Origin of the sequence: Pseudomonas sp. CFII64 (genome assembly GCF_000416235.1) — a bacterium.
Taxonomy (GTDB): Bacteria; Pseudomonadota; Gammaproteobacteria; order Pseudomonadales; family Pseudomonadaceae; genus Aquipseudomonas.
Map to the genome: position 1 here is coordinate 56423 of NZ_ATLO01000028.1, position 57671 is coordinate 114093.

Below are 57671 nucleotides of genomic sequence, written 5' to 3' on the forward strand. Positions count from 1 at the left end.
ACTTTGCCCTACTAGGCGCGGGAGACAATTAATGGCTCATCCAATCCATGCGCTGGACTCCTTCTTCTACTCATCAATGGGGGTCTACGAGTTCCAGACACAATGCGAGATGCTGGCGGAGCTGGGCTATGACGGAATCACCGTTTCAGCCTGGGGAGGTACCCCCCTCACTGATCTGACATTACTGCCCAGCGTGAAAGCCAACCACGGCCTGAAAGTGGATGCGCTCTATACCGTGCTGCACGAGGGACGCAATGACGCCGTACTGCGACGCATCGTGGAAACCATCGAGGGCGTAGAGCTTATCGAGTTGGCGGTACAGACGTCAGTCAACGGCAGTGCCGCGATCCTGGGTTTTATCGAATCGCTTTTGCCCATTGCCGAGCGCCGCGGATTGCGCATTGCGCTCTATCCGCACCTGCATCACGTGACCCAGACCACCACTGAGGTTGTGCAAATCTGCGAGCACTTCAACCATCCCCGACTGGGCGCATCGTTCAACGGCTATCACTGGTACGCGAGCCAGGAAGGTGAACTTGAAAAGCGTCTGCAGGCGATGAAGCCCTGGCTCATGCAAGTAGTGACTTCCGGTAGCGCACTCTCACAGCTTGGCTGGGGTGGCGTAGCCACCATGGAACCGCTGGATCGCGGCGAAATGGACAACTTCGCGCTGATCGCCGCACTGGACCGCATTGGTTACGCCGGCAGTATTGGCGTGCTTGGCTGGGATTACGGTGGAGACATCTACCTGAAGCTGCAGCGGTGCCTGAGCGCGCTCAAAGATATCGACCGACGCCTGGACGCCCATCCGGGCTGGGCCGCCTTCCCGTTGAAATAACGCGCTCGCCCTTCCCTAACACCTTATACAGGAGCAGCCCATGACGGCGCTTTCAGTTCTTGACCTCATGATGATTGGCGACGGCAAAACCTTCGCCCACACCGTCGATGAAGCCGCTACCTTGGCTCGGCACGTTGAAAAACATGGCTATAAACGGTATTGGGTAGCAGAGCACCACGACCTGCCGGGCATTGCCTCTTCGGCCACAACGTTGTTGATCCAGCACCTCGCCGCCGCGACCAGCACGTTGCGCGTAGGCTCAGGCGGCATCATGTTACCCAACCATTCGATACTCAGCATTGCCGAGCAATTCGGCACTCTGGACACCCTGTTCCCGGGTCGTATCGACCTGGGTGTCGGCCGAGCGCCCGGGTCCGCAGGTCCTGCTATTCGCGCATTGCGGGGCGATGCCAGCGAACGGGATTTCGAACAAGACATCCAGGAGCTTGCAGATTATCTGGCAGACGAAGGCCGCCAGCCGGTCCGGGCGATACCAGGTAATCACAGTCTGCCGATCTGGTTATTGGGCTCCAGCCCCAACAGCGCAGATCTGGCTGCCCGACGGGGCATGCCCTACGCGTTTGCCTCACACTTCGCACCGCGCTTTCTGATGGACGCAATCGCGCACTATCGGGCGAATTTCCAACCGTCATCGACGCTAAAGCAGCCTTACGTAATCGCCGGTGCCAACGTGTTCGCAGCAGCAACCCGCGGCGAAGCTGAATACCTGGCCAGCTCTCACCGTCAATGGGTGAGCAGGCTCTATGCTGGCAAACCTGGCCCGCTGCCTAAGCCCGTCGAAGGCTACATGGAGGGACTTTCTGATTTTGAACGACATAACCTCGCACAGGCGATGTCATGTACTGCGGTCGGCGACCAAGAAGATGTGGGCAGTTGGTTGCGTGAGTTCATCGCGACGACTCAGGCAGATGAAATAATCATTGATGCCCGGATCTACGACGGTGCGGCACGCTGTACTTCCTACGAGATTGCCGCTGAATCGATCGCTGACGACTGATTAACCGAGCCTCTCCCAGACCCAGAGCCTCACCCTTCGAGAGCGTCCCATGGCACACAATACAGAGCAGAATTCGACACAAACCCAGCAATTCGATGCCTGCATCAGAGCAATTTCCCATCCCCTCAGGCGTCAGATTCTGGTCTGGCTGAAGGATCCACAACTGTATTTTCCAGACCAGACGTATGGTCAGGATTTCGGAGTGTGCTTTGGCCAGGTAACCCTCAGATGCAGCCTGTCTCAATCGACCGTGTCAGTGCACATGGATTCGCTTAAAAGATCCGGACTGATCAATCTGAACAAAAAAGGAAATGTTCATTTCTACCACCGAAATGAAAACGCGATCCAAACCTTCAAACAACTGCTCACTGCGCATTTACAAGGTGAACACTTCTGAATAGCTCAGCCACCGCTGATTTTAGAAGTATCGATTTTCTTGAAGATAACCCGCTGATTATTGACGCATAAATCGTTGTGGCGCTTGAGACAATTGAATAAGCAACGATCCAAATTCGTCTCGCAATGGGTATCTCATGAAAACACTTATTCGTATCGCGGCCATTGTGCCGTGCATTTATGCAGGCTCAATGTTTGCCGCTCCAGCGCCAAGCAAACCGGCGATCACATTATCTGCGGCAAAGCTCGCGGTTGCCTCCGCCGGGGAGGACTCGCAGCAACGCAAGGCTCCATTTGTTATCAGTGTCGTCGACGATGGTGGGCATCTGATTTATCTGGAACGCACCGACGGTGTGCCCAGCGCCATGGTTGAAGCCTCAATCATGAAAGCTAAAACGGCCGCCGGTTATGGGGTGACGACTAAAGCACTTGAGCAGCAGATTCTTGAGGGCCACCCAGGCTTCAGCAACTTGCCAGGCAGCTTGCCCATGGAGGGCGGCGTACCTGTGATGATCAATGGACAGCTGGCCGGTGCCATCGGTGTGGCAGGTGGTTTATCACCCGATGATGGAGCCTTTGCTCAAAAGGCGGCGGCCGTTCTATCCAACGCAAACTGATCACCTGCCATATTCCAGGGGCTTTGCGGCGACCTGGTTTTATTTCTTTTTGTTTCACCGGCGTCACACGCCTCCACATCTGCACTTTTACAGCCGTTGCCGGGACCCTGTGTACACGGCCTGAAGCCGCCTTCGACGGGGCTTGTGCGGTCGTCTGAGAACCTCCTCAGCACTTCGATTGCAAACAGAACGACGGGAGTCTCGAACTCCTTCGGCTGTTTTTGCCCTCGGTTTTCAGGGCTAAGCTCCTTGGCACCTGATCAAACGAATATGAGAACCCAGCCGCCGCAAGCCCCTGCGACAGCAAGACACAGGCATTTATATATACTCCCCACCAGTATGTGCATATACTCCCCACCAGTACCTAGAGATACCCCCTACCAGTACCCGTGTACAATTCGATTCTCGTACACACCTGGAGAATATGAATGCCCCATTCACCTGCTGAGAAAAAACGCGTACTGGGAAGAGTTCGGCGCGTCAGAGGACAACTGGATGCCCTCGAAGCGGCACTTGAAAAGGGCTCCGAATGCGGCCCGGTCCTGCAACAGATTGCCGCCATACGCGGAGCTGTGAACGGGTTGATGGCCGGGGTTCTGGAAAGCCATCTCAGAGAAGAATTTACCAATCTAGTAGAAACGACCGAGGCGCAGCGCTCGTCGATTGATGAAGTGGTTTCGTTGGTGCGCACGTACCTTAAATAGCCGCTTTACTCTGATATCGGCGCGGCTTACTGCCTTGGTCAATGAGCATCATCACTTGGAGAAAATCATATGAAGTCTCGTGCTGCAGTTGCATTCGAACCTGGCAAGCCGCTCCAAATCGTCGAGATCGACGTTGAGCCGCCGCGCAAAGGTGAAGTGCTGATCAAGATTACCGACACCGGCGTATGCCATACCGATGCCTTCACCCTCTCGGGTGATGATCCGGAAGGCCTGTTCCCGGTGGTGCTGGGCCATGAAGGCGCCGGTACTGTGGTGGAAGTCGGCGAAGGCGTGACCAGCGTAAAGGTTGGCGACCACGTCATCCCGCTGTACACCGCCGAGTGTGGCGAATGTCTGTTCTGTAAGTCCGGCAAAACCAACCTGTGCACCGCAGTACGTGCCACTCAGGGCAAAGGCGTCATGCCGGACGGCACTTCGCGCTTCTCCTACAATGGCCAGCCGCTGTATCACTACATGGGCTGCTCGACCTTCAGCGAATACACGGTTGTCGCCGAAGTTTCTGTCGCCAAGATCAACCCTGATGCCAACCCAGAGCACGTTTGCCTGCTGGGCTGCGGAGTGACCACCGGTATTGGCGCCGTGCACAACACGGCGAAAGTCCAGCCGGGTGACACCGTCGCCATTTTCGGCCTGGGCGGTATCGGTCTGGCGGCGATTCAAGGTGCTCGTCAGGCAAAAGCAGGCCGCATCATTGCCATCGACACCAACCCGGCGAAATTCGAACTGGCCCGGTCATTTGGCGCCACCGACTGTGTGAACCCAAAGGACCACGAACAGCCAATCCAGCAGGTGATCATCGAGATGACCGGCTGGGGTGTTGATCACTCCTTCGAATGTATCGGTAACGTACATGTGATGCGTGCTGCTCTCGAGTGCGCGCACCGCGGTTGGGGCCAATCGATCGTCATCGGTGTTGCCGGTGCCGGTCAGGAAATCTCCACCCGTCCCTTCCAGCTGGTAACCGGTCGTACCTGGAAAGGCTCGGCGTTCGGCGGCGTCAAAGGCCGTAGCCAGTTGCCGAAGATGGTTGAAGACTCGATGAAAGGCGAGATTGAACTGGCACCTTTTGTCACCCATACCATGAGCCTGGATCGCATCAACGAAGCGTTTGACTTGATGCACGAAGGCAAGTCGATCCGTACTGTCATCAAATACTGATGCAGTTCCTGTTCTGGGGCGATTGCCCCGGAACTCATTCCAAATCACCCATCGATCTGGAGATACACCGTGAGCGAAGTAAAACTTCATCCCGTGCTGGATAACGGCATCAAACCGGCTGCTGCCGATTTCGCAGGCGGCACTCTGCAGTGCCTGTGCTCGACCAATAAGGTTGAGGTAAAAATCGACGCGCAGACCCTGCATAACCACGCTTGTGGCTGCAGCAAGTGCTGGAAACCAGCGGGCGCCAAATTTGCCGTCATCGCTGTCGTACCACGCGACAAAGTCAGCGTTACCGCCAACGCGGCGAAACTGGCCATTGTTGATGAAAGCGCAACCATCCAGCGTCATGCCTGCAAAGACTGTGGGGCACACTTGTATGGCCGCATCGAAAACCAGAACCATGCTTTCCATGGCCTGGACTTCGTACACACCGAACTGTCTCCTCAGACCGGTTGGGCCGCTCCTGGCTTTGCCGCGTTCGTATCGTCGGTTATTGAAACGGGCACCCCGCCAACTGAAATGGACGCTATCCGCGCTCGCTTCAACGCCATTGGTCTGCCGCCTTACGACTGCCTTTCCCCGGCACTGATGGATGCTCTGGCTGCACACGTCGCGAAGCAAAACGGTGTTCTCAAGTAATACTGAGTTAATTCAGCCTTATTGATACCGCTGTTCTTCAACAGTACCCAGTACTGTTGGCTGTACCCGTTCGCCTGTTGAAAACATACAGGCGAACGGTTGTTACCTTTTATTTTTTCCAAAATTCACACTTTTATTTGAGAGTACATATGACACACAAGATTGTTGTTGTGGGCGGAGGTGCGGGCGGCCTGGAGCTTGCCACCCAACTTGGCAACCAGTTCAAGGGCTCTGACAAAGCAAGCGTGACGTTGGTGGACGGCAACCTGACGCATATCTGGAAGCCACTTCTGCATGAAGTGGCAGCCGGATCATTGAACGCGACTGCGGACGAGCTTAATTACCTGGCTCAAGCCAAATGGAACCATTTTTTATTCCAGCTTGGCAGAATGAAAGACCTCAACAGAAGTGAGAAATACCTGTCACTGGAGGCCGTACTGGATGAAGACGGCAAGCAAGTACTGGCCGAGCGAACCGTCAGTTATGACACGTTAGTCATTGCGGTCGGCAGTACCTCGAACGACTTTGGTATCCAGGGTGCCAAGGAGCACTGTGTTTTCCTCGACACCCGGCAGCAAGCAGAGCGTTTCCACCGCAAGCTCCTCAATGCTTACCTGAGCAGCGGCGCAGCTGCCCACGGTCCTCAGGGCACAATTTCCGTGGCGATTGTCGGTGGTGGTGCAACAGGCGTCGAATTGGCAGCGGAGTTACGGCATTCGGCACAGGAGTTGTCTGACTATGGCCTTGGCCAGGTCCGCCCGGAAAACCTGAACATCACCCTGATTGAAGCAGGACCGCGCATATTGCCCGCCCTGCCTGAGCGCATCAGCAAATCGGTACATACCGCCCTGGAAAAACTCGGGGTCGCGGTTATCGTCGGGGCTTCAGTCTCTGAAATTACCGAACATTCCCTGACCACCCGCGACGGGGTGACAATCAACGCCGATTTGAAGGTGTGGGCCGCTGGCATCAGGGCACCTCATTTCCTCAAAGACATTGGCGGGCTGGAGACCAACAACCTGAACCAACTGGTGGTGTTACCCACCCTGCAGAGCAGCAGGGATGAGTCCATTTTCGCCCTGGGCGACTGCGCCGCCTGCCTGGATGAGCGAACCGGTCGCAACGTGCCGCCACGGGCTCAAGCGGCACACCAGCAAGCGTCCCTGATCGCCAAGGCAATCAAGGCGCGGATGGCTGGCAAACCTCTTCCAGTGTTCAAATACCGGGATTACGGTTCACTCGTTTCCCTGTCGACGTTCACGGCAGTGGGCAACCTGATGGGTAACTTCAGCGGCAGCGTGTTCCTCGAAGGCTGGCTGGCGCGGATGTTTTATATATCCCTGTATCGAATGCACCAAGTTGCACTGCACGGCATCCTCCGCACCGGCTTCTCGATGATTGGCAATATTCTGGGTAGCGGTACTAAACCTCGCCTCAAACTTCATTGAGTGAAGGCATCGTTGATCGTTGGGCTGGATCGTAAACACAGCGACTTCGCAAGCCGCTGTGTTACCTCCTGTTGATGTTCCCGTCCTGCTTATTGGGATGACCTCAGGCCGCACTCATTGAAGGTGCCTTCCGGTTAAAGGGGCACGGTCAGCTTGATCCAGTACGCTTCCCCCTCGGGACGGTTGCGTACTTCGCTTTCCTTTTGCCACTTTGCAGTGACAAACCAGCCAGACGAACTGCTGTATTTGATCGCAGGACCGATCGCAAAAGCACGCCCCTTGTTGTCTTCCACCCGATCGCCGTCCTGGCGATCATCGGTTGTCTGGCGATAGATATATCCGCCGACGCCCAGGACCCAGCCGTGACCGACGCCCCAACCCAGGGAGTAGTCCGCATGCAGTTCCTGCCCCGATCGATAGTCGGTGTCGGAGTTACGCAGATTGAAGTCGTACATCATCTTGATGTCAGCGTTGAGCCCGACGGGATCCACGTAAGAAAACGCAGCAATCGGCTCGAACGCCCAATAGTTCCGACCGATGTTGGCCAGATCACCCCGTTCATAGCGCCCGGTTGGCGCGAAAATATCCAGTGCGTAAATGGCGTGAAGTTTTTCGCTGTAGTGATATCCGAGTGCCGGACCAAAGATGATATCGCCCATGCCTTTCTTGCTTTGATGCTGGCCGTTGACATCGACCCGCAGTTCAACCAGCGGAACGTTCAGGTGAAATGCCAGCGCTCCGTCCAGTACTTTCTGCTCAGTCACCCAGATCAGTCGCGGGGCAATAACATCTGCCTTTAACTGAAAATCATCGACCGCCTTGCCGCCACGGTTGTCACGTAAATCGTCCGCCCTATAGCTCTCGGCGAATATCTGGCTGTAGAACCCCGGAGGCGGCATCGCTCCAGTCATGTAGTTCTCAGCCCCCATGGGATAAGAAGACCCACCTCCTTCAGTGGCCTGGGCATCCGGCAGCGCCACAACCAGTGCGGAGCCCACCAACAAATAGTGAAAGTTTTTGAACAGGCTTGCGGGTGCATACGATTTTTTATTATTCATTGTTCGCAACCATGATGTGTGGACACGCGATAGCCCTGGGAATTGATTACCCCCAGGGCTGTTCTACGTTTGTCTTAGCTTGGTTTCGGGTATGACTTAGAACGGATAAGGCTGGTCGGCCGGCTCCACAGTCACCCATTTCACTTCGGTGAATTCCTCGATGACGGCGCTACCATCGAACCGGCCGTAACCACTATTTTTCATGCCGCCGTAGGGCGCTTGAGGTTCGTTTTGTACCGTCGCCCCATTGATATGCACGCAACCGGCGTCCAGACGACTGGCCAGTTCAAGGGCACGGCTGACATCTCGACTGAAGATTGATGAAGAAAGGCCATAAGCGGTGTCGTTGGCAACCGCCAGAGCCTGCTCCGCGCCTTTGACTCGGACCACAGTGGTAACCGGCCCGAAGGTTTCTTCATCGTAGATGTCCATCGACGAGCTGACGTGATCCACCAGCGTGGCGTCCATCAGTGCCTGCTCCGCCAGACCACCGGCAACGATTTTCGCGCCTTTGCTGATGGCATCGTCGAGCAATTGATTGATGCGCTGTACCGAGCCCTGGGAAATCATCGGCCCAATCACGCAGGCAGGCGATGACACAGGACTTGCCACCTCCAGACTGCTCACACGCTTAGCGAACATCTCCACGAATTGGTCAGCGATCGATTCGTCGACAACAAAGCGCTCGGTCGACATGCAGATCTGCCCCTGATACAGGAAAGCACCAAACACCGCCGCATTCACCGCGCCATTCAGGTCAGCATCATCGAGCACGATAAAGGGCGCTTTACCGCCCAACTCCAACAGGCAGCGTTTGAGGTATTTGGCGCTGGTCTGAGCAATCATTCGCCCGACCTTGGTGGAGCCAGTGAAGTTGATCCGCCGCACCGTATCGTGGCTGATCAACGCTTCGGTGACGGCCGATGCGTCCTCGGGTGCCGAGATGATGAAGTTCAACACCCCCGCAGGAAACCCCGCCTCATAGAAGGCTTCAGCCAGTAGCTCATGTGTTCTGGGGCTGTTTTCCGAGCCTTTGAAAATGACGGTGTTGCCACAGGCCAGCGGATAGGCAATGGCCCGGGCGCCCAACACCACCGGACCGTTCCAGGGCACGATGCTCAACACCGTGCCAACCGGCTGGCGAAGGGTCATCGACAGGGTCTTGGCCTTGTCGGTGGGGATGGTTTCACCCTTGATCTGGGTGGTCAGCGCGGCCGCCTCACGCAGCAGGTTCGCCGAAGCGCCCACGTTAAACTGCGCCCATAGCTGCGAGGCGCCGATTTCCTCTGCCATGACCGTGCAGAACGTCGCCATTTTGCTCTCCAGCACATCAGCGGCGGCGAGCAGCAGGCGACGACGCTCCGTAGGCCCGACTTTGGACCAGGTCTTGAACGCGGCCTGGGAGGACGCCGCTGCGCGCAGGGCATCTTCGACGCTGCATGCAGCCCCCTCGGTGATCAGCCGAGCGCTGACCGGGTCCAGTCTCTGATAAGTCTTGCCGCCTGCGGCATTCTGCTTCTCGTTGTCGATTACCAGTTGAACATTCATCTTTTCGCTACCTTTATCAGTCGGGAATTCAAGCCAGGTCAGTCGCAGTCGGCATGCGCAGAATCGGTTTGATGGTGATGCCGCTTTCGCTATCAGCCATGGCCTCGTTGATCTGATCGAAGGTGTAGAAACGACACAGTTTGTCGAACGGAAAACGGCCCTGCAGGTACAGATCGACCAGGGTGGGAATGAACGCATTGGCGACGACATCGCCTTGAACGATGCCCATGATTCGCTTGCCGGGAATCATGACGTCGTTAATGTTGAAGGCCACTTCGGTGCCCATCTTCGTCGCGCCGACGATGCCGCAAGTGCCCAATGTGGTGACCGCATCGATAGCCTGGCGCAACACTTCTGCGCGCCCCGAACACTCCAGGCTGTAGTTGACGCCACCGCCGGTAATTTCACGGATGCGCGCTACCGGGTCCTCTTGGCGGCTGTTGATGACATGAGTCGCGCCCAGCTCAAGTGCCAGCTCCAGGCGACTTGGGGTTACGTCGACCGCGATAATAGTGGTCGCACCCGCTACTTTTGCTGCCATGACCGCAGCCAGCCCGACAGCACCGGAACCAAATGCGGCGAAGCTTGCGCCCGCCTCGACTTTCATAGCCTTGAGTACCGAGCCAGCCCCTGTCTGAATACCGCAACCCAGTGGGCCCAGGAGTTCAAGCGGTGCCTTCTTCGAGACCTTGACTACATTGCGTTCATTGGCGACGACGTAGGTCGAAAAGGATGACTGACCGAAAAAATGGTCATGGATAGGCGCATTACCTTCACAACTGCACGTTGACGTGCTGCCATCCAAACGGCCACCACCAAAATTCAGTGGGTGCATATGTGAGCAATGGGCAGGGTGTCCGGTCTCACACGGCAGGCATAGCCCGCAGGACATGTAAGTCATCACGACATGGTCGCCGGGCACGATAGTGGTAACGGCCGATCCTACTGACTCGACCACACCTGCACCTTCGTGCCCCAGAACGATAGGCAGCGGCGTCGGGAATAGCTGGTCACGAACGACCATATCCGTGTGGCAGACGCCGGTTGCAACAACGCGTACGCGGACTTCGTCGGGACGTGGAACACCCAACTCAGCGCGCTCTACCTGCAGCTTTGCACCCGCCTCACGCAAGACAGCGACAGTGACTTCAATGGGTTTCAAATTACTCAGGGACATGCGGTTATCCTCTTTTTTCATTTTCGATTGATGGTATGTAATGCTGTTTTACGAGGCCTGCAGCGCCCGCGGACGATTACTCCGTTGCTCGGCTGCGCGATCAGCTGCCTGGCGCAACTGGAAGTCGAAAGTCATCTCGGCAAACCGCGGCGCAACTCCGCGTTCTTGGACCGCCTCAGGGTTTTCAACAAAGTGAACTTCGCCGATCAATCCATCACGAGTGGCGTAAGCGAAGTCGTCCCAAAGGTGTGCATCATTCGAAAGATTTATCTGGGTGGTCAGATGCTCATATCCCGGTGCCGACACGAAAAAATGAATGTGTGCCGGACGCTGACCATGACGACCGAGCTGGTTCAGGCATTCCTGAGTAGGACCTGACGGATTGCAGCCATAGCCAGACGGAACAATGCTTCGAAACCGATAACGTCCCTGCTCATCAACCACTATCCGGCGGCGCAGGTTGTATTCAGACTGGCTTTTGTCAAAGTGCGAGTAGTTACCCTTACTGTCCGCTTGCCAGACGTCGACCAAGGCTCCAGCGACTGGCTGCCCTTGCAGGTCCAGCACCTGGCCCTCCACGAACATAACCGTTGCGGCATCTCCCTCGGCCCCGTCATCCAGCCGAGCGTAGCCCTCACAAAGAGGAGCTCCGGCGACGTAGAGTGGGCCTTCGATGGTGCGTGGCGTTCCGCCGGTTCGTCCGGCTTCTGCCTGTCTGGCGTCGTTGCGCAGATCGAGGAAGTGTTCAATGCCAAGCCCCGCGACCAACAGCCCCGCCTCATTACTTGCACCTAAACGGTTGAGGTATTCGACAGCTGACCAGAACTCGTCGTCGCTGACGTCCAGCTCTTCGATCAGCCGAGTGGTCTCCTGCAGCAGGCGAAAAACAATCTGCTTGTTTCGGGCACTGCCAGCGGTGTTTTTCAATCCCGCAGCCTCCTTGAGAAACTCAAGAACCTGAGGTGTGTTTGTAATGCTGACGGTCATGATGTGGCTCCTTTTTTATTGTTGATGTTTCTGCAATTGATCCGACACGGCGGCAATCCAGCCGCGTTATTGCCATCCGAGCTGAGCGCGCGCGCTTGCCAGATCAATTTCCATGTCGTGGTTCCACAGCCAGTCGAACCGGTTGGCCAGAGTCGTTGATAGAAGGGACTGGTCATCGCCGACCTGACGATCACGATATTCATACAGCTCGCCGGCTTCCCACGAGGTTCGCTGGACCCGGCACGCACGTGGCCTGCGCACTTGGTCGTAAACCTCGAGCACACGTTTGACGTTCCCGGCATCGACCTGAGGATCTGCCAACAAACGGGCGAGCAACCAGGCATCTTCAAGGCCTTGGCCAGCGCCAGCCCCTTGATGGGGTAGCATGGCGTGCGCTGCGTCACCGATCAGGCCCACGCGACCATGCACATAGCCAGGCAGCTCTTCCAATTCATGAAGGGCCCAGAGGGTGGGCGCAGGAATGCACTCGAGCAGGACCCGAACCGCGTCGCCCCAGCTCGAAAACGCGTCCAGCATCTCGGCTTGTGTGGTGTTTTTTACCCAGGGTTTATCCTGGGGCCATTTCGGGTCTTGGCGGCTGCGATCAGAGACGAAGGCCACGACATTGATCAGTCGGCCCTTTTTGACCGGGAATGTGAGGATGTGCCCGTCAAGGCCTAGATACATCTGCGGAACGTTAATCAAATGCTCGTCGATATCGGCTGCGCGATAAGCCGCACGCAGTGTTTCGCTATCAATCATTCCGCGATAAGCGCAGGTGCCACTGAACCGAGGAGCCACGGCAGGATGACCCAAGCCTTGCAAAACATAATCGCGAATCGAGGACTTGATACCGTCTGCAGCGATCAGCAGGTCGCACGCGTGTTCGGTTCCGTCGGTGAAACGAACCCGAACCCGCTCAGCTGTTTCTTCGACCCTCATCGCACGTTTGTCAAAACAAGCGATTCCAGCTGGCAACTGCTGCGCCAAGGCGTCAAGAAAATCGGCTCTATGTACGGATGACTGGCCTACACCCGGCGCGATACTCGCTCCCAGATAAGCCGCATCTACGCCACGACGCCATTCAAACCAGATGTCCTGCCAAGGCTCCGGGGTACGGTCGGCAATGAGTTGATAAGGCCGGCCAATGCCTAACCCTTCAATTGCACGAACGGCGTTGGCACCAAATGAGACCCCTGCCCCGACCTCGCCAAATGCAGGTGCCGCTTCGAATAGCTGGATGTTGAGATGAGCATGGCGACACAGATCCAATGCCAGGGCCACGCCTGCGATACCACCACCAACGATGGCTATTTGTAGCTTCGATTGAAGACTGCTCATGGGGACAACCTTGCGTCTTGTTTTTGGAATATCCCGATAATGCAACGCAGATCTCCATTGATAAATGGTGCAAAAAACATAGAAACTATCACCATCATGAATATTGGCTCTAGCCTCAGGCCCCAAGGGGACCGCAATGCACTTACGCGATCTGGATTTAAATTTGCTGGTGATCTTCCACCAGTTGTTGCTAGACAGAAGTGTGTCTATCGCCGCTCAGAACCTTGAGCTCACGCAACCTGCGATGAGCAATGCGCTGAAACGATTGCGAACAGCGCTCAATGACGACCTGTTCGTACGTACGAATCAGGGGATGCAGCCCACTCCGTACGCAATGCAGTTGGCTGAGCCCGTGGCCAACGCAATTGGCACGCTGCACGGTGCGTTGAATCGTCTTGACGATTTCGATCCAGCAACAACGCAAAAACGTTTCGTGATTGCGATGACAGACATTGGCGAGATCTACTTCATGCCGAAGTTGATCCAGACCCTGCTCAAGCTGGCGCCGGGTGTGTCGGTGAGGACGCTGCGCAGCCATGTCGGTTTATCCGAGGCGTTGGCCAACGGCAGCGTTGATCTGGCGGTAGGACTCTTGCCGGATCTGCAGGCAGGTTTTTATCAGCGCCGACTTTTTCACCACCGCTACGTAGGCTTGTGCAGGAAGGGACACCCCATCACACGGCACGCCATGACCCGGGAGCGTTACTGTGAGTTCGGCCATGTCAGGGTTATCGCGGCAAGTACAGGTCACGGAGAAATAGATGGGGTCATGCAGCGCGCTGGCCTGCATCGAGACATAAAACTGGAAGTGCCACACTTCGTCGCAGTCGGTCAAATCCTGCAGAATACGGATCTCATAGCCACGGTACCTGAGCGTTTCGCAACCAGTTGTACAGAGCCCTTCGGTCTCACCATCCTGCCCTTACCGATGCCTCTGCCAGAAATCGCAATCAACCTGTTTTGGCACGCCCGATGCGTTCGAGACCCGGCCAATCGCTGGTTCCGGCAGTTGATGTTTGATCTTTTCAGCGACTGAGTTTTGCAGGCGATCCGTGCCACGGATTGAACCTGTCGCTGCGCACTCGACACAAAAGTCAGGTAACTACTTATCCTATGGAGCTCCTGTGACATCAGAAGCATGTGGATGCGCGCATTAATCCAAAATGCTGGTCCGCAGCGAAGAGTCCTGGAATGGGAAGAAATATGAAAAATATCCTCACGGCGTCCCGCAGCTGACGGTCGTTCATATGACCATTCCAGCAAGAACTTCATTGCCATGGCACACACCCGATGCCAAATGCGGCGTACATTCTTTCCGGGCAAATGACCGTTGAAGAGCTCGTCACAGGCCGCACTCTAACCATTAAAGCCGGATAGGCATTTCCGGAACCTGTCGACGATACTCACCACGGTACAACGGGAGAGGAAGAAGCCGTCCAACATTTGGGGCGCACTTCACCTTAGCCGGGACCCCATAAATGAGGCCTCACTCTAGGCCCCATTATAGGTATATTCGCTGGTCGATCACTGGACGGTGAGGGAACAGAACAACCCTAAGGCATTTTTTTCTCGATATTCTTTAGGCGTCATTGACAGCTTTTCTTTGAATAATCTGGTCATATGGCTTTGGTCAGCAAAGCCGCAATCCATCGCCACGGCCTTGAGCGGCACATTGTGCAGAGTCGAAAGCAACCGTTCGGCTCGCTTGAGCCGTTGTGCCTGCACATATTGATGCGGTGAAACGCCAAACACAGTTGCAAACAACCGAACGAAATGCGAAGGGCTCAAATCGACGATGGCGGCCATGTCCTTTACCGATATGGTGCCCGAGAGGTGGGTCATGATATAGCGCTGTAAGGTGTCGAGACGGGCTCTGGAAATACGTGATACGGTTTCGTCCTGACCATCACATTTTATGTATTTGCGCATGAGGTGAATGCATAGCTGTATTTCCAACGACTGCGAGAAAAGATCGCTGCCAGGTTCCTCACTCAGCGCTTCTGCCTCATAGCACCCCATGAGCGTGGATAGCGCAGCGTCGTTGACGATCGGATAGTGGTCAACGAAGGTGCGATCGATGTCCTTGTGAAAAATTTCGCTGGCGACCTTGGCCATGAGCGCTTGTGAAATGTAGATATGGCTGACTTCTATATCATTCATCCAATACCAGCGCGATGACTCGCCACGAGTGAGTATCGTTACATCATCCTCATGTACGGCATTCTTTCGCCATCGGGAGCCGTCGTGAAACCCGAGATTGGAAGTTCCCTTTTTCCAGCGAACCAGCTCATAGTCCCTCATGCAGGGTATATCTACCTCGGTTTTATAGAAACGATAACCTCGGACTGACATACCCTTGTTCGGCACCGTATCCACTGTACCTTTGATAGTGATTTCGCCTGGTATCACCTCGAGCATTTTCTCTGGCGCCAATAGAATCAGACTCATCACAACTCCTTTATTGTCATTAAGTAGTGGAGTTTTTTCACAGTCGCGGACCCGCCAGTCACCTGACCGGATGCGTGTACGGGCTTCTAAAAATAGCACATGCCAAAGTGCGACCGAGCCCGGCTCATTGTCAGCATGAGCTAGGCCCCGTCAGCGTCACGTCACGAGCATCACCGAGACTGTTTGTTGAGGTCGTCTTCTGTGGTGTCGCTGGGCCTCCAGCGGCGAAGATCCGTCTGGCGCTCATAAGCTTGGGCTGTTGGATAGGTGACCAGCTCAATCGTACTGCCCCAAGGCGTTCTGGTATACACGTAGCGATTGCCCGCACCGGCATCAAGTCCCGGAAGTTCTCCTGGCTGGCTCAACAAGGTGCCGCCCGCCTTCGCTAACCGATCAGCGGCAGCGTCGATGTCGTCGACATAGATGCAAATGTGCTGGATACCAAGGTCACTCGGGACCACGGGATTCGCCTGCGCCACGCCAGAATACGAAAACAGCTCTAGATTGGGGCCGTTGCCAAGCCTTAGCATGCGGATGACCTGGATCACCGCGCCTTGCGCGATTCCAAGCCCTGCCTCCACTGCCGGGCCACCCAGTGGCTTGTCCAGCATGTCATAGAGCACCTGCGCACCAAACGCCTCTTCAAAGAAACGGGTAGCCTCCTGCATGTCCGGCACGGTAATTCCGACATGCTCGATAGCGCGAACATTCATAGTGCTTCTCCTATACGTGCGGCTGACCAAAAACCTGATTGCGTGGCTTCGTACATCCTCCCTCCTCGAGCGCGCGTGCCAATGCTTTGCACGCGATAGTCATCGACCAGTCCGGCATGCAGTGTCGACGCCATGCGCGCGCTGGCCATAATGACCTGGCCATCCGCGGGTAGGATGGCGTTGGTGACAATCTTGGCGCCAAGGTTTTGCAAGAGCTCCGTAAGATGGCCGCGCTGCATGTCGTTGGTATCCATACCGACGCTAACTGCCGGGGATAGCAAGCTGACGTTTTTTCCGTTCTCAGCCAGCCAAAGTGCTGCGAAAAGAGCAACTTCAGTCTCGCCAAACACCATGACCTCGCTCGCCGTCGGGAGAATGCCACTGGACATCATCTGGGTCACATCTGTGCTGGGATCCGCAGACTCGGTTCCGGTGGCAAGCAGCACCGTATCCCACAGGTGCGGATTAACGTCCTTGCCATCGGAGTGCAGGTGGACCGTGACCCCTACGCGATCGAGTTCACTTGCGTAAAAATTGATCATGTTGATGACCTCCATACGAAACGGGCTGGCCGATGCCCAGGCCCAAAGTTGTCCGCCAAGCCGCCCATCGCGTTCGAGCAGAGTGACGCTGTGGCCGCGTTGAGCGGCGAGGATCGCCGCCTCACAGCCGGAAGGTCCTGCGCCGATCACTAATACCCGCTGTTTGCTGGCGGCAGGACGGCGGGCCTGCTCGGCACGCCGCTCTTGGCCCAAGGTGGGGTTGATAACGCACTGCGTGCCTTTACCGTTGAACATCCAGCGCGATATGCACTCATTGACGGCCAAGCAACGGCGCACGCTTTGAGGCTGTCCACGCTGAGTCTTGATCACCGTATCGGGGTCAGCAAGTCCCGATCGCCCGAACGCGACAAAATCCAGCTCGCCTGCCGATACCGCTTGGGACATTTCGTCGAGTAGCCAGGTCAAGCGGCCTACGCCAATGACGGGTATCGACACCCTCTGCTTCACGGCCTTGGCATAATTGACCAACGAACCGGGGGCGATCATCGGTAATAGCGTCATCGCTGTATCGTAATTGCCAGCGCTGACATCCAAGGCATCTACATGAGGCTCAAGCATTTCACAGAACGCCAGCCCGTCCTCGAGCGAAAGCCCGCCTTCATAAGGTTCGACCACGCTGAGCCGATACAACACTGGATAGTCAGGACCGACCTCGGCGCGTATGCCACGAACCACCTCGAGGGCAAAGCGCGCGCGATTCTCCAGGGATCCCCCCCAGCTATCCGTGCGCTTGTTGGTGAAAGGCGATAGAAATTGGCCAAGCAGGTAACCGTGGGCGCCATGCAGTTCCACAGCGTCGAAGCCGGCTGCCACTGCGCGACGAGCACCCTGGACGTACTTGTCTATCAAACCTGGAATCTCATGCTCCTCGATAGCGCGCGGTGCTGTACCGAATGCGCTGGTGATCCCCGCAGTAGGTGCCAGCGGTGGCTCGTTTCGCTCGGTATTGCCTTTTGAGTTCTGGCGCCCCGTATGGTGCAGTTGCACGGCTATCTTCCCACCTTCGCCGTGCACGGCATCTACCAAGTTGCTGAGCCCGCCGATGAACCGATCGTGATCGATGCGGATCGGGTGGCCGACAGTGCGCCCTACTTCCCAGTCGATGGAGGTGTTTTCAGTAATGATCAAACCGACCCCGCCCCGGGCGCGCGCTCGGTGGTAGTCGATCAGCTTGTCGTCGACTTCGCCAAAGGTACTGGCGAACTGGGTGAAGATAGGGGCCTGGACGAACCTGTTGCGCAGCTGCATCGTGCCGATCCGCCCAGGTTGGTAGAGTGCCGCAGCAGGCCCATCTGACATCACCAAGGTTCTATCGCTTGAAGGGACCATAGCTATCTCCTCAGGTCATTGTTTTTATTTTTGAGCCTTGATCATGTGAGGCCGGACCGCAGGAGTATTGAATATTTGTCGCGGTTCATTGAAGAAAATGACTTTCCCGACTCCCTACCAATTCCACTGGCTATTCGGAGCAAAAGGGCATGGAAGAATCGTTCAACAGAAACGCAGAATTATTCAATACCGCGTTCAGTCGAACATCCGACACTACCGGCACACAATAAAAACAATAGCTACGAGGAACGTCATGAAGATACTTGATATCAACACCCGCTTGCTCGCCTTGACCGCGGTATTCGCCAGCGCCGCATACGCAGGGGACCCGCCCGAGATCAAGGCAAAGGTCGCCATTAAGGAAGTGGCCTCTTGGGAGGGCACGCCCTATAAGTCCTACCCAACCGGCCAGCCACAGTTGACCATCCTTGAAATCACCATACCGCCCCACACGGCGTTACCCTGGCATCAACATCCGATACCCAATGCGGCTTACGTGGTATCTGGAGACTTGACAGTAGAGGACAGAGTATCCGGTAAATCTCATAGGGTAAGCGCCGGGCAGGGGTTCGCTGAATCGGTAAACTCCAGTCATCGCGGCGTGACGGGTGACAAAGAAGCTGTTGTCATAGTGACCTACTCGGGCGTGGAGGGAACACCCTTGTCAATTCCCGACAAAGGTGAAAAGGCCGAGTTCGAACATGTGGAATAAGCTTTGAGCTTGGTGGTCAAGCCTGCGCATATATTGCTCAGGACCGAGATGACGCGTTGAAAAGCACTTCCTTACACGGTGTGATCATCTAGCAAAGCATATGTGGGCCGATAGCGACCGGCTGTGACCGTCACTATCGGCGCTCTATCACTCAAAACGCTACTTCAAGGATGTTGGACAATTACCGGCGGTTTCACACGGCATGGGCAGATTCCAGCCGTTCGTAATTTAGCGTCTTGACCTGGTGAATAATTGTCACGGCAGGCATAAAAGAAGCCGCTTTAGCGGGTTATTTTTTCATCAATTCCATTCCAACCTCCTGAGGGCGGCTGTCACCGCCATGGCGGTCTTCAGTTATCTTTAGAGTAGCTCCGACGCTCAGGCTGATAACTACAAATTTCCACCTCGGCATCTCGTGGTATAGGCATGATTTGCTTAAGAATGTATAAACTGTATGGTCGAACGACGGATTATCATCAGTGGATCCTATAAGGCGTCGGGGAAAGTCCGATTACCCTCTTTGGGATAACAGCCATAAACATCGCTTCAATTCAAATCGCCATCGGAAAGCATGGGCATCCCTCCTCCTAGAAGCGTGCCAGTTGGCGACTCAGCACTCGGCTTGCCCGCGACCCGACACACTGATTCAGGTGATCTCGTTGCTTGAGAGGAAAGTCAATCCAGCCCCGTTGGTTTTGCTGGCACGCATCCAGGTCAGCAGCGAAGTACGCGCTACGCCGACAATCGAGTCCAGCGCCAACGCGATGGTAAAAGCGGCCCGCGCCGTAGCGATGGGCCAACCGGCAGCCCAGATCCGCGTTTCCAGGTAGGTCTGTGTGGCATCCACATAGGGCTCGAAAAAGTCCACCAATTCCAGTTGTAGCTCATAGCGTTATCGAGCAATCATGATTGAAGCGATGGCCTCGGTCGGGCGTGAGTGGATCTCAGCCTGTCTGGCGAGCAACCTCAATGGTGTGCAAGCGGCTGTGGCCGGTGGGAGTGTGGAAGCCCGAAGTATTGAGTGGTTGTCTTGACTGGAAAGGTTTGCAGTGCTCTACCCCTTTTTTTTATATTCGATAAAATTATAACTATACTAAATGTCTCTTTAGTTTAGTTATTGAATGGATCGGCCAATCGAATGGATGCACCCCATGTATATCTGCGCTTCACCAAACTTTCCTGGGTGACCGCTGCCCTGCTTTTTGTGACACCGTCGGTCGCCAATTCAGGCTGGTTTTGGCAGAGAGTCCAAACTTTATAGTGCGACTCTAAAAGGAGGCGTACAACAATGAGCAACACTAGACTGAGCGCAGTTACTGCAATGCTGCTGGCCGCAGCTTGCGTGACGGCGCTTGCAGACCCACCGAGAAAACACACCGGGAACAACACCGTCAGCGAAACGACTTCCCAACCTTCGTCTGCATACTCAGCGCCTGTCGGCAACTACGACAAGGCAAATGAATATGTCCAGCCCGTCGGAAGAAGCGGTTCACATTCGATGCATCCTGGTGCGCCTGTAGCAGCCGAGCAGTTTGCTGACGATCAGGTAGAAGCGTCTAGAACGATTGACGATGATTATCCCAATGCTCCCGGGAGCAATTGAGATCATCGCCTGAGTGGTCGAAGTCCGCAGCCATCAACTGCCGTTGCCTGGACTGTGGCATGTCCAGCAAGGCACCCATTACAGGCTCTGTCGGCTTCGACCACTCGCAATTCGTCACGGCCCTCAAGCCTTTTACTGCGCTGCGCGAACCTTGGCGATTTCGTCGTACATCATTTTCACCAGGCTGCCATCAAGTTCTTTGGAGAACTTCTCGATTACCGGCTGCACACGTTGACGAAAACGGTCTTTCTCTTCAGGTGAGATGTCGTTAACCGCGACGTGTTTCTCGAGATTGCCTCGCGCTTTTTCCATGCTCTGCGCAGTGACCTCGCGTTGAAACACCTGAGCCTCTGCCGCAGCGTCTTTTATGATCTGCTTCTCGTCATTATTAAGACGATCCCATGTTTTCTTGCCGATGATGAAAGACTGTGGATTGAAGATGTGTCCAGTCACCGACAGGTACTTTTGTACTTCGTAGAACTTGCTGCCTTCGATCACCGTAAACGGGTTTTCCTGGCCATCAATCGTGTGCTGCTCCAGGCCGGTATACACCTCAGGGAAAGCCATCGGCACAGGGTTGGCGCCCAATGCAGAAAACGTTTCCAGGTAGATCGGCGACTGAATCACCCGCAGTTTCAGGCCTTGCATGTCCTCCAGTTTGTTAATGGGCCGTTTGCTGTTGGTGATGTTGCGAAAACCCAGGTCCCAGTAACCCAGGTTGATCAACCCTTTGCTGTCCAGTTGCGCGGCCAGCTTCTGGCCTACTGGACCATCGATCACCGCGTGAGCTTCTTCGACGTTGTTGAACAGGAATGGGAAGTCGAGCATCGCGAAGTCTTTGGCCTGGGCTGCCAGGATGCCGGAGTTGAGCACAGTCAGGTCCAGCGTACCGCCTTGCAACGAAGAAACGGTTTGCACATCACCCCCCAGGGTCCCACCCGGGAAAAGCGTCACTTTTATCTTGCCGCCGCTTTTGTCACGAACCAACTCGGCAAACTTCTTGGCGCCCTGCCCTTGCGGATGTTCTTGAACGTTCTGGAACGCAAAGCGCAGGGTTCGCTCGCGAATCTCCGCCGCGTGGCCGGCCATGCTGCCCAGCAACAAGCTTGTTGCGCAGGCTCCCGCCAGCAGGGATTTGATGATTTTTTGCATGTCACTCTCCATATTGTTTTTAGAAGTCGAGTTACTGGGATGCTCGCCGAGATCAACCGGTGAAAAACTTCAACGGCACGAGAACCAGCGAAGGAAACAGCACAAGCAGAAACAGCACTGCGAACTGGGCAAGCATGAACGGCCAGACACCGCGGATGATCTCGTCCATGCTTATCTTTGAGACGCCACACACCACGTTGAGCACCGTACCGACGGGGGGTGTGATCAAGCCAATGGCGCAATTGATCAAAAACAGCACGCCGAAGTAGACCGGATCAATGCCTGCCATGACGACGGCCGGCATCAACACCGGCGTCAGCAGCAGGATGGTCGGAGTCATATCCATCGCCGTGCCGACCAGAATCACCAGCAGCATGATGACCATCAACAACATCGTCGGGTTATCCATGAAGGGTTCGAGTACCCCCGCCAGTTGCTGAGGCAACTCGGCAATGGTCACCAGCCACGACGACACCATGGCCGCCGCCACCAGAAACATCACCACCGATGTGGTCTTGGCCGACGTAAGAATCAGGCCATACAGTTGGTCGATCTTCAGCTCCCGGTAGATCACCAGCGATACGAACAGTGCGTAAACCGCGGCAACCACGGCCGCCTCAGTGGGGGTAAAAATGCCGAACTTCAGGCCAAAAACGATGATCAACGGCAAACCCAGCGCCCAGCTGCCTTCGACCAGGGCACGCATGACTTGGGCAAGGCTTTGTTTAGCGGGGGGGGCAATGTTCTCGCGACGGGAAACAAACCACCAGGCCACGGCGAGCGCGACGCCAAGCATGAGCCCGGGCACGATTCCGGCCAGGAACAGCTTGGAGATCGATACGCCGGAAGCGACGCCGAAGACGATGAAACCAATGCTTGGGGGAATCACTGGCGCGATGATCCCGCCGGCAGCGATGAGTCCTGCCGAATGCGCACGGTTATGCCCGGCCTGGACCATCATCGGCACCAGCAGCGCGGCGAGCGCGGCCGCATCGGCCACCGCCGAGCCTGACAAGGACGCCAGCAGGCACGAGGCAATAATCGCCACGTAGCCCAGGCCGCCGCGCTTATGGCCAACTAACGCCATGGCAATGTTGACGATGCGTTTGGACAAGCCGCCGGCATTCATGATCTCGCCAGCCAGCATGAAAAACGGCACAGCCATCAGCGGGAAACTGTCCGCACCGTTGAGCAGGTTCTGCGCGATGATCTGCGCATCGAACAGGTCTAGTTGGAGCATCAGGGCGACACTGACCAGCAACAAGGCAAAGGCGATCGGGATACCCAACGCCATGGTGCCAATCAGCGAACCGAGGAATATGGCCAGAGTCATGGGTGCGTTCTCTTGGTAGTGGACTGCTGTTTCTGGATAGCGTCGATTTCCTCGGCCGCGTCACTGTCCCTGACCATCACCAACTCGTCATCGCCCAGCTTGCCGCTGACCACCAGGTACAACTCGTACAAGAGAATTGCGCCAGCGCTGGCGCCAAACACCAGGCCTGCCGCATAAAACAGCGCCATGGACAATCCTGATGCGGGTGCCACGACGTCCAGGTTGATGACCGCCTGCTGCCAACTGCCGCTGAACACCAACCAGCAGATGTACAGCATCAAGAAATGACCGATCACCAGACAAATGCGCTTGCCGCCAGGGGGCAAGCGCCTGACCAGGCTGTCCAGGCCCATATGCGCGCGATCTTTCAGCGCGACCAGCGAGCCGAGAAAAATCATCCAGACAAAAAACCAGCGCGACAGCTCTTCAGAGACGCTGATCCCGGAGTTGAACGCATAACGCAGTATTACGTTGCCGAAGACCAGCACGATCATTGCGACCATGCACAGCACAATCAGCAACTTCAGCAGTTTGAAATACAGACCAACGATTCTTGTCATTGTCTACCTCGTAAATGCCCCGAAACCGAAACGCTTGACGCGATGCCGCCAAGGCAAACAGCTCTGACTCTGTGAGTGTCTGTGCCCTTGTGGCTGCGTTAAGACAAATCTGCGGGCTCGGGGCCGCGTCGGGGAACGTGCTGCCTGATAGAACGCGGGACAGAACGGGGAAGATGGAGCATGAGCAAGGGCTGCTGCATGGGAGGGCCTCTTATATTTTTATTGTTTTCCTGGCGATGATGGCCCAGGTGTGCGGTTAAAAATGTACTAACCGGTTAATTCGGTCAACATCCAAATAGATTTTTGATGGCGCGAGCTCTAAAAGCGTGCGATTAACGATCACTTTCAGACGATCGACGTCGATTTTGTGCCTCAGTGCGGGGTGACCGTTCCCGCGCATCATTGTGAGGTAGCGGCTTTAATTAAAGCTTTCCCTTTTGCGGTCGACGACTACCCATTGAAGAACGGTTTTTATGATCTTGCGAAGGAGCAGCGGCATGCGGATGTTCAAGGCTTTGTATGAGTCCATCGAAATGCAATTTTTCGATTCACTCACCAAAAAGCTCTCAAGCCTTTTCCTGCTTGTCGTCGTCAGCGCCCTGCTCTACTGGGTAGCTTTGAGCATCCGTGCCGATATCGTTCAGCAACTGCGAAATTCGCAGCTGGATGCGACCGTACTGGCCCAGATTGAAGGCAGCCTGAACTCGCTCAACCACGCGATTTTGTTCAGCACGTTATTCACGCTGTGCATGGTCAGCTTTCTGGTCTGGTATTTTCGCCACCTGATCGTGCGTCCGGTCACCCATATGACTCAGGTCCTTGAGGAAATTGCCAGCGGCAGCGGCGACCTGTCCAAAGACCTGCCGCTGCTGACCCATGACGAAATTCGCGGACTGGCCAGCACCTGCAACCGCTTTCTGGGCAAGCAACGGGAAATCATCAGTACGATCCAGGCCTTGACGGTGCAAATTGCCGTCGAGTCGGCTCGTTCCCTGAAAAACATCAGCGACTCCAGCGACAGCGCGACCCACCAGGCACGCTTCGCCAAGGAAGTGATGGACCAAAGCAACACGGCGGTGGGCAATATCCAGGAGGTCTCGCAACAGACTCAAGGGATCTCCAGCACCACGGCCCAGAACCTGAGCATGGCCCGCAACTCTTACGCCGAATTGCTGGAAGTCACCGGCAACATCAGTGAAATCTCCAACAACCTCAACGAATTCAGCACGCTGGTCTCCGCCTTGAACCAGCGTTCGTCGAGCATCAAATCCATCGTCGGTCTGATCCAGAAGATTTCCTCGCAAACCAACCTCTTGGCGCTCAACGCTGCGATTGAAGCCGCACGCGCAGGTGAAAGCGGACGCGGTTTCGCGGTTGTTGCGGATGAAGTGCGCACCCTGGCGCAGAATGTCAGCAAAGCCACTGACGATATCTCCCAGAACATCGATGCCATGCTGCTGGAAGTCGGCTCGACTCATGAGCAAACCGCCCACATCAGCCATAGCGCAAGGGAAACCCGCAAGGTCGTCGAGCGCGCCTCTGGCCATTTCGAGACCATGATCGGCGACTTCGAGTCCACCAACGGCAAGCTTGCCGACATCGCCGAACACATTCAGCAGTTCGCCGAGAGCAATACCGGAATCAACGAGCGCGTCACTCAGATCTATGCCGACAGCCAGTCCATTGATCAGCGCATGGTGCTTTCAGCCACGGCGACCCGCGACCTGTTAGGCGTTGCCGAACGGGTGCAGACGATGCTCGGCAAATTTGTCCTGGGCCATGGCGCGCTGGACGCGGCGATTACCCGGGCGAGCGACTGCCGCGATAGCCTTCAGCAGCGCCTGGCGGTGCTGCAACGCGAAGGGCTCAATCTGTTCGACCAGAGTTATAAACTGATCCCCAACACTGATCCCAAGCAGTACATGACCAGCTACACCGAACGCTTCGCGCAGGTATGTCAGGAAGAATGCGACAAGCTGACCAAGGGCACAAAGGGTGGCAAGGTTTCGTTCATCGTCGACAACAAGGGCTATTGCCCGGTCAACAACAGCTGGGTTTCGAAACAGCCAACCGGCGACCACGCCGTCGACCTGCCGGTCTGCCGTAACAAACGGATGTTCAGCGACCCGATCGGCCTGCGTGCAGCGAGTAATGAACAGCGCTTCCTGCTCCAGACTTACCTGCGCGACACCGGGGAAATCATGACCGAGATCGACGTGCCGTTCTTCTTCGACGGCCGCCATTGGGGCAACCTGCGCATGGGGTTTGATGCGGCGGTGTTGTTGGCAGAGTAAGTACCGTCACCTTGATCGAGTTCTGTCACCCGTTTGAGCGTAAACCTCTGCCAACCTTGCAGGTGCAACGGGGCTCGGCGTCCTTCAGCGTATTTCGTTGACGTACATGAAGTGCTCGGTGCTGACACGCTGGTGGGTCATCATTACCGGCGTTGCAGACTGATCGAAAGATACTGCATCGATAATCATCACCGCATGGGGCGCAGTCAGCTCCAGCAGGCGGCAATCCTCGGCATTGGCCAATCCCGCAGTCAACTGCTCGCGTACTGCGGCTACACGCAGACCGTATTGGTCAAGCAGATAGCGATAAAGCAGTTCCGGCAGCTCGTCTGGCCCTGGGAAGTCCGGAACCTTGCTGGCTACCACGGTGAAACGCTCGTGCATTGCAGCTACGCCATCGATGCTACGCAACCGGTGCAGACGATAAACCGGGCCACCCTCTTCGATCAGCAACTTCTCGGCGTCCAACGCAGTGGCCTCGCCGAGTTGGTAGTCGAGTAAGGCGGTGCGCGACTTCAGCAATGCACCTTCCTTATTGTGCAAACGGAAATACTGGAAGAAGTAACGCAAGTTATGCAGCGGTGCCCAGCCGGTAACCACGGTGCCTGTCTTGCGGCGGCGCATCAGCATCCCTTCGGACACCAGTTCGGCCAATGCGCGGCGGATGGTTCCGACTGACACGCCGAAATCAGCCGCCAATGCATTTTCACTGGGGATCACGGTTCCGCTGGTCCATTCGCCGAGCAGGATCGCCTCAGAAATATGCCGTTTGACCACCTCATAAAGCGGCGCGCTGTCGTTCTCGCTCAACCTCGAGAAATTCCCGGTTGCGAGCGGCGAATTGCTATCTGTCATCTTTTTTCCTTGACGAGCCGTGCGTGGATACTTAACTATAAACTATATAGAAATACATCGAGAGCAAAAATGACGACGAATGCGACGCTGAAACAGGCACTCGAGTCGATCGAGGCGGATCATGATTCGCTAATCAATGATCTGCAACGAATGATCGCTGTGGATACCTGTTTTCCGCCTGGGGCGGGCTACGGCGCCTTTGCCGACCTCATGGATGAACTGGTCACTGCGCTGGGGATGAATACCCGGCGCGTCAATGTGCCCGAGGTGCTATGGCAGACCCGCAGCGGCGAAGCCTATGGCGAACGCGTCAACCTTGTTGCCCGCCAGCCCGGTGATCAGGAAGTCTGCAGCCTTTATTTCCACACCGACACCGTGCCGCCGGGCGATGGCTGGACTCACCCGCCGCTGCAACTGACCGAGGTCGAGGGCAAACTGATCGGGCGTGGCACCGCTGACATGAAAGGCAGCATCGCCTCCACCCTCGCCGCCTTGCGCGCGGCACAGCGTTTCAACCTGCCGCTGCGCTATTGCCCATCGCTACTGCTGTGTACTGACGAAGAAGGCGGTCTGTACCCCGGCATCCGTTATCTGGCTGAACAGCAGTTGGTAGAGGGCCATATTCTCAGCTTCAACGGTGGCGCGGCGCCACGCATCTGGGCGGGTTGCTTCGGCAGCATTGATCTGAAGATTACTGTCAAAGGTCGCTCCTCTCATTCGGGTGAACCGGTCAACGCAATCAATGCCATCGAACAAAGCCTGCCACTGCTGAATGCGCTGCACGGTCTTAAACTCGAAGTACAAAAACGGGCCTGGCCGATGCCCGCACCGCCTCACTACAACGGTGCCCCGCTGATTTCACGCATGACTCTGGCCGCAGCGCACGGTGGCAGCAAGGGATCAACCGTGCCGGCGCAGTTCGAGATCCTGATCAATCGTCGTTACGCACCTCAGGAGCCATACGAACAGGTCATGGCCGAACTGCAAAACTGCATTGATACCGCCATGGCGGATAGCGAAGCGTTGTGCGTCGAGCATGAAGTGATTGGCCATCTGGCGCCGGTTGCCGACCCGACAGGTCCACACTGGCCACGCTGGCAGGCCGCTTTGGGTGTTGGTTTTGGTTTCACCCCGGAGCAGTTTCAGTGCTACGGCTCGTCGAGCAGCTCGGACATGGGCTGGGTACAGCAAGCGGGGATCCAGGAGATTTTGCTGGGTGGGCTGATCCGCCCGGAAAGCCGAATCCATGCCGCCGATGAATACACCACGCGCAGCGACCTGATCGCTTTGGCGCAATCGATCCTGGCTTATCTGGCGGCTGATTTCATTCCGACAGTGCCCGCTAACGCGCCAACTGACTGAACACTGGAAACACCGAAGATCGGCATCAAGACTGGTTATCGGCTTTTTATCTGGCTGCCCTACGCCCACTCATTGCAAAGTGAAGTATCGCCATGACTACAGTTTTCAGACTCAACCGCCGTCGTTTCCTGACCACCTCCGCCATTGTGACGGGCGCTGCCATGCTGCCGTTTTCCGGCACGCTTTGGGCTGCCGCTTCCGCTCGCAAAGGTGGCACGCTGCGCATCAGCGTCGACCAGGCGGTAGGCATGCTTAACCCGCTGCTGGCGAGGGTCAACCCCGAGTATCTGCTCAGCGAGCTGCTCTATAACGGCCTGACCCGCCTGAGTCAGGACATGCAGGCCGAACCGGATCTTGCGCAGTCCTGGATCCATAACGACACCCTCACCGAATGGACCTTCACGCTGCGCAGCAACCTGCGATTCCACGATGGCAGCGCCTGCACCGCCAAGGACGTCGCCGCGAGCCTGCAAGCGATCCTTGACCCGAAAACCGCTTCGCCCGGCTTACGCAACATCGGCCCGATTCAAACTGTCGAGGCCCTGGATGACTTGCGCGTCAAGCTGACCACCAGCGCCCCATATGCCGACCTGCCAGTGAGCCTGGCCTACCCGGACGCCAAGATCGTCCCGGCGGCTATTTTGCAAGGCGACCTTTCTCGATTGTCCCGCGAGGCAGTAGGCACCGGTCCATTCAAACTGGTGTCGTTCGAGCCGGAACGCATGGTCGTGGTTGCCCGCAACGAACACTTCTACGACCCGCAACGTCCGCATCTGGAGCGCATTGAAATCCGGGTCTACCCCGATCCTTCTTCGGAAAGCTCGGCGCTGATGTCCGGCGACATCGACCTGATGCTTTCGGCTCAGGCCACCGAGTTCAGCCGTCTCAGCGGCGCTAGCGGCGTAAAGGGCCTGCGCGTCGCGTCCGGACAGTTCCTGAATATCAACATGGCGTGCGACCAGCCACCGTTCAACGACGTTCGTGTTCGCCAGGCGCTGTCCCTGTGCGTCGACCGCGCCGCCCTCGTGGACTTTGTCGCTGAGGGTTTTGGTACCCCCGGCAACGACACGCCGCTCAATGCCGCTTACCGCTATTACACCGATATCGCATTGCGAGAGGCCAATATCGAGCAGGCGAAAAAATTGCTCGCCGACGCCGGTTACCCGAACGGTCTGGACATTACCCTGGTTGCCTCGGATAAGCCGTCGACCCGAACACAGCTGGGCATAGCCGTACGCGAAATGGCCAAACCTGCCGGTTTCAATATCAACGTCGCCACCATGGCCAACAGCACTTACCTGGATCAGGTCTGGAAGAAGGGCAACTTCTACGTGGGTTTCTACAACATGCAGCCCTCGGCCGACGCCGTGTTCTCGCTGCTGTACACGTCGAACGCTGCCTGGAACGAAACCCGCTGGAACAACGCCGAGTTCGACACCGCCGTAGCCGCCGCCCGTGGCACCGACGACCCGGTCAAGCGCGCGGCACTGTACGCCACTGCGCAAAAGCTGATGCACGAGCAGGTTCCGTCGCTGATCCCGACCTTCTTCGACGTACTGGCCGCCCAGCGCAACTACGTGCAGGGCTACCAACTGCACCCGCGCGGCGCGGTATTCCGTCTGGATCAGGCCTGGCTGGACGACAGCGCGCCGAAGCGTGGATGAACCGAGGATAAACCTGTGACTGCTGCTTATCTGACCAAGCGTTTGCTGTTGGTCGTGTACACCCTGCTGATCGTTTCATTGCTGGTCTTTGCCATCACACAGTTGTTACCGGCGGATGCTGCGGTGACGTTATTGGGTCAGAGTGCCACTCCCGAGGCATTGGCCGCCCTGCGCGCCAACCTCGGTCTCGATCAGCCCGCGTGGCTGCAATTCAGCCATTGGCTGATGGCGGTACTGCAAGGCGATCTGGGTGTGTCGATGCGCAATGGCCAGCCGGTACTTGGCTCGCTGGTTGATGCGCTGGGCCGCTCATTGTTGCTGGCGAGCTGCTCCTTGCTGCTGATGCTGGCGGTAGCGATTCCCCTGGGGATCATCGCCGCTGTGCGTCGGGGTCGTCCGGTGGACCTGATCATCGGCGTGTTGTCGTATATCGGCGTGTCGTTACCGGAGTTCGTCACCGCCACGCTGCTGATTCTGCTCTTTGCAGATGTCTGGCAACTACTTCCGGCTACAGGCTACGTGCCACTTGGCGACAACTTTGTCGAAGGCATCCGCCACCTGATTCTGCCGACTCTCACGGTGTCGATGATCATGGTCGCCCACGTCTCGCGAATGGTGCGCTCGGAAATGATCGACGTGCTGGAGACTGACTACATTCGAGCCGCACGCCTCAAGGGCCTGTCGCGGCGCCGGGTGTTGCTTCGCCATGCGCTACGCAACGGCCTGCTGCCCACCATCACTATCGTCGCCCTGGACGTCGGTTACCTGTTGGGCGGCATCGTTGTGGTCGAGGAGATTTTCAACATCCCCGGCATTGGCCGCGAACTGCTGGTGGCTGTCGCCGCTCGCGACTTGCCGGCGATTCAGGGTGGTGTGCTGATCCTTGCCGCTACTTATTGCGTGGTCAACTTCGTGGCTGACCTGACCTATGCCTATCTCGACCGGCGGATTCAATATGCGTGATATTTTCTACCGCTTACTGGGTACTCCCCAGGGCCTGCTGGGCAGTCTGATCCTGATGCTGGCCGTGGTGCTGGTGTTTGCGGGACCGGCTCTGGCACCGTTTGACCCGGAAGCCATTTCGATCCTCGCGCGTTACAAGGCGCCGAGTCTGTTGCACTGGCTGGGCACCGACCAACTGGGCCGCGACATCCTTAGCCGTCTACTGATCGGTGCCCGTGCGACGATCTCGCTGTCGGTACTGGCCACCGCGATGGCGATGCTCATCGGTGCTTTGCTCGGCACTGTCAGCGGCTACCTCGGAGGGCGCATCGACGAAGCATTGATGCGTACCCTTGATGCGGTGATGTCCATCCCTACCCTGCTTTTCGCCCTGCTGATCGTCAGCACGCTTGGCAGGAGCGATTTCAACGCGGTACTGGCGATCACTATTGCTTTCGTTCCCGGCATGGCCCGCATCGCCCGTAGTGTCGCCCTCGCCGCCCGTCGTCAGGATTACGTCAATGCGGCCATCGCCCGTGGCGAATCGACGGCCTACATCGTGGTGCGCGAGATGCTGCCTAATATCGTCGCGCCAATCATCGTCGAAGCGACCATCCGCGTAGCCTTCGCCATCATGCTGTTCGCCACCCTCAGTTTCCTGGGACTGGGCGCACAACCGCCGCAGTCGGAGTGGGGCTTGATGGTCGCCGAAGCGCGGCGCTATTTCTTTCAGGCTCCGTGGATGATGCTCATGCCGGGGTTGGCTATCGCCATCGTCGCAATCGGCTTCAATCTGTTGGGTGATGGCTTGCGCGATGCCCTCAATCCAAAGGGACATCGCTCATGAATACAGTCTTGAAAGTGGCTGATTACAGCCTCGATTACCAATTGCCCAGCGGCGCCCTGCACGTCCTGCAAAACATCGATTTCAGCGTCGCTGCCGGCGAAGTGGTCGGTCTGGTTGGCGAGTCCGGCTCGGGCAAGACCACCCTTGGCTGGGCAATCATGCGTTATCTGGCCGGAAACGCCCGGGAAATCGGCGGCAGCATCAGCCTGCAAGGCGAAAACCTGCTGCAAATGCCCCCGCGTCAGATAGCAAAACTGCGCGGGGGGCGTTTGGGGATGATCTTTCAGGACCCCAGCGCTTCGCTGAATCCAACGCTAAGCCTCGGCGAACAAGTCGTCGAAGTCCTCACCCGTCATCGGGATCTGGGTTATCGCGAGGCCTGGGCCTTGGGCGAACAGTTGCTTGCCGATGTGGACCTTAAAGACCCGGCGGCAATGATGAAGCGCTTTCCCCATGAGGCCTCGGGGGGGGAAAAACAACGCGTGCTGATTGCTACCGCCTTCGCTTGTCGCCCGCAGTGTTTGATTTTCGATGAGCCGACTACCGCGCTCGACGTGATCAGCTCGGCGCAGATCCTGCAATTGTTCCGTCGTCTGCGCGAAGAAACGGGCGTTGCTTCTTTATATATTTCCCATGATCTGGCGTTGGTATCGCGAGTCGCGGATCGGGTTTGCGTGCTCAACCAGGGACGCATCGTCGAGCAGGCGCGCGGCGGGCGTATTTTTAGCGCACCGAGCGACCCTTATACGCAACGTCTGGTGGCTGCGGTGCCTGCCGCCGACAAGCGTCTGCTGGATGAAAAAAGACCTGTCGGGCCCGCTCTGCTGCAAGTCTGCGATCTTAATGTGCGATATGGACGCCCGGGCATGCTGGACAGTCTTTTGAGGCGCAAGTCTGTGCCGTCCATGGGTGCTCGCGACATGAACCTGAGCATGGTGCGCGGGGAGATTCTTGGCATTATCGGCGAATCCGGATCAGGTAAATCCACCCTGGCCAAGGCCCTGACCGGTTTGACGCCGTTCACCGGTGCGGTGTATTTCGATGGCGCACCGATCTCCGGCCCTGCGCAGATGGATCGCGACTACCGGCGCAAGGTGCAAATCATCTTTCAGCACCCGGATGCGTCGCTTAATCCACGGCAGACGATTGGCCAGATTCTTTCCCGGCCATTGCGCCTGTATGGCCTGACGGAGGGCGAATCCGAAGCGGAGGCCATCGCTCGTCTGCTGCGCGAAGTGCGTTTGCCAGAAGACTTTGCCAGTCGCTTTCCCCACGAGTTGTCAGGTGGACAAAAGCAACGTGTCGCCATCGCCCGCGCTTTTGCCGCCCGCCCGGAACTGGTGATCTGCGATGAAATTACCGCTGCATTGGACGTTTCGGTACAGGCTACGGTCATCGAGCTTTTACTGGAACTTCGACGCCAGCACGGCACCGCGTACCTGTTCATTACTCATGACCTCAACCTGATCCGGCAGATCGCCCACCGTATTGCCGTGATGTACCGCGGCGATCTGCTGGAAATTCTGCCCGCCGTGGACATGGCCGCTCAGGCGACCCACCCCTATACCCGCGCCCTGCTCGACGCAGTGCCGCAGCCTTTGAATGAATTGGAGTCCCTTGATGACGCCTGAAGCGCTAATCGACCGCATTGACGAGGCATACTGCCTGAATTTTCTTGCGCGCATGGTGCAGCACAAAAGCTACAGCGCCACCCCCGAAGAACGGCAATTGGCCGAGTACATGGCGGGGCAAATGCGCGAGCTTGGTCTGGACGCTGAACTGATGCCGGTTCCCGGCGAGCGGCTGAATGCCATCGGCACTCTCAAGGGCCAAGGTGGCGGCCACAGCCTGCTGTTCAACGGCCACCTGGACACCAACCCGGTGACCGAAGGCTGGACCGTAGATCCCTGGGGTGGAAAGATTGACGACGAGTTCATCTACGGCATCGGCGTCTCCAACATGAAGGCGGGTGACGCCGCCTATTTCTGCGCGCTTAAAACCCTCATCGATGCAGGCATCAAGCTCAAGGGCGATGTAATTCTCACCTACGTGGTGGGCGAATTGCAGGGTGGCATCGGGACCATTGCGGCCATCGAGCAAGGTGTGAAGGCTGACTACTTCATTAACTCCGAACCCACCGACCTGCAGGCCGTTACCCTGCATGTGGGCTCCTTGATGTTTGTCATTGAGCTGACTGGCGATACCCGTCATCTGTCTAAACGCGAGGAGGCCGTAGACGTCATCACCGCCGCCGTGCAACTGATTCCACAGATCAACGGCATCACATTCAGCGGTGCACGCTCGCCGGAACACGCCAAAGTCAATCGTGGCCACATTGGTGTAGTCCGTGGCGCCCTGGGTCGCGATCTTGAAGAATGGCGTCCGCCACAGGTTGCGGACTTCCTGCGTTTGCGCGGTTCGGCGCGCTACACCCCAGGCCAAACGGTGGAGTCAGTGCTAGCCGATTTGCAGCATCTGCTGGACCAGCTCTGCGAGCAATTTCCCGGTCTGCAGGCAACCCTGATCAATGACAGTCACAACCAGCCGCTGATGCCTCCATTCGAGGTGTCCCATGACTCGCTGATCGTCAGGGCCGTCAACGCTGCCTATCTGCAGGTTCGTGGCGAGCCGCAGCCTACCGGCATCATCACTCCACCCGCTTATTTCGGCACTGACGCTGCACACTTTTACCAGCGCCTGGGTATGCAAGGCGTGGTCTGCGGGCCGGGCGGCAAGTTCAACACCATGCCGGACGAGCGCGTGCACGTACGCGATTACCTGGACATGGTGCGCGTCTACATTCTGGCCATTCTCAGCGTTTGCGAAGTTGCCGGAGAACTCTGAACTTATAAATAAAAGGCAGGGATGCCAATAATAAAAAACAGCACGTCTACTCCTTCACCATCTGCTGATTATTACTTGATAAGGGTACTCACCATGCGGTCAACTTTCATGTTTGGCAGTGCAACGCTGTGCGCGGCAATTTCAGGCGCAGCGTTCGGGGATGACATTCTCAGCAATCCGTTTTTCAAAGACAGCACCACTCAGGTTGTCGCGCGTAACTTCTATTTCAATCGCGATTTCCGTAATGCAGCGCCCAACGCGCAGAGCTATCGCGAAGAGTGGGCGCAGGGCTTCATCGGTACATTCACTTCGGGCTTCACCCCTGGGACCGTTGGCTTTGGTGTTGATGCAATCGGCCTTTACGGCATGAAGCTCGACAGCAGCTCTGACCGAATTGGCAGCGGCCTGCTGCCCAGCAGCGGTAATCACGTGGCTGGTGTCGACCACGCTGCGGATGATTATTCGCGGGCCGCCGGTGCGGTAAAAATCAGGGTTTCAAAGACCGTGCTCAAATACGGTCAGCAAACCCTCAACTTGCCGGTTTATTCCACTGGTGATAGTCGTCTGTTGCCAGAGACCACCGAAGGTTTCTACTTGAGCAGTAAGGAAATCGACAATCTAAGAGTGGATGTAGCGCACCTGACGTCCCTGAGTGTCTACAACCAGAGTGCCCATAACGCCGGAGGTATGACAAAAGCCGACGTACTGGGTGCCACCTACAACTTCACCCCCAACCTCACCGGCGCACTTTATGCTTCGGATGTCGAAGATCTATGGAAGAAGAAGTACGTGGGGCTCAGTTGGGTCAAACCGATTGATGCCAAACAGACGTTCTCCACTGATTTTCGCTTCTACAACCAGAAGAGTACCGGGGCGGAAAATGGCGGTGATATCGACAGCAACTCGTTCAGCATCAAAGGCGCTTACGCCTACGGCTCCCACAAAGTAACCCTGGCCTATCAGGCTATCACCGGTAAAAACGGCTATGTGTTTTACACCGACGGTGGCAACACCGATTACTTGGCCAACTACGTGCAGTATGCTGAATTCACCCGTGAAGACGAACGCTCGTGGCAAGCCCGCTACGATTTTAACTTCGCCGCCTTCGGCGTGCCCGGGCTGGACGTCTTCGCCCGCTATATCAAAGGCAACAACATCAGTCTGGCCAGCGGTGCCAGTAACCAGAACGAATGGGAACGCGACCTGGAAGCTGCTTATGTAATCCAGAGCGGACCAATGAAAAACCTCTCGTTCCGGGTGCGTCAGGCGACCTATCGCAACTCGTTCAATGGCGATATCGATGACGTGAGGTTTATCACACAGTACCCGATCAATCTCTAAAACGAAGACCCGGCTGCGTGTGCGGCCGGGGCTTTCTCCTGCTAATGCGACCCGGATCACCGGTGAAGTGCATGTATCCGGCTCACTCGCCGACGTGCGTCACCAAATGATCATGCATCGCCTGCTCTGCACCGCTGGCATCGCCTTGCTTGATGAACTTGAGGATTTCCTCATGTTCAGCGATGGTCAGTTCGCGGGCCTTGGCTCTGAGCATTTCCTGGCGATAATCAGCCATCCATTCAAGAATGGCGCGGGATATTGCCGAATAGATGGGGTTGCCGGAAATACGCGCGATTTCACCGTGGAACTCCATATCGATGGTAATGAAGTCCGGGCTGTCTTTTAGCTTGTGCATGTTGGCGACGATGGCTTCCAAGCGGGAGATGTCCGCTGGTGAGGCCTTCTGTGCGGCAATTTTGACCAGGCCGGTCTCAAAAAATGTCCGTGCCTGACGAAGGTGGTCGACATTGGATGCCGAGCTCGACAACAAATGGCGTGCCGCGAGATCGATCTGGCCAATCATCGAGTGCATGTCGACCTGGCCGACTTTGGCCCGCTCGCCATGCTGGATAGTGATCATGCCCATGCCCGCCAGACGCTGCATTGCTTCACGAACCACCGGGCGCCCTACTCCGAATGTCTCCATGAGTTCTCGCTCGGCGGGCATTTGATCGCCAGGCTGAAGATTGTCTTCCTCGATCAGGCTAAGCAGCTGCTCAAAGACTACATCGGAGAGCTTCTTGCGTTGAATCAGGCGCTTTTTAATCTCGGGCATTGCGAAAAGTAGCTCCAGGCAAAGGCATGACGGTAGACACGACGGCCACCATTATAAGCCAGCCTTGAGCACAGCATTGCAGTCAATCACCACCCGGCCCTGTAGAAACCGTATCTGGCCGAGTGGTGTCAGGCCTGACTAACTGGATCAAGCCGCGTCAGCTTTGACCTTGCGCACGGCGTCAATTTTCAGCATGCGCGCAATGATGAGGTCCAGTTCTTCCTCATCAAAAATGCTTTTCCAGTCGGGTTTGATGATCTTTTCGCGGCCGTAGTCGATGGCAATCATGCATGCATCGGAGAACGGATTGGTGCTGCGAAATGCAACGGCCAGGGCAATCTGGATATGCCCGTAAAGCATGGCTTTTGCAGCGGCTTCGGGAACGCCGATGCGGTTGATGGTTTCATCCAGCGCTTCTTTCATGAAGGTGCCGACCATACAAGCGACTGTCTCCACCAGAGTGGGCTCAAGATACGCCAATTGTTTGACCGTCACCCAATGCACGACACCGACCGGCCCGTACATGACCGCGATGATGTTGGCCAATTCCGAACGCTGTTTATCATTGCCGCTTTCAAATGCCGCGCAAACGTCCTGCACGGCGGCATTTCCGCCGAAGGCATCGGCATGTTCTTCTTTGGTGGTGCGCTCCAGAAATACCGAAGGATGGCAGGGATGCGCGACCGCTTGATGGATGTTTTCCCGTTGCGCCAACAAACCCGCGTAAGAAGCGGCTGGATCAAGGGTCAGCAAAATCGCCCCGCTTTTCATCTGCGGCACGATTTGCGCTGAAACGGTCTCAAGGGCGATATCCGGAACAGCAAGGATCACCACGTCGGCTTGTGGCACCACTTCATTGGTGACGGAAAGTTCGCGTCCTGCCGCCACGATTTGTTCCTGCGCTCGCGGCAAGTTCTCGCAGTAGGTCACGCTGTAATGACTGGTTTGCAGATTGGCGGAAATGCGCATGCCCATCTTGCCGCCAGCGCCAACAATGGCAATTTTCTTGAGTTCGTATGTCATGGGGTCACTCCTCACTCTGTTTTGTATTTAGATAGTTCAGGTTGTGTCGAGTCCATTGATCTTCGAGCGCGCAGGTAGTCGCCGCATCCTGCTGCCAGGGCAGCCAGTGCTCGATGATCTGATTGATCTGTCGTTCGTTCGGCCGAACCCTGGCTTTCATGTAGTCGTAGTCCAGCAACCCCTCGCCCATCGGGCAGCCGGCGAAGGTGAAGCCGACCCAACCGTCGCGCCGGGAAAAACTGAAATCCTTGACGTGCAGGTTCAGCACCCGATTGGCCGTCATGTCGATGACCTGGGTCGGGTGCTCAAGCGCCGCAACACAGTTGCCGGGGTCAAGACAAATGCCCAGCCATGGGCTATCAACCCGTTCGACCGCATCAAGAATGGTGCGGGTCGGAACCTGTTCATAGGTTTCCAGGGCGAGCTTGACGTTTTGCTCGACAAACGCCGGCATGATCGCCTCCAGCAGCGCGAAAGCCTGATTCGGCGTCGGCTTGCTGGTGTTGCTGTTGAACATGCTGCGCAGCAGACGAGCATCGAGAATCGCTGCGTATTCAAGGTATTTGCGCAGATGGGACGTTTCCAGTCCGCGCGTGCCCAGCTCCAGTGTCAGGCCAAGCGCGTCGGCTTGCTGCTTCAGGTCACGAAGTTGACTGACCGAAAAAGTTTCCAGCCCTTTGTAGTCGCATATCTGGAAAACAGTCGCGCCCAGCGCTGCGGTCTGTTCCAGCATCGCGGGCAGATCGAGCGGATTTGCCACCCGCTCGCTGGCGCGCCAGAAGAACGAATAGGTGCTCAGGCCGATTGCCATTGGACGCCCTCCTCTATCGATGCCAACCGTGACTGCGCCAGCGACCGCGCTTCACCGAGAATCGCTGCAAAGGCTTCGGGTTCGTGGGCAAAACGGCCGAGAAACAGGCCATCGACGTGATCACCGAGCCGCGTCAGCAGGCCCGGCCCGGCGCTGCCGCCATAAATCACCCGGGTATTTTGCAAGTCGGTATCGATGCAGTGCTGACGCAGCGCCGTGCACACCGCGCCGATGTACTGTGGGGATGCGGGTTGTGCCGCACCAATCGCCCACTGGGGTTCGTAAGCAACGACCAAATCACCCGACAGACCCGCGCCTTGAGCGCGGTCCAAAGCCGCAGTGAGTTGTTGCGCGCACAGTCTGGCGGCCTCGGCGGGCAAACATTGACGGTCTTCGCCAATGCACAACACCGGAATCAAGCCATTGCGCCAGGCGGCTGCGGTTTTGTCGGCAATCTGCCGGTCGCTTTCGGCAAAATACCGACGGCGCTCGGCATGGCCGATTTCCACCACGTTGCAGCCCATCTCCTTGAGGACTTCGGGGCTCACTTCCCCGGTATAGGCGCCCTTGTCTTCCCAAAACAGATTCTGCGCACCCACCAGTGCCAACCCTTCAAATATTTCCAGAGCAGGAGCCAGCATCGGAAAGCTGGGGATCACAAACACCTGGACCTGGCCATTGCGCACACTCGGCTCTTGCTCCAGCAGCGCCGCAATGGATTGGCACCATTGCAGAGTCTGCTGGTAGCCGAAATACATCTTCAGGCTAACGCCCAGCGTGACGATGGGCGCGTTCATCGGGCGCTGACTCGCTCGTAGTCGTTCAACGTCTGCACTTTTTGCGCAGAAGCCGAGCCCTCGTCAAAGCGATAAGTCAGCCATTCTTTGAGCAGACGGCGCGCGAGTTCCAGGCCGATGACGCGCTGGCCGAATGTCAGCACCTGAGCGTTATTGCTCAAAATGGCACGTTCCACGGAAAAACTGTCGTGGGCGGTCACTGCGCGGATGCCGTGCACCTTGTTCGCGGCAATGGCGACACCCAGGCCGGTGCCGCAGATCAACAGCGCCCGGTCTGCATCGCCGGCGGCGACCATCTCGGCTGCGGCGATGGCGACCAATGGGTAGGACGTATGGCTTTGGCTGTCCACGCCCACATCCTTGACCAATTCCACCAACGGATTGCTGAGCAAATCACGCTTGAGCGCTTCTTTGTATTCAAAGCCGGCGTCGTCACAGCCGATCACGATTCGTAGTTTGTCACTCATGGACTGTCTCCTTGATGCGGCTGGAAGCGGCAGGCGCGCCAGCCAGCATTGCCGGCTTGATCGCATTGATAATCAGGGAAAGGGAAAACGCGCCGGCGTCGACAGTGCCCAGGCTTTTTTCTGCCAACGGCCGGGCGCGACCGATCCTGGGGCGCAATTGAGCGGTATCGGCGGCGGCTTGTTCGGCAACTCCGGCTGCGATGTTCCAGGCTTCCGGCAGTTCCAGACCTTGCGCAGCAGAGTCCACCAGTGATTGGGAGAACGGCACGAGGACGTCGACCAGCGTCTTGTCGCCCACTTGGGCTTTGCCGAAATGCATGATGCCTTCGCTGGCCTTGCGGATTCCCTCGGCCACCGATGACGCGTCCGGGCTGCGCACATCGCCAAGAGAATTGCCCAGCGCAGTCAGTGCAACGCCCCAGATCGCTCCGGACGTCCCCCCCGCCTTGTCCGCCCAGGCATCGGCGGCAAAACGCAGGACTGTGCCGGCGCCTGCGCCCAATTCCAGGACTTCGTAGGCTTTGGCCACTGCTGCACATACGCCGCGCTGCATACCGATGCCATGGTCGCCATCACCGGCGACGGCATCGATGCGGCCTAACTCGTCGACATGGGTCAAAACCGTGTGCTTTGCGATATCCAGGACTTGCACCACGCAGCGTGCCGAACGTTTGGATCGGGCACTGGCCTGAGGAATGATTTGCTGCTCGGTGGGTTGCAAGTCGAGTTCATTCAAGGCTTCGGCAATTTGCAGACTGCCCTTGCGGTAAGCCGGTGTTGAGGTGGGAGCGCGCCAGAAGCGTTCCAGCTCGTCGTCGAGCCAGCACAAGGTCAGCGAGACGCCGGCCATGTCGAAACTGGTGACCAGTTCGCCCACTTCCGGCTCGATCACCATCAGCCCGACGTTGGCCAGCAACTGCGCCACACGCCGGTAAACCACGAACAGTTCTTCGTACTTGACGCTGCCCAACCCATTGAGGATTACCGCAACTCGCTGGCCTTGAGGTTGAGTGACGCCTATCGGCAATTCCTTGAGCAGCTCACCGACCAGCAATTCAGCCAGTTCATCAGCCGTTGGCACCGGACCCTCATCGATACCCGGCTCACCGTGAATACCCATGCCCAACGCCATCTTGCCGAGGGGCACTTCGAATAACGGCTGTTCCGCGCCCGGCAAGGTGCAGCCGGAAAAGGCCACGCCCAGCGAGCGGGTTCTCTCGTTGGCATGCCGCGCGATGCGCACGACGTCGGTGAACCCATAACCTGCTTCTGCCGCTGCACTCGCCGCCTTGAAGACCACCAGATCACCGGCGATGCCGCGTCTTTTGTGAATCTCTTCAACTGCCGCGCTGGAAATATCGTCGGTCACCGCGATGACTTCGCAGGGAATGCCTTCAGCGTTGAGACGGTCTTTGGCCAGGCCAAAGTGCAGGACATCTCCCGCATAGTTGCCATAGCCAAGCAGAACACCGCCGCCGCGCTGGGCCAGTTTGGCGACGCCGTAGATCTGCTGCGCCGAAGGCGATGCGAATAGATTGCCCATGACTGCGGCGTGAGCCAGGCCTTGTCCGACCAGCCCGGCGAACGCGGGATAGTGGCCGGAGCCGCCACCAATGACGACGGCTACGCTGCCTTCAGTGCTGCGAGTATTGCGCACCACGCCACCGGGGACCTGGCGCACCATACTCGCGTGAGCGGCGACAAACCCTTCGACAAGCTCGCCGGCAAACGCAGAAGGCTGATTGAATAAACGAGTCATTGGAAGCTCCTTATTGCTGTGCCGGGCGTGCTGGCGTCAGCCCATCAACCGATAAACGACGCTGGCTGCCCAGGGCAACCATCAGCACCGCAGACATGAGCATCAAACCGCCAACCACGAACATCGGCACGGTGTAACTGCCGGTCGATTCCTTGAGCGCGCCGGTGATAAAACCGGCCGAGAACCCGGCAACGTTGCCCACGGTATTGATCAACGCCACTGCGGCTGCGGCCGATGCGCCAGTCAGAAACTGGGTAGGCAGCGTCCAGAAATTCGGCAGCGCGGCGAAAATAGAGCACGCGGTGATGGTGACGACGGCCACCGTGGCAGTTGGCGAACCCATCGCCAGCGCCAAGGGAATGCTGACGGCACCGGTCAATGCGGGCAGCGCGATGTGCCAGGTGCGGCAACCGCGGCGTGTTGCGTCCCGGGACCAGAGGTACAAGGCGACGGCAGCCGGCAAATAAGGAATCGCTGTGATCAGGCCTTTCTCGAACACGGTAAACGTGGTTCCGAACTGCGCCTGGAAGCCGCCGATGATGGTCGGCAGGAAGAACGCCAGTGCATACAGGCCGTAGATAAAGCCGAAGTAGATGAAACACAGCACCCACACCCGACCATTGAGCATGGCGCGGCCGACGCTGAGATGGCTGGATTTGGCCTGGGTCTGCTGCTGTTCGGCTTCCAGTTCAGCCACCAGCCATTTTTTCTCTTCCGCGTTCAGCCATTTGGCCTCGGCAGGACGGTCAACCAGATAGAACCAGGCAATGAACCCGACCAGAATCGCCGGTAGCGATACGCCAAGGAACATCACTCGCCAGCCCGCCAGACCAAACAAACCATCGTGACCGATCAACCAGGCCGCCAGCGGCGCGCCGATCACCACGGTCAACGGTTGGGCCAGATAGAACAGCGCCAGAATCTTGCTGCGATAGCGTGAAGGCACCCACAGGCTTAAAAACAGGATCGCGCCCGGAAAGAAACCGGCTTCGGCAATCCCCAGCAGGAAGCGCAGCGTGTACAGCCCTTCCAGACTGCTGACCCAAGTGAACAACAGCGACACGACGCCCCAGGACACCATGATCCGGGCCAGCCACTTGCGCGCGCCGAACTTGTGCAATGCCAGGTTGCTCGGCACTTCCAGCAGGATGTAGCCGATAAAAAAGATCCCGGATGCAAGGCCGAACTGAGCAATGGTCAGCCCCAGATCCTGGGTCATGCCGTTGGGGCCAGCGAAGGAAATGGCGGTGCGGTCGAGGAAGTTAATGAAGAACATCAAAGCAACAAACGGAACCAGTCGCAGTGAGATTTTGCGGATAGCTGATTTCTCGATACTGGGAGATGCGGAGACCGTGGGCATGTCATTTCTCCGGCTCATCTACGGCCTGTCGCAAGCGCGGTTCAAGGCTTATGTGATGAGATGATTTCTTATTATGGACGCTATAAGGCAGCCTCCAAACCTGAGTCAGTTCCGAGCGATGCGATCTGACCTGGCTGAATTTTTAGCATGGGTTTTTTCATTTGTATACTGGGATGATGGTATGACGACTGGACAATTCCTGACGGATTGACAGGCGCGACGCTACAAGCACCGGGCTTGAGCCTTCGCGACGATTATCGACCTTTTATCTGGAAGTGATTTCGAGTGGTTGTTTGGTTGGCGCTACCGTCAGATCCACCGCGTCATCGTTCTTCGCGGGCAAGCCTCCAACGAAGTGATTTGCGCGCAGCAGGCACTGACCCGTTGGAGGCTTGCCCGCGAAGGCGATCTTTCAGGTTCGCCTTGCTATAACCGGGAGCGTTTAAAGCCGAACGTCGAAACAGCAGCCATGAGGAACGCGGCTATGCAGCGTCACGCTCCAGCCCTGATGAACGCAAATGCGTTGCACCAGGGAAAGCCCCAGTCCGAGGCCCTCTCCACGTTGTTCATCGCCGCGCACGAAGGGCTGGAACATGGCCTGCTGTTTCTCCAGCGGAATGCCAATGCCACTGTCCTGAACGCTGAAGCCGTGCGAGTCGAGCGTCAGGCAAATGAAGCCCTCGTCCGTGTAATGCCAGGCATTGCGCAACAGATTACCCATGACCGAATGCAGCAACGTCGCGTTGTACAGATCAGGCAACGGTTCTCCCGGCTCGTAGCGCAGAACAATGCCCTTTTCTTCAATAGGTTTGCGCCACATGTCCACCAGCTCGTCGGCCGTCGCTTTAACAGTGGAGCGCGGCCCCCGTCCGGCTTGATCGCTCTCGATTCGTGCCAATAACAGAAAGGTTTCCACAAGCTGGCGCATGCCTTCGCTGGCGCGGGCAATGCGGGTCACCTGGGCGTGTGAGCGTGGGTCCAGGTTGGGGTTTTCCAGGAGCAGTTCGCAGGAGCTGGCCAGCACCATCAGTGGCGTGCGCAGTTCATGGCTGACATCGCTGGTGAACAGTTTTTCGCGGCCCAGTGCGGCGCGCAGTCGGCCCAGCGTTTCATCAAAGGAAACGGCAAGTTCGCCGACTTCGTCGTTGCCATATTCGGGAGCCAGGGAAGGCGCTACCTCAAGAAGCTGATCCCGTTGGCGCACCTGTCCGGCCAGCTTGACGACCGGCGCCATGACGCGTTGTGCCAACAAGCGTCCAAGCAGCAAGGCCAGCAATACGCTGAGCACAAAGCCCACCAGCACCACGCCAAAGAGAATTCGTTCGCGCTTCACGCTGCTGCGTTGGTCACGCAACAACACATAGCTGCGCCCGTCGACCGAGTCGACCATGGCGTAGTAAGCGTTCTTACCCCGCACAAAGGTGTGGAAACCTGGCGTCAGCCGTTTGAGGTCATCGGCCATGGCCAGATCACCTGCCCCGCCTTCGACGTAGAACAGCGAAAGCTTGTCGGGACGATGGCTCCAGTTGGCAACATCGTCCATGACTAAGAGGCGATGCAAATCGCCGTCAAGGGAGAGAACAGTGAGCTTTTTCTCGACAAAGTGAACGGTTACCACGATGCCGGCGGCGAAGACGACCGCCACCAGTGTGCTCATCAGCGTGAATACGATCACGATCCGCTGTTTGAGACTGTGTTTGATATCCATGAAATTTCCGATCAATGCATGCCGCTTGGGCACAAACCAAGGCGCGCATTATCAGAGGGAGAATGTCGTTTTTTCGTCAACGCATGAATTTTGGCTGGCAGACGCGGCTCAGTGGACACTGAGACCGCGCTGCTGACGCACTTCAGATAGGCAGCGCACTGACCACGCGCAGTGCCAGACCTTCATAAGCGTCCAGCGTGATGGTGAACTCACCCTGCTCGGTCAAGTCGCCTTCGACCCGCTCGTTGATGATATCCACCACCGGTCCCGGCGCGACGTCAGTCAGATGCAGCGTCTCGACGACGGGCTCGGAGCTGAAGTTCAGCGCGGTAATTTGCGTACCTTTGCCGGCCGGCAGCTCATGGACCATGATCAGCAAGCCTGGATGCTGCACATCCGGAATCAGGATCTGCTTGCTCGCCGCAATATCATAGGCGCGGCGCACGGCTAGGATTTTCTTGAGCTGTGAAGCGAACGAGTCCGGACGCTGGAGCTGATCCACAAGGCTGCCATAAAGCGTTTTCGGACGCGGCATATTGCCGGCGGAAAACTCGGCTTCAGGGTCCAGGTCCACCAGATCGTAGGCGCCGCGATGGATCCAGCGCGTATCGCCATCCTGCATCAGGTGCTGAACCTGCTCGGCTGGCAGCGTCAGCGCGCCCACCAGGTCCCAGCCGGACAAGGCAAAAACACCGGGCTGCATGGCGTTGAACATCACCAGCAACAGGTGAATGTGCTGGATCTTCAGGACGTCCGCGTCGGTGATGGTGTCCAGATCGCGAATGCCCAGCGCGGCAGTGATAATGCTCGCCGTGGTGCACGCCACGCCATTGGTGACGAACTTAAGGTTGTAAGGCGCGTGCTCGCCGGTCAGGCGTTCGTACATCTCTTCGCGAATGTGCTCGCGCAAGATGTTGCCGGGGAAGGTCTGGCCTTGGTAGTGATAGGTGTCATGGGCATGCAGCGTCCAGAAATGCACCAGTTCCAGGGTCAGCTCATCATGGTTTTGCAACGCATGAATCAGTGACGCCGGATCAATGCCAAAGGCATGCACCTGACGCAGCATCAGGCGCAGAAACTCGGTATTGCCGGTCAGCAAGGCGTGCTGGTAGGCCGGACGCGTGATGAAGTCGTAGGACAGATCCGCGCCGCCATGGGACATGGACGCGATGTCATCCAGGGTCAGGTTCAACTCCTGGAAGCTGAAGCCGCCCGCCTTGCGAATCGCACCACCCAGCAGTTGATTGCCGGTAATGGACAGCGGATGGCTTTCCGACCAGGCATTACCTTCGGCCTTGCGCTCCACGCCGAGAAAGCCGTTGGCGTCCAGACGCAATACCCGCGCGCCCATGACGTCGATGGCATGCAAGGCATCGCCGATGATCATCTGCTGCGCGGTAAAACTTGGGTCGAGCCAGTTCAATGAAGGCTGGCCGTCCTTGAAATAATGCAGATACACCCAGCGCCGCGCCTTGCCATCGACGCCCTGGACGATGCTGGTCGCACTCCAGTCGGTCTCTTTGACGCCGGGCTCGAAAAAGATCACCCGCTGCAGCTGGCCAACGATGTAGTGCTTGTCTTTCAGCTGATCGACGACTTCAGGCATCAGGTTGACCGCATCGCGACCTGCTGGAATATCAGGCAGCAAGTGCCAGTCTTCCTCGCGAATCTCGACCATGTGGTAAAGGCCGGGGTAATCCTCGTAGGCCATTTCCGCGAGGCGGAAATCCGCGCCCTTGCCGGTGTGCGACGGAATCACGTCATCGATCATCACCGCGTTGTGCGCGGCAGCGATGCGGCTGAGGCTCAACAGCTGCGCTTCGGTGCCCAGGTCCGGATCGATGCCAAAGCTGATGCGGTCGAAGTTACCGTCGATACTTGGCGTACGCTGGCGGCCCTGCAGGCCGCCAGAGGTTTTCAGCGGACCGTTATGAATGCCTTGAATGCCGATCTCGGACAGCGCGTGCCACAAGGTTTCATCACCCAGGGCTTCCAGAACCGAACCCCCTTCGCGGGTGACAATGGACGCCGGATAGGCTGTGAACCATACAGAGGCGATGGCTGAAGCGTCGCGCGGCCGGGCCTCGGCGAAGGGGCGCTGCCAGAGCCTGCCCTGCCCCGAATACAATTTGGCCCGTTGTTTTGCCGCGTTCAGCATCGATTGCTCTACCAGCCAATCCACGTATTGCTTATCCGGTGTGGTCATAAATTCCAATCATCCGCTTCAAGTGAACCGCGCCGAAACTGCGATTCTGCTGCCAAATACCTATTGCTATGAGCCTTGTCGGCGCCAAACGTTGCATTTTAGTTTTCAACCCTGCGGGCGCGTGGCTTGCCTCAGCGCATCAAGCACCGCGTTCGCCGCGTTGGACATCAGCGAGACTGGCCGGGCAATGACGCTGATCCGCCGCGCTACCGTCACGGGCAGCGGTATGCAATCAAAACTGCCGTCGTTGAGCGGCAACAGCGTGCGCGGCAGGATCGACATGCAATGCCCTTTCCTGACCAGATCCAGAAGCGTATCGACACAGCTGAGTTCGCCACGATGGCTGAGCCGGACCTGAGCGCAATGCAACTGATGGTGCAGCGCCTCGACGCCCGCATGCCGCCAGGCCACATAACGCACGGTTTCCGCCAGTTGAGTAAAGGTCGGCTGAATGCCGGACGCGTGTTTTGCTGTCACCAACATGTAGGTATCCGCCCAGTGCAGGTGCTCCAGATAATGCTCGTCGAGCACCGTACCCGGCATGATCACAATGTCAGCCACGTCCCGTTTCAGATTATCCAGCGAAGGGTTTTGCTCGCTGCCGTGCACTGCGGTCAGTGAGACTTGTGGGTGAAGTTTGCCAAGGGATGCAATGCACGCCGCCAGCGTGGTTTCTTGAATGTGGGTGAAATAGTGGACCGTTACGCGGCCATTGATCTCATTTTTTTTAGTTGCTCAAGGGTTGCCAGCATCGTTTCCAGAGTACGCGTGATGACGTGTCCATCCGGAGTCAGCGTGCAGCCGGTACGGCTGCGTACGAACAGACGTTTGTTGAAAAACGTCTCGACTTCCTTGATGGCGTAACTGATGTTCGATTGGCTGCAACCCAGGATAGCGGCGGCCTCCGAAAAAGATCCCTGCACGGCGACGGTCTGGACGACTTTGAAGAAGTGGGTTTTCATTTTCCTGAACTCTGGCGTGAGCGATGGTTGGCGCGGGCGCGATTGCACGAGGCGCAGGTCACGTTTCCAGCCCCCAGGTGCCGCCAGAAAGGAACGGCGGACTGGAATTGTTTCGGCAGGTCGGGGAGTTATCAGCAGAGACTTGCGCGCTGATTTAATGGCTGACAGACCGTCTCGCTCCGTACCAGAGCCATAGATAGCGCGGCGAACGCAGTACGACTGTCAGCGGCGGCAAGCATTCAGACCGGCACTTTCCGAAAAAACGGTGGGAAACGTGAGGCGGATCGGAAGTCATGAATTCATCGGGTAAGGTTTTCCCGATCAATCCACCGGCTGGCGGTCCCTGTCAGCCTCGTGGATCAATGACTGATCAATCAGTCGTTTTCAGTCCAGTCGAAGTCCAGCTGCAAGGCGGTACGCTCCGCCAGTTCGCGGCTGTGCAGGCGCTCGACCATGTGCAGGCTCATGTCAATACCCGCCGAAATGCCCGCAGAAGTCACGAACGCGCCCTCATCGACCCAACGCAAGGTGCTCAACACATCCACGGCCGGGAACATTTCCTTGAGGTCGTTGATGTCTTCCCAATGCGTAGTGACCTGCTTGCCCGCCAGCTTGCCGGTCTTGGCCACCAGGAATGCGCCGGTGCAGACGGCTGCGATCACTCGCTCCGGCACGGCCTGGCCGCTGATCCAGCGGATCACGTCAGGTTTTTCCATTTCGGAGGTGATTACTCCGCCTGGGACCACCAGGCAATCCATGACCGGGTGATCGTTGATGGTGTAATCCGGATCAACTTTCAAACCGGCACGCGCGCGGACCGACGACAAGGTGCGGCCGATGGTGAAAACCGTGAACAGCGGACGCTCTTCGCGGCTTTTGCGCTGGTGCATGCGGGCGGCGGTGGTGAATACTTCGTAAGGGCCTGCGAAGTCGAGGACTTCAACGTCGTCGTAGACGTAGATACCGATGTTGATTGTCACGAAAAAGGACTCCCGGGCGGCGTGTGCGACCTTGAAAAAGGGTCAGGTTCTGGCCTGATTGCAGCCCTCAGGTTAACCAGTCCATTTGCACTGAACTACTGTCGGAAATGCCAATATCCGGTAACATCGCGCCATGAAAAATCATCTTGTCGTCGCGCTTATCTATAACCAGCTGTGCACCTTTGAATTTGGCTGCACGGTCGAAGTGTTTGCCTTGAAAAGGCCCGAGCTGGGCGTGACCTGGTACGAGTTCGCAACCTATTCGGTGGATGAAGGCGCGATCACGGCTGCTGGCGGCATCACCATCGTGCCGACGCCGGGCGAAGTGCTGCTGGAAAACGCCGATACCATCATCGTGCCGGGCTGGCGTGGCGTGGACTGCGAAGTACCGCCCAAGTTAATCGCGCAATTGCAGGCGGCCCATGCGCGGGGCGCGCGGATCTGCTCGATCTGCACCGGCGCGTTCGTGCTGGCCGCTGCCGGATTGCTGCATGGAAAGCGGGTCACCACGCACTGGCGCTATACCGACATGCTGGCCAGCATGTATCCCGAGCTGACCATCCAGCCTAATGAGTTGTATGTCGACCAAGGCCAGATCGTGACGGCGGCTGGCTCGGCGGCGGGTCTGGACATGATGTTGCACCTGGTGCGCACCGATCACGGTGCCCGGGTGGCCAACATGGTCGCGCAGCGCATGGTAATTCCGCCCCATCGGGAAGGCGGGCAATCGCAATATGCATCGCGCCAGCTGGTGTCGGCCAGTGACGGGCCGATCTCGAACCTGATGGACTGGATTCGCGGCGATCTCAAACACGCCCATAGCATCAAGGAAATGGCGGATCGGGCAGCCATCAGCACGCGCACGCTGCACCGAACCTTTATGGAAAGCACCGGTTTGACACCGTATGACTGGATTCTGGGCGAACGAATCGCCTATGCCAAAGAGTTGCTGGAATCTTCCAACATGCGTTTGGCCGAGCTGGTGGACGTTGCCGGTTTCGGTTCCGAAGAATCGTTTCGTCGACACTTTCGCAATCTGGTTGGTGTCAGCCCCACCAGCTATCGCAAGCAATTCGCCAGGGTCTGAGGTTTATTCTGCGTCGTACAGCGCATCGACCAGTGCATCGGCAAACCCGCCCCAGGCGCCGGTCACAGCGGTATTGGTCAGCGCGACCAGGCTGATGCCAGCGGCGGGATCGACCCAATAATGACAGCCATACAATCCGCACCACGACCAGGTTCCGCTCCCCTGCTTGTGCCTGGCCAGCCCCGGATCGGTGAGCACCATCGGGCCCAAAGCAAACTTCCAACCGGGCCCCCGGTTGCTGATTGGCAAGTCGCCAATGGCATTGCTCAACAAGCTGGCGGTACTGGCCGGACTCAACAACGGCGCGCCGCCTGCCCGCAGGCATTCCAGCAACTTCAGGTAATCCGCAGCCGTGCCGATCAAGCCCGCGCCTCCAGATGGGTAAGCCTGCGGATCAGCCACGCGCGTTGCTGACAGCCGGGCTTGGCCACTGTCGAGTTTGAGGACATCAGCACGGCCGATGCGCAGCGGCTCGCTGGAGGCATCCCGATAAGCAACCGCCAGCGATTGATCATCTCTGGCAACGAACCCCGTCGCACTCATCGCCAACGGCTGCGTCACCCAGCGTGCAATGGCTTGCGGCAGTGACACGCCACTGGCCTGCTCGATAATCGCGCCGACCACATCAGTGGCCAGGGAATAACCCCAGGCCTCTCCGGGTTTGAACAACAATGGCAGGCCAGCCAGACGGGTCAGATTGTGTTGCAGGTCAAAGCCGACGTGGTCCAGCCCGTCCGACACCCCTGCCCTTTCATAGGCATTGCCAACGGGTTGCTCGAAACCGTAGGACAAGCCCGCCGTGTGCGACAGCAAGTGGCGCAAGGTGATGGTCGCTTCTGCGCCATCGGCCAGGCGTGGCCGGAAGTCCGCGAGCCAGCGTGTGACGGGCTCGTCCAGCGTCAACCGCCCCGATTCACAGAGCCTTAGCGCCAGCACCGAGGTCAGCAGCTTGGTCAAAGACGCCAGGCGAAACTGCGTGTGTGGCGTCACTCTGCGCCGGTTTTCCCGATCCGCCCAGCCCCGCGCCGAGGCGAAGCGCAATTCGCCCTGCTCGGCAACCAGTAACATCCCGCCAACGATGCGTCCCGATTCGACGTAATCCTGCCAGACCCTAGCAAGTCGCTTGACCCTCGCGGCGTCGATCATCGCCATGGCTCAGTCGCCCGCGACGGCGCGACAGAAGATCCCGGCGTAAGTCTGCGCCGAATGCCGTATCGGATTAGTGTGCGAACAGCCATCGGCAAAGGCCATACGCCCAACCAGTTCTGCATCGTGATCATCAATGCCCAGCGCACTCAAGGTGTGTGGGATGCCGAGCTGCTCGCGCAAGGCCAGAATCCAGTCCAGCACAGCGTTGAATCCTGACCCGGGCAAACCAAGGGCAATGGACAGCGCCTGCATCTGCGGGCCGAGCGCTGTCTGATTGGCCTGCAGCACATAAGGCAACAGAATCGCATTGAGCAGGCCGTGATGCTGATCGTACAGAGCGCCCAAGGTCTGAGCGATGGCATGCACGCCACCCAGGCCGCGCTGGAATGCCACTGCGCCGAGGCTTGAAGCGACAAGCATTTCCTGACGCGCATGCAGGTCGGAGCCGTCGGCAACCGCCAACGGCAGGAACTGCTTGATCAGTTGCATGCCTTTGACCGCCACGGCCTCTGCCATGGGGTGATAAACCGGCGAGCAATAAGCCTCCATGCAATGCGTCAAGGCATCGATGCCGGTGGCCGCCGTAAGGTGTTTGGGCAGGTCCAGCGTCAGATGGGGATCGAGAATCGCAATCCTCGGCATCATCCTGCTGTGCAGAATGGTGCGCTTGACCCGCGCCTGCTCATCGGTGATCACCGACGCGCGGCCCACCTCGGAGCCGGTGCCCGCTGTGGTCGGCAAGGCAATGATCGGCGCGATTCCTGTTGGGTCAGCGCGCAAGTGGTTCTGGCCAATGTCCTCGAAATCCCACAATGGCCGGTTCTGCCCCGACATCAAGGCAATCGCTTTGGCGGCGTCCAGCGCCGATCCACCGCCAAAGGCGATGACGCCGTCGTAGGCGCCAGCCTGGTAAACCGCCAAACCCTCGGCCACATTGCGCCCGGTCGGGTTGCCTTTGACCTGATCGAAAAAGCCGCAGTCGCCCAGGGTTGCGCGGCAGTCAGCCAGCGCGCTCTGAATCATGTCGGTGGTCCCCAGAAACCGGTCGGTGACCAGCAGCGGTCGGCGGATGCCAATACTCTGGCACGCCTGGGCCAGTTCGCTCGCTCGTCCTGCGCCGACACGCATGGAGGTGGGGTAATTCCAGTCATTACTGTGCATCGTCGTGGTCCTTGAATCGATTGGATGAAGTTGCTGGCATCAGGCAGGCAATAAACCGATCAGCAGGCGCAAGCCGAACGCGATCATGAACAGGCCGGTAATGATGTCGATGGCCTTTTTCATGCGCTGATAACGCTGTTGCACCGCCGGAATAGAGAACAGCGTCGCCAGCAAGACAAACCAGGAAATCGCCAGCACGGCGATGATCGATACCCCGGCCGTGCGCACCCACATCGGCAGGCCTGGCGTGGTCACGGTGGTGAACACGCTGGTGTAAAACGCCAGCGCCTTGGGGTTGGTCAGGTTGGTCAGCAGCCCGAAGTGATAGGCCCGGCGCAGGCTGCCAATGCCGAGCGCGGCAATGTTGCGCGGTGCGGGCTGGCTGCCAGCGTTGCGCAGGCTTTTGCTGCCCAGCCAGGTCAGATAAATCCCGCCCAGCAGTTGCAGGGCCGGTTGCAGCCAGGGCAACTGCTGAAACATCAGGCCCAGACCTGTTGCCGCCAGCAGTGCCCAGATAATGCTGCCCGAGGCAACGCCAAGCCCGGCGCAGATCCCCTGCTGCCGGGACTGACTGAACGACAGTTGGGTGATGACCAGGAAATTCGGGCCGGGACTGATAATCAAGACAATGAAAGCGCCGGCGAGCGCCGTCAGCAACGTGATCTCGGACATGGAGATGATCCTTTCGGGTAGGGTTTAAGTTGATTGCGGTACGGGAGTTCAGTCAGGTGGTGAGTTGTTCGCAGGCGAGGTCGACCTCCAGGGCGGCGAGGCACGACTCAACCGCGCTACGCGCTTGCAGCAATGCCTGGCAGGCGGGATCTGGCGTCGGCACGTAATGGTTGTAGAACGTGCTGCCCTCCACCGTCGGTCCCAGAACCCACAGACGCGGCTCGACACGGCCGTCGCTGCCAATCGCGCGGTTTTGCCGGTCGACTTCGATGCCGTCGGCGGGATACGGATGGGCCCGGCGCACCCGTCCTTGCCTGAGCAAGTCATCGAGCAGCGCCGACCGGCCGCCTGAAAGTCCGCTGTGTGCAGTCCGCGCCTTGATCAGCGCATCGAACGTAATTCCCGGCCCATGGATTTGCAGGGGCGCAAGCACCCTCACAATCCCGGCGTCCATCAGTGCGAGCAAATCTTCGTAGCGTTCCTGCTGCGGACCGCCCACCAGACGATTACCCAGCGCCGCCCATTGGTTATAAAAGGCTTGGATCGAGGCGTCCGTCAGGCCTTTGTGGTCGACTGCCAGACGCAACACATCCCGACAGTCGCGCCACACTTCCAGCGCTTGCGTCAGCGGGCTCGCGGCCGTGCCTTGGCGACTGCGCAGCAGATCGGCTTCGATCCACTGGCGAAACCATTGCTCATAAGCGCCAGGCTCGCCCTGCCAGGGCTCGATCTGCAAATGAATTTTGGGATCGAACGACCCGCACCTGCTGCGCATTTCGGCCTCAATCAGTGGCAGCACTTGCTTCACGAAATCCAGACGCCCATCGAGGCTTTCCCGTCTCAAGGCGCGGATCGCCGCCGGGGTAAAAAACCTTGGCGGTGCAGGCGCAGGTTGACCGGGCTGCCATTGCGGCCGTGCATGAAACGGCAGGCCGCTGCGCGAGAACAGATAGATCTGTGGCTCGCGGCCCGAAGGCTGATACCGCCAGCCGCAGACGCTGTTGTCCCGGACATAGCGCCCGCCGAGTCCCTGGGTCAGCTCTGCCAGAGTGTCCATCGCCGTCAGGCCCAGGCCTTCGATGGCGACGCGCCGTCCAGTCACCGCCTCACACTCGCGCGGCGCATGGCCGGTGGTGAGGAACACACCATCGACAGCCATTTGCTGTCCATTGCCGCAGGTCAGCTGAAAGCCAGGCTCCCCCGCGCTCGGGCAGCAACCGACTATTGATTCCCGGTGATGACGTACCTGGACATGGGCCGGACATAACGCCAGCAAGTAGCGGTAGCTGTCCTGCAAATAGCGCCCGAGCAACCGACGCGGCGCGAAGTCACCAAACTCGACCGGCCTGCCCGCCGCGTCCAGGTGCCCGCGCTCATCGAGTCGCACGTTGTGAGTGGCGCACCATTGCAGGAATGTCAGGCCTGCGGGTTGATCCGGCAGTGAGGCAGGGAATGCGGCGGAGAACGCCGAAATCTGCCCGGCCATGGTGTTGAGCATCAGGTAATCCGGCTGTTCTGGCCGATGCAGGCCGCTGCCGGGTGTCTGCGGATCGAATACCTCGACCAGCAGTCGTCGCTGGGGATTTCTGTGCGCCAGACCAATCAGCTGTTCCAGGATGCTCAGGCCTCGGGAACCCATGCCGACGATCGCCACACGCTGGACGTTGCGCACTGCATGCAGGGCGCTCACCAGCGGTTCGACTCAAAGAAGAAGTCCGCAACCGGCAGCGCCTTGCCTTGGGCGATGGCCGAATCGTAAACCCGCTTGCCCACCGCCAGATCCAGCACGCCGAGGCCAAAGGGTGAAAAGATCGTCGGTCGATCAGGGCTGAGTTCCACCTGGCCGAGCATCAATTGCGCCAGGGTGCCGGTGATGAACGAGCGATCTTCATACTGCTGCACAGCCAGGTGCGGCGAGGTCTGGGCCTTGAGGCAGTGCTCGATGTCGTCCAGAACGTTATTGGCCTGGGCGATGATGCCCGGCCCGAGATCACGCAGAGAAATGTTCAGTACCAGTTGGTCAGGGCGAAACCTGTGCTGCAGCACATATGGCGCGGGCGCGGTCGTCGCGAACAGCACCATGTCGGCAAGCAAGGCCTCTTGCAGTTCGACGCGCTCAGCGGGCAACTGATGCTGGGTGCTGACATGCAGCAACAGCGCGTCCGCCGATTCTGCGTGCAGATCACACACCTGCACCGCGCCAATCTCCCAGCCATCGCTGACAAACAGGTCGAGAATGGTCCGGGAGATAAAACCCGCGCCGACGATAGCCAGACGACCGACTTTACGTGGGTGCCGGTTCAGCCAGCGCGCCGCCAATACCGCCGACGCCGCCGTGCGCATAGCGCTGATGCGCGAGGCTTCAAGGCAGGCGTAGGCGTAACCGGTATCCGGCCGATTGAGGATGAGCACCGCCGACGCCCGTTGCAGGCCGGAGTCTAGATTGCCCGGAAAGCTGGAAATCCACTTGATGCCACTCACCGGCTGGGCGCCCGAGACGCTGGCGGGCAAGGCAATGATCCGATTCGCCGGTGCCTCGGGGAACCGCAAGAAGTAGCTGTCCGGGTTGATCGAACGCCCGGCTTGGTGCTCCAGATAAGCGCGTTCGACATCTTCAATGCAGGCGCAGGGATCAGCCGCCAGAATCTGTGCCACCACTTTGCCGTCCACCACATGGAAAGGTGCCTGCCTGATACGCGCGGCGCGCAGGTCAGTGGTCCAGCCGGATTCGATGTGCAAGTCATCCAGCCTGGTTTGCAACACCGCTTTGCCAAAACGCTGCTCGACCCATTGATCGTCATACAGGGTGTCGAGATAGCGCTCGCCCCAATCCGGCGACAAGGCCACCACCACGGAACCCGGCTCGATTCGCTCGCGCCAGGCATGCACGGCACAGATCACCGTCGCTGTAGAGCCGCCGACCAAAAGCCCCTTGTGGCGCGCCAACAGCCGACACATAGCCACGGTGCGCGCTTCAGGAACCATCTCCAGATAATCAATACCTTCAGCGCTGAAGATCGGCGGTCGCTGACTGGTGCCCAAACCGGGGATGAAACGGCGGCTGGGCGGCGTGTCGAAGGTCACCGAGCCCACACTGTCGACGGCAATGATCGTCGTAGTCGGATGATGCTTCTGGAAATACTGCACACACCCCATCAGCGTGCCGGTGGTTCCTGCGCCGATGAACAGATAGTCCACATGGCCGAAACGCTGGGCAATGGAACGCGCCGTGGTGCGCGCATGGACTCGGGGATTGGCGGCGTTTTCGTATTGATTGAGCCAGACCAGCCGGGGATCGGTGCCGAGCATGCTGCGAATCAGCGCGATGCGCGTGCCGAGGAACCCGCCGTTGGCGTCCGGCTCGTCCACCTGGATAACATCAGCGCCGTAACAACGCATCATGCGGATGTTGTGATCGGAACTATTGGGGTCGACCACGCAGGTAAAGCTGATGCCGCGTTCGGCGCAGATCATCGCCAGCGCCACGCCCAGATTGCCGGATGACGATTCGATCAGCCGGGTATCCGCCGTGATAAGCCCCCTGCCCTGCAAATCATCGATCAGGCCGACGGCGGTCTTGAGCTTGATGGAGCCCGCCGGGTTAAGCGATTCCATCTTCAGGAAAAACGGTTGGCCCAGCCCCGAGACTTTAAGAAAAGCCTGGTCGTGAACGATATCGGAGATGTTTTCGTACATGCTTTCGTCCATGGCGATCACTCACTGAGCCAGCGCAGGTTGAGGATGGTTTTGCGCCTGAACAGCCTGGTGCAGGCCATTGGCGATACGCTCGGCGCGCAAGGCCATGAGTGAGAACGACTGGCTGTCGCTGATGCCGTGGCTGCGTTCGGAAAGGCCGTTGACCCACAGGCTCACGTCGCAATTGCCTTGGGTGGCGACGTTGTAATCGCGATCGATCACCAGCCCGTCGTCCACGTCGGCCTTGAGCCAGGGTTGCAGGTTGCTCAGCAGCGGCGGCATCAGATACTGCTGATACCCGGTGCCGAGCACGATGACGTCGACTTCCAGCATTTCACTGCGCTGGCTGAAGGTATCGGTCAGGGTCACGCGATAACCCGCTTCGCCGTGTTCGACGTTGGTAATCGCGCGGTAGGCGTAGCTGTGAAGACGTTGGCGGCCGACGATGGAGTCTTCGTATATCAGCGAGAACAGCTTCTGGCTTTCATCCGGATCAATTCCGGCATAGTTGGTGGAGCGGCTCCAGGCGAGGAACTGATGTCGGGCCGCGGCATCGAGGCTATGGAAATAGTCCACGTGATCCGGGGCGAATACCCGGTTGGGAAACTGCCCCAGTTGGGTCAGCTTGAATCCCGCCGAGCGATGTACGGAATGCACTTGGATGGCGTTGTCACGGCCGGTCAGTTCCAGCACCGATTCACTCGCGCTTTGCCCCGAGCCGATCACCATCCAGCGTTTGGGCAATGTCTGGCCAAAGGCTTGCAGACGGGTCAGAAACTGCGAGGTATGAAACAGCGTTGGCCCCAACAGCGCCTGAAATTGCTCCGGTACGCGTGGCGCGGTGCCGCTCGACAGCACGACATTGCGCGTTATGAAGCTGCCCTGCGCGGTTTCAATGCGGACCTGGCTCAGGCGGCCTTCGCGAATGATCGGCAGGATTTCACTCACCGGCGTGTCGAAGTGGGTGTGGCTGTTGACCTGCTCTGCGACCCAGCTGACGTAGTCCGACCATTCGTGACGGCTGGCCGGGCGACCGAGCAAGCCGAAGTCGAACAGACGCCCGCGTGCTTTCAGGTACATGGCAAACGAGAACCGGCTGCGGGGGTTGCGCGGCGTTACCAGATCACGAAAAACGTGATGATTGATGTCGGTGCCAGCCAGCAAAAGCTCGCGGTGCCACTGGGTATCGTGCGCGGCTTCCAGATAGCGCACTGACAGCTTTGCCAGCGGCGCGTCCACTTCCTGCGCGTCGGCGAAGACGCAGGACAGCGCGATGCCAGCGGGTCCGAAGCCAATACATAGGGCGTCCGCATGAACGGCGCCAGCGGGTGAATCAGACATATGAAGTACCCATCCATAGAGTTGGAATTGTTTTGGTGCTGTTATCGAAAGTCAGAGCAACGTCAGTCGGCGATGGGCATTAGTCCTGTCGGGCCGACCTGCCAAAGGCGGGTGCGAGCGCCCCGGTATTCGCCCTGATCGAAGCTGACCGGGCCCAGCGGCGTCGTAAACGTCTGGTGATTCAAGGCATGCAGCAGTTCGG

General features: G+C 57.9%; 53 protein-coding genes (2 of these 53 running past the window's edge). 21 read left to right on the forward strand and 32 right to left on the reverse strand.

Annotated features, from left to right (window positions below; all coding sequences use genetic code 11):
- The 9 genes from CFII64_RS13215 to CFII64_RS13255 form a co-directional block, all read left to right on the forward strand.
- Positions 1-15, forward strand: partial view of a TIM barrel protein gene (locus CFII64_RS13215; protein WP_020291284.1) — the final stretch only. 786 nt of this gene lie to the left of the window's left edge; only the last 15 of its 801 coding nucleotides appear in the window; its start codon lies beyond the left edge, outside the window; its stop codon occupies positions 13-15.
- Between the two features lie 16 nt (positions 16-31).
- Complete coding sequence (locus CFII64_RS13220; RefSeq protein ID WP_020291285.1) at positions 32-838, forward strand: sugar phosphate isomerase/epimerase; 807 nt, start codon at positions 32-34, stop codon at positions 836-838.
- Positions 839-878: 40 nt separating this feature from the next.
- The gene (locus CFII64_RS13225; protein ID WP_020291286.1) at positions 879-1856 is read left to right on the forward strand and encodes an LLM class flavin-dependent oxidoreductase; all 978 of its coding nucleotides are present in this window, start codon (positions 879-881) and stop codon (positions 1854-1856) included.
- Positions 1857-1905: 49 nt separating this feature from the next.
- Complete coding sequence (locus tag CFII64_RS13230; protein WP_020291287.1) at positions 1906-2253, forward strand: helix-turn-helix transcriptional regulator; 348 nt, start codon at positions 1906-1908, stop codon at positions 2251-2253.
- A gap of 136 nt (positions 2254-2389) precedes the next feature.
- Positions 2390-2869, forward strand: a complete 480-nt coding sequence (locus tag CFII64_RS13235; RefSeq protein ID WP_020291288.1) for a heme-binding protein — start codon at positions 2390-2392, stop codon at positions 2867-2869.
- Between the two features lie 428 nt (positions 2870-3297).
- A complete protein-coding gene (frmR, locus tag CFII64_RS13240) occupies positions 3298-3573 on the forward strand; it encodes a formaldehyde-responsive transcriptional repressor FrmR (RefSeq protein ID WP_020291289.1) in 276 nt (91 codons plus the stop codon).
- Between the two features lie 69 nt (positions 3574-3642).
- Complete coding sequence (locus CFII64_RS13245; RefSeq protein WP_020291290.1) at positions 3643-4752, forward strand: S-(hydroxymethyl)glutathione dehydrogenase/class III alcohol dehydrogenase; 1110 nt, start codon at positions 3643-3645, stop codon at positions 4750-4752.
- Positions 4753-4821: 69 nt separating this feature from the next.
- Positions 4822-5394: an S-(hydroxymethyl)glutathione synthase gene (gene gfa, locus CFII64_RS13250; protein ID WP_020291291.1), complete on the forward strand. Its 573-nt coding sequence runs from the start codon at positions 4822-4824 to the stop codon at positions 5392-5394.
- 149 nt (positions 5395-5543) lie between these two features.
- Positions 5544-6842, forward strand: coding sequence for an NAD(P)/FAD-dependent oxidoreductase (locus CFII64_RS13255; protein WP_020291292.1), 1299 nt, complete (start codon positions 5544-5546; stop codon positions 6840-6842).
- 134 nt (positions 6843-6976) lie between these two features.
- Here CFII64_RS13255 and CFII64_RS13260 read toward each other — a convergent pair whose 3' ends face one another.
- From CFII64_RS13260 to salA, 5 genes are all read right to left on the reverse strand, one after another.
- Positions 6977-7900: a transporter gene (locus CFII64_RS13260; RefSeq protein WP_020291293.1), complete on the reverse strand. Its 924-nt coding sequence runs from the start codon at positions 7898-7900 to the stop codon at positions 6977-6979.
- Positions 7901-7996: 96 nt separating this feature from the next.
- Positions 7997-9448 (reverse strand): aldehyde dehydrogenase, encoded by a 1452-nt coding sequence (locus CFII64_RS13265; RefSeq protein WP_020291294.1) that lies wholly within the window; start codon positions 9446-9448, stop codon positions 7997-7999.
- A gap of 28 nt (positions 9449-9476) precedes the next feature.
- Complete coding sequence (locus tag CFII64_RS13270) at positions 9477-10625, reverse strand: NAD(P)-dependent alcohol dehydrogenase (RefSeq protein ID WP_020291295.1); 1149 nt, start codon at positions 10623-10625, stop codon at positions 9477-9479.
- Between the two features lie 48 nt (positions 10626-10673).
- Positions 10674-11612, reverse strand: coding sequence for a catechol 1,2-dioxygenase (gene catA / locus CFII64_RS13275; RefSeq protein WP_020291296.1), 939 nt, complete (start codon positions 11610-11612; stop codon positions 10674-10676).
- A gap of 66 nt (positions 11613-11678) precedes the next feature.
- A complete protein-coding gene (gene salA / locus CFII64_RS13280) occupies positions 11679-12953 on the reverse strand; it encodes a salicylate 1-monooxygenase (protein ID WP_020291297.1) in 1275 nt (424 codons plus the stop codon).
- Between the two features lie 136 nt (positions 12954-13089).
- On the opposite strand from salA, the gene CFII64_RS13285 reads away from it, so the two are divergent.
- Positions 13090-13989, forward strand: coding sequence for a LysR family transcriptional regulator (locus tag CFII64_RS13285; RefSeq protein ID WP_020291298.1), 900 nt, complete (start codon positions 13090-13092; stop codon positions 13987-13989).
- A gap of 488 nt (positions 13990-14477) precedes the next feature.
- Here CFII64_RS13285 and CFII64_RS13290 read toward each other — a convergent pair whose 3' ends face one another.
- The 3 genes from CFII64_RS13290 to CFII64_RS13300 form a co-directional block, all read right to left on the reverse strand.
- Positions 14478-15401 carry a helix-turn-helix domain-containing protein gene (locus CFII64_RS13290; protein ID WP_020291299.1) on the reverse strand — a complete coding sequence of 308 codons (924 nt, stop codon included), beginning with the start codon at positions 15399-15401 and terminating at the stop codon, positions 14478-14480.
- A gap of 170 nt (positions 15402-15571) precedes the next feature.
- Positions 15572-16114 carry a VOC family protein gene (locus CFII64_RS13295; RefSeq protein ID WP_020291300.1) on the reverse strand — a complete coding sequence of 181 codons (543 nt, stop codon included), beginning with the start codon at positions 16112-16114 and terminating at the stop codon, positions 15572-15574.
- The gene (locus CFII64_RS13300) at positions 16111-18006 is read right to left on the reverse strand and encodes an FAD-dependent oxidoreductase (protein WP_020291301.1); all 1896 of its coding nucleotides are present in this window, start codon (positions 18004-18006) and stop codon (positions 16111-16113) included. The genes CFII64_RS13295 and CFII64_RS13300 overlap by 4 nt, the downstream gene beginning before the upstream one ends.
- A gap of 253 nt (positions 18007-18259) precedes the next feature.
- On the opposite strand from CFII64_RS13300, the gene CFII64_RS13305 reads away from it, so the two are divergent.
- Entirely contained in the window at positions 18260-18718 is a 459-nt protein-coding gene (locus CFII64_RS13305; protein WP_020291302.1) for a cupin domain-containing protein, read from the forward strand.
- Positions 18719-19364: 646 nt separating this feature from the next.
- On the opposite strand, the gene CFII64_RS13310 is transcribed toward CFII64_RS13305, so the two are convergent.
- Entirely contained in the window at positions 19365-19565 is a 201-nt protein-coding gene (locus CFII64_RS13310) for a hypothetical protein (RefSeq protein ID WP_156883173.1), read from the reverse strand.
- A gap of 441 nt (positions 19566-20006) precedes the next feature.
- Between CFII64_RS13310 and CFII64_RS29750 the strand changes: the two genes are divergently transcribed.
- Positions 20007-20321, forward strand: coding sequence for a hypothetical protein (locus CFII64_RS29750; RefSeq protein ID WP_156883174.1), 315 nt, complete (start codon positions 20007-20009; stop codon positions 20319-20321).
- A 132-nt stretch (positions 20322-20453) separates the two neighbouring features.
- Here the strand turns inward: CFII64_RS29750 and CFII64_RS13315 are convergent, their stop codons facing one another.
- From CFII64_RS13315 to CFII64_RS13325, 3 genes are read right to left on the reverse strand one after another with little or no spacing between them, the layout of a single operon-like run.
- A complete protein-coding gene (locus CFII64_RS13315) occupies positions 20454-21473 on the reverse strand; it encodes a TRAP transporter substrate-binding protein (protein WP_020291304.1) in 1020 nt (339 codons plus the stop codon).
- Between the two features lie 52 nt (positions 21474-21525).
- Entirely contained in the window at positions 21526-22806 is a 1281-nt protein-coding gene (locus tag CFII64_RS13320) for a TRAP transporter large permease subunit (protein WP_020291305.1), read from the reverse strand.
- A complete protein-coding gene (locus tag CFII64_RS13325; protein ID WP_020291306.1) occupies positions 22803-23366 on the reverse strand; it encodes a TRAP transporter small permease in 564 nt (187 codons plus the stop codon). Before CFII64_RS13325 ends, CFII64_RS13320 begins: the two co-directional genes overlap by 4 nt.
- Positions 23367-23863: 497 nt before the next feature.
- Between CFII64_RS13325 and CFII64_RS13330 the strand changes: the two genes are divergently transcribed.
- The gene (locus CFII64_RS13330; RefSeq protein WP_020291307.1) at positions 23864-25660 is read left to right on the forward strand and encodes a methyl-accepting chemotaxis protein; all 1797 of its coding nucleotides are present in this window, start codon (positions 23864-23866) and stop codon (positions 25658-25660) included.
- Positions 25661-25744: 84 nt separating this feature from the next.
- On the opposite strand, the gene CFII64_RS13335 is transcribed toward CFII64_RS13330, so the two are convergent.
- The gene (locus CFII64_RS13335; protein ID WP_044901352.1) at positions 25745-26515 is read right to left on the reverse strand and encodes a GntR family transcriptional regulator; all 771 of its coding nucleotides are present in this window, start codon (positions 26513-26515) and stop codon (positions 25745-25747) included.
- A gap of 69 nt (positions 26516-26584) precedes the next feature.
- Here CFII64_RS13335 and CFII64_RS13340 point away from each other — a divergent pair, with 69 nt between their 5' ends.
- The 7 genes from CFII64_RS13340 (at position 26585) to CFII64_RS13370 (ending at position 35515) form a co-directional block, all read left to right on the forward strand.
- Positions 26585-27877 carry a M20 family metallopeptidase gene (locus CFII64_RS13340; RefSeq protein WP_020291309.1) on the forward strand — a complete coding sequence of 431 codons (1293 nt, stop codon included), beginning with the start codon at positions 26585-26587 and terminating at the stop codon, positions 27875-27877.
- 92 nt (positions 27878-27969) lie between these two features.
- Positions 27970-29541, forward strand: coding sequence for an ABC transporter substrate-binding protein (locus CFII64_RS13345; protein ID WP_020291310.1), 1572 nt, complete (start codon positions 27970-27972; stop codon positions 29539-29541).
- Positions 29542-29556: 15 nt separating this feature from the next.
- Complete coding sequence (locus tag CFII64_RS13350; RefSeq protein WP_020291311.1) at positions 29557-30504, forward strand: ABC transporter permease; 948 nt, start codon at positions 29557-29559, stop codon at positions 30502-30504.
- Positions 30497-31330, forward strand: a complete 834-nt coding sequence (locus CFII64_RS13355) for an ABC transporter permease (RefSeq protein ID WP_020291312.1) — start codon at positions 30497-30499, stop codon at positions 31328-31330. The genes CFII64_RS13350 and CFII64_RS13355 overlap by 8 nt, the downstream gene beginning before the upstream one ends.
- On the forward strand, positions 31327-32961 hold the full coding sequence (gene nikE, locus CFII64_RS13360; protein ID WP_020291313.1) for an ABC transporter ATP-binding protein: 1635 nt from the start codon (positions 31327-31329) through the stop codon (positions 32959-32961). The genes CFII64_RS13355 and nikE overlap by 4 nt, the downstream gene beginning before the upstream one ends.
- Entirely contained in the window at positions 32951-34174 is a 1224-nt protein-coding gene (locus CFII64_RS13365; RefSeq protein WP_020291314.1) for a M20 family metallopeptidase, read from the forward strand. Before nikE ends, CFII64_RS13365 begins: the two co-directional genes overlap by 11 nt.
- Positions 34175-34267: 93 nt before the next feature.
- Positions 34268-35515: an OprD family porin gene (locus CFII64_RS13370; protein ID WP_156883175.1), complete on the forward strand. Its 1248-nt coding sequence runs from the start codon at positions 34268-34270 to the stop codon at positions 35513-35515.
- An 82-nt stretch (positions 35516-35597) separates the two neighbouring features.
- Here CFII64_RS13370 and nanR read toward each other — a convergent pair whose 3' ends face one another.
- From nanR to CFII64_RS13430, 12 genes are all read right to left on the reverse strand, one after another.
- Positions 35598-36290 (reverse strand): transcriptional regulator NanR, encoded by a 693-nt coding sequence (gene nanR, locus CFII64_RS13375; RefSeq protein ID WP_020291316.1) that lies wholly within the window; start codon positions 36288-36290, stop codon positions 35598-35600.
- A 147-nt stretch (positions 36291-36437) separates the two neighbouring features.
- Positions 36438-37313, reverse strand: a complete 876-nt coding sequence (locus CFII64_RS13380) for a phosphogluconate dehydrogenase C-terminal domain-containing protein (RefSeq protein WP_020291317.1) — start codon at positions 37311-37313, stop codon at positions 36438-36440.
- Between the two features lie 4 nt (positions 37314-37317).
- Positions 37318-38124 carry a sugar phosphate isomerase/epimerase gene (locus tag CFII64_RS13385; RefSeq protein WP_020291318.1) on the reverse strand — a complete coding sequence of 269 codons (807 nt, stop codon included), beginning with the start codon at positions 38122-38124 and terminating at the stop codon, positions 37318-37320.
- Complete coding sequence (locus CFII64_RS13390) at positions 38109-38921, reverse strand: triose-phosphate isomerase family protein (protein ID WP_020291319.1); 813 nt, start codon at positions 38919-38921, stop codon at positions 38109-38111. Before CFII64_RS13390 ends, CFII64_RS13385 begins: the two co-directional genes overlap by 16 nt.
- Positions 38918-39388, reverse strand: a complete 471-nt coding sequence (locus CFII64_RS13395) for a ribose-5-phosphate isomerase (protein WP_020291320.1) — start codon at positions 39386-39388, stop codon at positions 38918-38920. Before CFII64_RS13395 ends, CFII64_RS13390 begins: the two co-directional genes overlap by 4 nt.
- Positions 39381-41147 (reverse strand): dihydroxyacetone kinase family protein, encoded by a 1767-nt coding sequence (locus CFII64_RS13400; protein WP_020291321.1) that lies wholly within the window; start codon positions 41145-41147, stop codon positions 39381-39383. Before CFII64_RS13400 ends, CFII64_RS13395 begins: the two co-directional genes overlap by 8 nt.
- 10 nt (positions 41148-41157) lie before the next feature.
- Positions 41158-42507, reverse strand: coding sequence for an MFS transporter (locus CFII64_RS13405; RefSeq protein ID WP_020291322.1), 1350 nt, complete (start codon positions 42505-42507; stop codon positions 41158-41160).
- Positions 42508-42949: 442 nt separating this feature from the next.
- Complete coding sequence (locus CFII64_RS13410; protein WP_020291323.1) at positions 42950-44215, reverse strand: HAMP domain-containing sensor histidine kinase; 1266 nt, start codon at positions 44213-44215, stop codon at positions 42950-42952.
- Between the two features lie 142 nt (positions 44216-44357).
- Positions 44358-46421, reverse strand: coding sequence for a maltose alpha-D-glucosyltransferase (gene treS, locus CFII64_RS13415; protein WP_020291324.1), 2064 nt, complete (start codon positions 46419-46421; stop codon positions 44358-44360).
- Between the two features lie 105 nt (positions 46422-46526).
- Positions 46527-47087: a LysR substrate-binding domain-containing protein gene (locus tag CFII64_RS13420; RefSeq protein WP_256208088.1), complete on the reverse strand. Its 561-nt coding sequence runs from the start codon at positions 47085-47087 to the stop codon at positions 46527-46529.
- 35 nt (positions 47088-47122) lie between these two features.
- A complete protein-coding gene (locus tag CFII64_RS13425; RefSeq protein ID WP_020291326.1) occupies positions 47123-47383 on the reverse strand; it encodes a LysR family transcriptional regulator in 261 nt (86 codons plus the stop codon).
- A gap of 374 nt (positions 47384-47757) precedes the next feature.
- On the reverse strand, positions 47758-48363 hold the full coding sequence (locus CFII64_RS13430; RefSeq protein WP_020291327.1) for a DJ-1/PfpI family protein: 606 nt from the start codon (positions 48361-48363) through the stop codon (positions 47758-47760).
- Positions 48364-48496: 133 nt separating this feature from the next.
- On the opposite strand from CFII64_RS13430, the gene ftrA reads away from it, so the two are divergent.
- A complete protein-coding gene (gene ftrA, locus CFII64_RS13435; protein ID WP_020291328.1) occupies positions 48497-49450 on the forward strand; it encodes a transcriptional regulator FtrA in 954 nt (317 codons plus the stop codon).
- Between the two features lie 3 nt (positions 49451-49453).
- On the opposite strand, the gene CFII64_RS13440 is transcribed toward ftrA, so the two are convergent.
- From CFII64_RS13440 to CFII64_RS13475, 7 genes are all read right to left on the reverse strand, one after another.
- Positions 49454-50602 (reverse strand): serine hydrolase, encoded by a 1149-nt coding sequence (locus CFII64_RS13440; protein ID WP_020291329.1) that lies wholly within the window; start codon positions 50600-50602, stop codon positions 49454-49456.
- A 3-nt stretch (positions 50603-50605) separates the two neighbouring features.
- Positions 50606-51760, reverse strand: a complete 1155-nt coding sequence (locus CFII64_RS13445) for an iron-containing alcohol dehydrogenase (protein ID WP_020291330.1) — start codon at positions 51758-51760, stop codon at positions 50606-50608.
- A gap of 39 nt (positions 51761-51799) precedes the next feature.
- Positions 51800-52432, reverse strand: a complete 633-nt coding sequence (locus tag CFII64_RS13450) for a LysE family transporter (protein ID WP_020291331.1) — start codon at positions 52430-52432, stop codon at positions 51800-51802.
- A gap of 52 nt (positions 52433-52484) precedes the next feature.
- A complete protein-coding gene (locus CFII64_RS13455) occupies positions 52485-54071 on the reverse strand; it encodes an FAD/NAD(P)-binding protein (protein ID WP_052026625.1) in 1587 nt (528 codons plus the stop codon).
- 47 nt (positions 54072-54118) lie between these two features.
- A complete protein-coding gene (sbnB, locus tag CFII64_RS29320; protein WP_084488262.1) occupies positions 54119-56128 on the reverse strand; it encodes a 2,3-diaminopropionate biosynthesis protein SbnB in 2010 nt (669 codons plus the stop codon).
- A 21-nt stretch (positions 56129-56149) separates the two neighbouring features.
- Positions 56150-57469 (reverse strand): SidA/IucD/PvdA family monooxygenase, encoded by a 1320-nt coding sequence (locus CFII64_RS13470; RefSeq protein WP_020291334.1) that lies wholly within the window; start codon positions 57467-57469, stop codon positions 56150-56152.
- Positions 57470-57531: 62 nt separating this feature from the next.
- A protein-coding gene (locus CFII64_RS13475) for an ABC transporter substrate-binding protein (RefSeq protein WP_020291335.1) crosses the window boundary here: on the reverse strand, positions 57532-57671 show its 3' end. It continues 808 nt past the right edge of the window; 140 of the gene's 948 nt are visible here — the last part of the coding sequence; its start codon lies beyond the right edge, outside the window; the stop codon is at positions 57532-57534.

Excerpts from the sequence above, each read along its gene's own strand:
- CFII64_RS13270 (WP_020291295.1), bottom strand. The coding sequence starts at position 10,625 with ATGTCCCTGAGTAATTTGAAACCCATTGAAGTCACTGTCGCTGTCTTG.
- CFII64_RS13300 (WP_020291301.1), bottom strand. The coding sequence starts at position 18,006 with ATGGTCCCTTCAAGCGATAGAACCTTGGTGATGTCAGATGGGCCTGCT.
- CFII64_RS13450 (WP_020291331.1), bottom strand. The coding sequence starts at position 52,432 with ATGTCCGAGATCACGTTGCTGACGGCGCTCGCCGGCGCTTTCATTGTC.
- CFII64_RS13315 (WP_020291304.1), bottom strand. The coding sequence starts at position 21,473 with ATGCAAAAAATCATCAAATCCCTGCTGGCGGGAGCCTGCGCAACAAGC.
- CFII64_RS13260 (WP_020291293.1), bottom strand. The coding sequence starts at position 7,900 with ATGAATAATAAAAAATCGTATGCACCCGCAAGCCTGTTCAAAAACTTT.
- CFII64_RS13295 (WP_020291300.1), bottom strand. The coding sequence starts at position 16,114 with ATGAATGTTCGCGCTATCGAGCATGTCGGAATTACCGTGCCGGACATG.
- CFII64_RS13440 (WP_020291329.1), bottom strand. The coding sequence starts at position 50,602 with ATGGCGATGATCGACGCCGCGAGGGTCAAGCGACTTGCTAGGGTCTGG.
- CFII64_RS13255 (WP_020291292.1), top strand. The coding sequence starts at position 5,544 with ATGACACACAAGATTGTTGTTGTGGGCGGAGGTGCGGGCGGCCTGGAG.
- ftrA (WP_020291328.1), top strand. The coding sequence starts at position 48,497 with ATGAAAAATCATCTTGTCGTCGCGCTTATCTATAACCAGCTGTGCACC.
- catA (WP_020291296.1), bottom strand. The coding sequence starts at position 11,612 with ATGACCGTCAGCATTACAAACACACCTCAGGTTCTTGAGTTTCTCAAG.
- nikE (WP_020291313.1), top strand. The coding sequence starts at position 31,327 with ATGAATACAGTCTTGAAAGTGGCTGATTACAGCCTCGATTACCAATTG.
- CFII64_RS13355 (WP_020291312.1), top strand. The coding sequence starts at position 30,497 with ATGCGTGATATTTTCTACCGCTTACTGGGTACTCCCCAGGGCCTGCTG.
- CFII64_RS13235 (WP_020291288.1), top strand. The coding sequence starts at position 2,390 with ATGAAAACACTTATTCGTATCGCGGCCATTGTGCCGTGCATTTATGCA.
- CFII64_RS13245 (WP_020291290.1), top strand. The coding sequence starts at position 3,643 with ATGAAGTCTCGTGCTGCAGTTGCATTCGAACCTGGCAAGCCGCTCCAA.
- CFII64_RS13385 (WP_020291318.1), bottom strand. The coding sequence starts at position 38,124 with ATGGCAATCGGCCTGAGCACCTATTCGTTCTTCTGGCGCGCCAGCGAG.
- CFII64_RS13455 (WP_052026625.1), bottom strand. The coding sequence starts at position 54,071 with ATGGGTTCCCGAGGCCTGAGCATCCTGGAACAGCTGATTGGTCTGGCG.
- CFII64_RS13285 (WP_020291298.1), top strand. The coding sequence starts at position 13,090 with ATGCACTTACGCGATCTGGATTTAAATTTGCTGGTGATCTTCCACCAG.
- CFII64_RS13220 (WP_020291285.1), top strand. The coding sequence starts at position 32 with ATGGCTCATCCAATCCATGCGCTGGACTCCTTCTTCTACTCATCAATG.
- CFII64_RS13370 (WP_156883175.1), top strand. The coding sequence starts at position 34,268 with ATGCGGTCAACTTTCATGTTTGGCAGTGCAACGCTGTGCGCGGCAATT.
- CFII64_RS13335 (WP_044901352.1), bottom strand. The coding sequence starts at position 26,515 with ATGACAGATAGCAATTCGCCGCTCGCAACCGGGAATTTCTCGAGGTTG.
- CFII64_RS13330 (WP_020291307.1), top strand. The coding sequence starts at position 23,864 with ATGCGGATGTTCAAGGCTTTGTATGAGTCCATCGAAATGCAATTTTTC.
- CFII64_RS13470 (WP_020291334.1), bottom strand. The coding sequence starts at position 57,469 with ATGTCTGATTCACCCGCTGGCGCCGTTCATGCGGACGCCCTATGTATT.
- CFII64_RS13405 (WP_020291322.1), bottom strand. The coding sequence starts at position 42,507 with ATGCCCACGGTCTCCGCATCTCCCAGTATCGAGAAATCAGCTATCCGC.
- CFII64_RS13325 (WP_020291306.1), bottom strand. The coding sequence starts at position 23,366 with ATGACAAGAATCGTTGGTCTGTATTTCAAACTGCTGAAGTTGCTGATT.
- frmR (WP_020291289.1), top strand. The coding sequence starts at position 3,298 with ATGCCCCATTCACCTGCTGAGAAAAAACGCGTACTGGGAAGAGTTCGG.
- CFII64_RS13400 (WP_020291321.1), bottom strand. The coding sequence starts at position 41,147 with ATGACTCGTTTATTCAATCAGCCTTCTGCGTTTGCCGGCGAGCTTGTC.
- CFII64_RS13230 (WP_020291287.1), top strand. The coding sequence starts at position 1,906 with ATGGCACACAATACAGAGCAGAATTCGACACAAACCCAGCAATTCGAT.
- CFII64_RS29750 (WP_156883174.1), top strand. The coding sequence starts at position 20,007 with ATGAGCAACACTAGACTGAGCGCAGTTACTGCAATGCTGCTGGCCGCA.
- CFII64_RS13320 (WP_020291305.1), bottom strand. The coding sequence starts at position 22,806 with ATGACTCTGGCCATATTCCTCGGTTCGCTGATTGGCACCATGGCGTTG.
- CFII64_RS13305 (WP_020291302.1), top strand. The coding sequence starts at position 18,260 with ATGAAGATACTTGATATCAACACCCGCTTGCTCGCCTTGACCGCGGTA.
- nanR (WP_020291316.1), bottom strand. The coding sequence starts at position 36,290 with ATGCCCGAGATTAAAAAGCGCCTGATTCAACGCAAGAAGCTCTCCGAT.
- CFII64_RS13290 (WP_020291299.1), bottom strand. The coding sequence starts at position 15,401 with ATGAGTCTGATTCTATTGGCGCCAGAGAAAATGCTCGAGGTGATACCA.
- CFII64_RS13425 (WP_020291326.1), bottom strand. The coding sequence starts at position 47,383 with ATGAAAACCCACTTCTTCAAAGTCGTCCAGACCGTCGCCGTGCAGGGA.
- CFII64_RS13380 (WP_020291317.1), bottom strand. The coding sequence starts at position 37,313 with ATGACATACGAACTCAAGAAAATTGCCATTGTTGGCGCTGGCGGCAAG.
- CFII64_RS13410 (WP_020291323.1), bottom strand. The coding sequence starts at position 44,215 with ATGGATATCAAACACAGTCTCAAACAGCGGATCGTGATCGTATTCACG.
- CFII64_RS13225 (WP_020291286.1), top strand. The coding sequence starts at position 879 with ATGACGGCGCTTTCAGTTCTTGACCTCATGATGATTGGCGACGGCAAA.
- CFII64_RS13445 (WP_020291330.1), bottom strand. The coding sequence starts at position 51,760 with ATGCACAGTAATGACTGGAATTACCCCACCTCCATGCGTGTCGGCGCA.
- CFII64_RS13340 (WP_020291309.1), top strand. The coding sequence starts at position 26,585 with ATGACGACGAATGCGACGCTGAAACAGGCACTCGAGTCGATCGAGGCG.
- sbnB (WP_084488262.1), bottom strand. The coding sequence starts at position 56,128 with ATGTACGAAAACATCTCCGATATCGTTCACGACCAGGCTTTTCTTAAA.
- CFII64_RS13345 (WP_020291310.1), top strand. The coding sequence starts at position 27,970 with ATGACTACAGTTTTCAGACTCAACCGCCGTCGTTTCCTGACCACCTCC.
- CFII64_RS13390 (WP_020291319.1), bottom strand. The coding sequence starts at position 38,921 with ATGAACGCGCCCATCGTCACGCTGGGCGTTAGCCTGAAGATGTATTTC.
- treS (WP_020291324.1), bottom strand. The coding sequence starts at position 46,421 with ATGACCACACCGGATAAGCAATACGTGGATTGGCTGGTAGAGCAATCG.
- CFII64_RS13265 (WP_020291294.1), bottom strand. The coding sequence starts at position 9,448 with ATGAATGTTCAACTGGTAATCGACAACGAGAAGCAGAATGCCGCAGGC.
- salA (WP_020291297.1), bottom strand. The coding sequence starts at position 12,953 with ATGAGCAGTCTTCAATCGAAGCTACAAATAGCCATCGTTGGTGGTGGT.
- CFII64_RS13365 (WP_020291314.1), top strand. The coding sequence starts at position 32,951 with ATGACGCCTGAAGCGCTAATCGACCGCATTGACGAGGCATACTGCCTG.
- CFII64_RS13395 (WP_020291320.1), bottom strand. The coding sequence starts at position 39,388 with ATGAGTGACAAACTACGAATCGTGATCGGCTGTGACGACGCCGGCTTT.